Genomic DNA, 55,824 nt, shown 5'->3' with positions numbered 1-55,824 from the left:
CGCGGTCAGCGCGAACACCGCCAGCGACACCGCCAGTGCGGAGATGCCCGCGTACAGCGTCTTCAGCGGCGAGCGGTCGGCCAGCCGGCCGCCGAGCGCGGTTCCCGCGGTCATGCCGACGCCGAAGACGGCCAGCAGCGGGGTGACGGCAGTGGCGCTGAAGCCGGTCACGTCGGTGAGCACGGGCTTGATGTAGCTGAAGAAGGAGAAGATCGCGGCGAAGCCGAACGCGACGACGCCGAAGGACAGCCACACCTGGGGGCGCCGGAAGGCCCCCAGCTCACCGCGCACGCTGACCCCGGTGGGCTTGGGCTGCCGGGGCACCAGGGCCGCCACAGCCGCGAGCGCGATCACGCCGATCACGGCGACCACGGCGAACGCCCAGCGCCAGCCGAAGGCGGCGCCGATCTGGGTGCCGACGGGCACGCCGACGATATTGGCGATGGTCAGGCCCAGGAACACCGTCGCGATGGCTCGCCCGCGGCGCTCGGCGGGGACCAGGCCGGCCGCCACCACCGTGCCCATGCCGTAGAACGCGCCGTGCGGCAGGCCGGTGACGAACCGGGCCGCCAGCAGCGACTCGTGACTCACCGCGAACACGGAGAACAGGTTGCCGACGACGAACAGGGCCAGCAAGGAGAGCAGCGTCGTCTTCCGGCGGGCCCTCAGTCCGAGCAGGGTCAGCACCGGTGCGCCGATGACGACGCCGAGCGCGTACAGCGAGATGTATCCGCCGGCGGCGGGGATCGACACGTGCAGGTCGGCGGCCACTTCGGGCAGCAGACCCATCATCACGAACTCGGCTGTCCCGATTCCGAACGAGGCGATGGCCAGGGCCAACAGGGCGATGGGCACGGAAATCTCCCAGGGGTGGGTCGGTGGTCTTGACTCGCGCGTGCGGCACTGCACGGCGACGGCGGGTCATCACCCCTCTCGCTGGTGCGTCCGAGGGAAACGATCCGGGTCGGCATCCATGGCGATCCGACTACTGCGGACGATTGTACACACTAGTGCGGACATCTGTACGCACTGCCGGGGACGGTGCTACGACCGGAGAACGGATCGCCGACACCGCTGACGCTCCGGCCGTTCGAGCCCGCCAGGTCGCGGCATCCGACAGCGGGCCCATGGCCTGCTCGGCGGTCGCCCCGGTGGCGTTCTCGCCGCCCGGCGCAGACCGAGGGGTGCTTCCGGAGAGCTCCGGAAGCACCCCTCGATCAGCAGGTCACGGAAGCCGGCTCGGCCCGGGGCCGGTCCGGTGGCGTCGCGGACACTGCGGCGTGCCTGGGCGCTCAGACCGGATGCCCGATATATCACTGTCGGGTGTCCTGTCCTTCCGCCGCCCCCGTGCCCTCGCACGGACCCGCATGACCGCACTCGTCCTCTGCCACTTCGTGCTCGCGCTGTTCGCCGCGCCGCTGGTGAGGTGGTGCGGAACCCGTGCCTTCCTCGTGCTGGCCCTGCCGCCCGCGGCGGCGGCCGTCTGGGCGGCCACCCGGTGGAGCTCGACGGCCGCGGGCGGCGCCGACACCTCCGAGTGGGCCTGGCTGCCCGCCTACCACGTGGACTGGGCCCTGCGGCTGGACGCCCTCGCCGAACTCATGGTGCTGCTCGCCGCGGGAGTGGGCACCCTCGTCCTGGTCTACTGCGCCTCGTACTTCGACGACCGGTCGCGGCAGCTGGGCAGGTTCGCCGGGAACCTCCTGGCCTTCGCCGGGGCGATGCTCGGCCTGGTCCTCGCCGACGATCTCATCCTGCTCTACATCTTCTGGGAACTGACGACCGTCTTCTCCTACCTGCTGATCGGCCAGACCAGCGACCACAAGCGGAACCGGCGCAGCGCCCTGCAGGCCCTGACGGTCACCACGCTCGGCGGACTGACCATGCTCGTCGGCTTCCTGATCCTGGGCCACCAGGCGGACACCTACCGGATCTCGGCGATCCTCGCCGACCCGCCGCCCGCGTCGGCGGCACTGTCCACGGCGATCGTGCTGATCCTCGTCGGCGCCCTCTCCAAGTCCGCGATCTGGCCGTTCAGCCTGTGGCTGCCCAACGCCATGGCCGCCCCCACCCCGGTCAGCGCCTACCTGCACGCCGCCGCGATGGTCAAGGCAGGCGTCTACCTCATCGCCCGGCTCGCCCCCGCCTTCGCGGAGGTCACCCCCTGGCGGCCGATGCTGCTCGTCCTGGGCTCCGCGACGATGCTGCTGGGCGGCTGGCGGGCGCTGCGCCTGCACGACCTCAAACTCGTCCTCGCCCACGGCACCGTCAGCCAGCTCGGCTTCCTCACCGTCCTCACCGGCGCGGGCCGCCACGACACCGGCCTCGCCGCCACCGCCATGATCCTCGGCCACGCCCTCTTCAAGGCCCCGCTCTTCCTGGTCACCGGGATCATCGACCACGCCACCGGCACCCGCGACCTGCGCAGACTCTCCGGGCTCGGGCGCCGGCTGCCCGCCGTGTGCGCCGTCGCCGTCGTCGCCGGGCTGTCCATGGCCGCCGTACCGCCGCTGCTCGGCTTCACCGCCAAGGAGGCCGCCTTCCAGGCCCTCCTGGACGGGAACACCGCCGACCGCTGGGCGCTCGCCGCGACCGTCGTCGGCTCGGCCCTGACCACCGCCTACACGCTGCGCTACCTGTGGGGCGCCTTCGCCCGCAAGCCCGGCGCCCCCGACACCGACCCGCACGCCGTCCCGCCGGCCTTCCTCGCGCCGCCCGCCGTGCTCGCCCTGGCCTGCCTCGTCCTCGGCCCCGGCGTGCCCTGGCTCCAAGGGCTCCTCGGCACCTACGCCGAGCAGTTCCCCCTGCCCGCCCACCCGTACCACCTGGCGCTGTGGCACGGGCCGGGCCTCGCCCTCGGCCTGTCCTGCGCGGCCTGGGCGGGCGGTGTCCTGCTGTTCCTCGCCGCGGGCCCCGTCCAGCGGGCCGGACAGGCCCTCGCCTGGCGCTCCGCCGACCGGGTCTTCGGACGGCTGCTGCTCGCGCTGGAGCGCACCGCCCTGCAGTGCACCGGTTTCGTGCAGCGCGGCTCGCTGTCGGTGTACCTCGTGACGACCATGAGCGTGGTCCTCGCCGGGCAGATCGCCGTCCTCGTCGCGGACGAACCCTGGACCGCGGTCCCCGCCCCGCGGTTGTGGGACCACCCGGCCCAGGCCGGTGTCGCGCTGCTGACCTGCGCGGCCGCCCTGCTGTGCCTGGGAGTGCGGCGCCGGATGAAGGCCGTCGTGTTCGCCGGTCTCACCGGATACGGCACCGCGCTGCTCTTCGTCGCACAGGGCGCGCCCGACCTCGCGCTGACCCAGTTCGGCGTGGAGACCGTCTCGATGATCGTCTTCGTGCTCGTGCTGCGCAGGATGCCGGTGTACTTCGAGGAGAACTACAGCCGGTGGCGGCGCGCACTGCGGATGCCGGTCGCGCTCGCGGGCGGCGCCGCCGTCGCCGTCGTCGTCTGGATCATGGCGGGGCACCGCCGGGCCGACAGCGCCGGAGCGGCGATGGTCGAGGAGACCGCGCACCACGGCCTGAAGGACGTCGTCGCGACGATCCTCGTCGACCTGCGGGCCTGGGACACCATGGGGGAGTCCGCGGTGCTCGCCGCCGCCGCGATCGGCGTCACCAGCCTCATCTACCTGCACCGCCGCACCGACGACGCCGAGCAGCCCGTCCTGCCGCTGCCCGGGGACCACCCGCACGCCGGCCTGCGCACCGCCTGGCGGGCGACCCCGTACGAACTCGCGGGCCTGCCCAGCGGCGACGAGGGCGCGCCGGAGCGGACCTGGCTCGCGGCCAGCTCCACCCTCGCACCCGAGCGCCGCTCCCTCGTCCTGGAAGTGGTCGCCCGCCTCATCTTCCATCCGATCCTCGTCCTCTCCGTCTACCTGCTCATGTGCGCGGAGAACCTGCCGGGCGGCGGCTTCGTCGCGGGCCTGACCGCCGGCGTCGCCTTCATCGCCCGCTATCTCGCGGGCGGGCGGCACGAGCTCGCCGACGCCGTGCCCTTCAAGGCGGGCCTGTTCACCGGCCTGGGGCTGTTCCTGTCCACCGGGGTCGCGCTGGGCGGCCTCGCCGAGGGCACCGTGCTGCACGGCTGGACCTGGCACGGCCACCTGCCCGTGTGGGGAGACGCCCACCTGTCCACCGCCGTCCTCTTCGACTGCGGGGTCTACCTCCTCGTGCTCGGCGTGGTCCTGGACATCGTGCGGGCCCTCGGCGCCCGCGTCGACCGGCAGATCGAACGGGCCGCCGGCCGGCGCGGCCCGCGCGCGGAGGCGGGCCCCGCATGACCGTGAGCCTCTCCCTCCTGGTGGCGGCCGCCGTCCTCAGCGCCGTCGGCGGCAGCCTGTTGCTGACCCGGTCGCTGACCCGGATCCTGCTCGGCGCGGTCGTCCTCGGCAACGGCGTCAACCTGCTGGTCCTCGCCTCGACGGGCAGCGCGGGCAACGCGCCGCTGCTCTACCCGCACGTCATCCGCAACCGGGTCACCGACCCGCTGCCCCAGGCCATCGCCCTCACCGCGATCGTCATCACCCTCGCCACCACCGCGTTCCTGCTCGCCATGGCCTACCGCAGCCACCAGGTCACCGGCTCCGACGAGATCAGCGACGACACCGAGGACCGGCTGGTCGCCCTGCGCGCCGAGTTCCTCGACCGGCGCGGCGAACTGCGGGACCGCTACCGCGAAGCCCGCGCCGAGCACGGCACCGACCCCGAACTGGGCGCCCGCTACCGCGCCGCACGCAAACGGCTGCGCCGGAGGGTCCGCGAGGAACGGGCCTACCAGGCCCGCGCCAACGACGTCTCCGGGAACCTGTGGAACGACATCCTCGGCGCCGACCCCGAGGACTACCGGGAAGGGCGGGAACTGGGCTCCACCGACGCGGCGGGCCGGCCCGGACCGGCGCCGGCCCGTGTCGCCGGGCCCTCCAACGACCCCGAGGAGTCCGGCCGCGAGCCCGACTCCCACCCCGGCGAGGACTCCGGCCACCCGCCGCCCGACCAGCCCGACGACCCCGAGGGCGCCGGCACGGAAGGAACCAGGTGAACGCGCTCGTCCCCCTCCCCGTCCTGCTGCCCCTGTGCGTCACGGGCCTGAAGCTGGCCATCGGCCCCCGGCTCCAGCGGTTCCAGCGCTTCATCACCCTCGCCGTGCTCGGCGCGGTCCTCGTGCTCTCCGTGCTCCTCATGGTGGCCGCCGACCGCCACGGCCCGCTCAGCGTGCACCTCGGCGACTTCGCGCCGCCGATCGGCATCACCCTCGTCGCCGACCGGCTCGCGGGCCTGATGCTCACCGTGTCCAGCGCCGTCACCCTGCTCGTCAACCTGTACTCGCTGGGCCAGGGCATGGCCGACCGCGACGACCAGACACCGGTCGGCGTCTTCCACCCCGCCTACCTCATCCTCGTGGCCGGCGTGTCCTGCACCTTCCTCGCCGGCGACCTCGTCAACCTCTACGTCGGCTTCGAGATCATGCTCGTCGCGAGCTTCGTCCTGCTCACCATCGGCGGCACCGCGACCCGCATCCGGGCCGGGTCGACGTACGTGATCATCTCGTTGTTCTCCTCGGTGCTGTTCCTCGTCGCGATCGCCATGACGTACTCGGTCGCGGGGACCGTGAACTTCGCCCAGCTCGCGGGGCGGCTGCAGGACGTCCCGGTCGGGGTGCGCACCCTGCTGGAGGCGATGCTGCTGACGGTCTTCGCGATCAAGGCGGCGGTGTTCCCGCTCGCGGCCTGGCTGCCCGACTCCTACCCGACCGCGCCCGCGCCGGTCACCGCGGTCTTCGCCGGCCTGCTGACCAAGGTCGGCGTGTACTCGATGCTGCGCACCCAGACCCTGCTCTTCCCCGGCCACCGCCTCGGTGACCTGCTGATGCTCGCCGCGCTCGCCTCCATGGTCATCGGCATCCTCGGCGCGGTCGCCCAGACCGACCTGAAGCGGGTGCTCTCCTTCACCCTCATCAGCCACATCGGCTACATGGTCTTCGGCATCGCGCTCGCCGGGCGCGGTGCGATCGCCGGTGCGATCGTGTACGTGGCCCACCACATCACCGTGCAGACCACCCTCTTCCTCGTCGCCGGGCTCGTCGAGCGGCGGGGCGGCACCACGGAACTCACCCGCCTCGGCGGCCTCGCGAGGACGGCGCCGCTGCTCGCCGTGCTGTTCTTCGTGCCCGCCATGAACCTCGCCGGCATCCCGCCGCTGTCCGGGTTCATCGGCAAGCTCGGCCTGATGCGGGCGGGCGTCGACAACGGCGGCGGCTGGGCCTGGGCGCTGGTCGCCGGGTCCGCCGCCACCAGCCTGCTCACCCTCTACGTCATGGCCAAGGTCTGGAACCTCGCGTTCTGGCGCGACGCCCCGCCGGGTGCCGGGGGCGAGGGCGTGGTCCTGGAGTCCGCCGGGGACGAGCCGGGCGACGAGTCCGGCGACGACGAGGACGGGGAGGCGACCGGCTCCGGGAGCGGCCTGCCGGTACCGGCGGGCGCCGTGGTCTCCGCGGGCTTCCTGGGGCAGTCCATCACCACCACCAGGCGGCTGCCCTGGCCGATGCTGGTGGCGACCGGCGCCGCCGTCGCCCTCGGTCTGCTCTACACCGTGCTCGGCGGCCCCCTCACCACCTTCACCGACGCCGCCGCCGCCGAACTCCTCGCCCGCACCCCCTACATCGAGGCGGTGCTCGGCCGGTGAGCAACCTCTACCGCGACCGGTCCCCCTACAGCTGGTCGTTCCGTATCGGCGGCGGCAGACGCGTTCTCGACCTGCCGCTCATCGCCTGGCTCACGGTCATCTGGATCCTGCTGTGGGGCACCCCGTCCTGGGCCAACCTCGTCAACGGCGTCATCGTCGCGGTGTGCCTGTGCCTCGCCTTCCCGCTGCCCGCCGTCGACCTCGGCCTGCGGCTGCGCCCGCTGGGCATCCTGCGCCTCGCGGCCTACCTGCTGTACGACATGTTCTCCTCCAGTGTCGAGGTCACCCGGCAGATCTTCGCCCAGGGCCCCTACCACGCCGCCGTCGTCGCCGTCCCGCTGCGGGTGCGCAGCGACCTCATGCTCACGGCCACCGCCGTCGCCGTCTCCAACGTCCCCGGCGGCTCGGTGATCGAGGTGCGCCGGTCGACGGCCACCGTGTTCCTGCACGTCCTCGACGCCGACGACCCCGGCGAGATCGAGAGCGCCCAGCGGTCGGTGTGGCGCATGGAGGAACTCGTCGCCCGCGCCTTCGGCACCGCCGAGGACATCGCCCGCGCCGCCCGGCCCGTACCGGAAGGGGACACCTCCCCGTGACCACCCTGCACGCCGTCGAACAGGCCATGCTGGCCGCCTCGCTGGTGATGATCCTCGTCGCCGGCGCCCTGCTGCTGTACCGCATCTGGTACGGGCCCTCGATGCTGGACCGCGCGGTCGCCCTGGATGTGGCGGCGGCGCTCATCATCGCCGGCATCGCCGTCAAGGCCGCCCACGACGGCGACTCCTTCTACTTCCCCGTGATGCTGGTGCTCGCCTTCCTCGGCTTCACGGGCTCGGTGGGCATCGCCCGGTTCATCGCCGTACGCGACCGGCCCTCGGTGCGGGCGGACGGCAGGGAGGACCACCGGTGAGCGTCTGGGCCGAGGCCGCCGACCTGACCGGGGCGGCCCTGTTGTTCCTCGGCTGCCTGCAGTGCCTGCTCGGTGTGATCGGGATGCTCCGCTTCCCCGACGTGCTCTCCCGCAGCCACGCCGCCACCAAGCCGCAGACCCTCGGGACGCTCCTCGTCCTCGCCGGGGTGGCGCTGCATCTGCGCCACGGCATCGACCTGGGCACCCTCGCGCTCATCGTCTTCTTCCAGTTCCTCACCGGCCCGGTCGCCTCCCACCTGGTGGCCCGCTCCGCCTACCGCACCGGCCAGACGGGGTCCCGGGGGCTGCTCCGGGACGACCTGGACCCGCAGTTGAGCGACGGGGAGCGGCCCGAGGAGTAGCCCCGCGGGCCCCCGCCGGCCGGTCGGCGGTGCGGCGCCACCGGGGTCCGGCCGGCCAGCGAGCCCTCAGTCCACGCAGCCCACATGCGCCAGCGCCTGCTTGAGCAGCACCCCGTGCCCGCCCGGCATCTCGCTCTGCACCGCCGGTGACAGGGCCTCCTGCGGGCTGAACCAGACGAGGTCCAGCGCGTCCTGACGGGGCCGGCAGTCGCCGGCCACCGGGACGACGTAGGCGAGGGAGACCGCGTGCTGCCGGGGGTCGTGGTAGGGCGTGACGCCGTGCGTGGGGAAGTACTCGGCCACGGTGAACGGCTGGAGCGAGGACGGGACCCGGGGCAGCGCCACCGGGCCGAGGTCCTTCTCCAGGTGGCGCAGCAGGGCGTCCCGGACCCGCTCGTGGTGCAGCACCCGGCCGGAGACCAGCGTCCGGCTGACCGTTCCGTCGGGCCCGATGCGCAGGAGCAGGCCGACGCTGGTGACCTCGCCACTGTCGTCGACGCGCACGGGCACCGCCTCGACGTACAGGATCGGCATGCGGGCGCGTGCCATCTCGAGGTCGTCGGTCGACAGCCAGCCCGGTGTGGTTTCGGTCGTGTCAGACATCGCTGGATCATACTTTCAGCCGCTGCTGCTTCCCGGGCGGTGCTCCGGGACTGTGACCCGTCCCACGCCGCTCAGCCGTCGTCCGCCGGCCCGTCTCAGTCCGGGTTGGTGGGCTGCGGGGACGGGGTTCCGCCGTCCAGGACGGTTTTCAGGCGCTCGGTGCCCTGTCGCACTCCCTGTTCCACGTACGGGAGCTCGCCGCCGTCCAGGCCGCCGCCCGTGAGGGTGAGGGCGGAGGTGCCGACGCGTACGGCCGCGATCTCCAGGGTGAGTGTGGCCGGGTTGTCGGCGGCGGTGCCCTGGACGGTCACGTGCAGGCCCTCGCGCGCGTCGCCCACGTCGGGCACGGACGACTCGGTCACCTGGACCGTGCGCTTCTCGCCGGAGTCGTCGGTCGCGGTGAACTGGTCGCACGTGTCCGGCAGGGAGTCCAGCCACTTCAGGCGGTCGTCGAGCCCGGCGCGGTCGTAGCCGGCGACCTGTTCCAGCAGGCGGGAGTCGCCCTGCTCGAAACCGGTGAGCGCCGACGGACCCGACGGCTCGCCCAGCAGGTCGTCCCGGTAGAGCGAGTCCAGCAGTTTCTGGCAGTCGGCGGCGTCGGTCCTGGCCGTGAGGAAGTCGGACACGTCGACCTCGCCGACGAGCAGCCGGTCGCGCCACTTGTCCGCGTCCTGGACCTGGTTCCAGTCGCCCTCCAGGTCGGCCTCGGTGAGCAGGGCGGCCCTGGCGCCGGATTCGGTGAGGGCCGGGGCGGCGGACGGGGAGGCCGTCGAGGAGCCGGTCGGGGACCCCGTGGGGGAACCGGTCGGGGACGCGGTGGGAGCCTGTTCCGCCGCGGCCCGGGCGGACTGTCCGGCGGCGGTGTCGGGGGCGGCGCCCGAAGCGCCGTCGTCCGAGCAGGCCGCCGTGGCCAGCAGCGTGCCGGCCGCGAGCGCGGAGGCGAGGAGACGGACGGGGTGGGGCGGACGACGGCTCATCGCGGATGCCTCCTGAGGGACGTGGCAGTGTCCCAAGGGCATCACCGCGTCCTCCGGGCCACCAGTGCGCGGGGCCGACCGGGTGACGGCGCGACCACCGGTCGCGGTGCCCGGCCCGGTCACGGGAAGGGCCCTGTCCCCATCGCCGGAAGGGTGGCGGGGACAGGGCCCTTGCCCTGGGCTGTGCGCGGGCGGCGCTACATGTAGTAGCCGAACAGGTCGGCGATCACGTGCACGCTGCCGGCGTTCGGACGGAAGTCGATCTTTCCGTTGACGACCGGCACGGTCACCAGGTTGGCCACGGTCTGCCCCTTGACCCAGTTGACGCTGGAGGCGTTGGGCAGCGCGGTCCCGTCGGGCCAGACCGTCAGGAAGCCGCTGGACGTCGGGGCGGTGACGGTGACGTTGAGGACCACGGCCTTGGCCTTCGCCAGGGTGTGGCCGTCGTCGACGTTCAGCACCAGCGTGGCGCCGCCGGGCACCGGGGTGTTGCGGGCGGTGCCGAGGGCGTAGCGGGTGTCGAGCAGTCTGCTCGGGCCCGCGGTGTGGAAGGACGAGCCCGTCGTGTCGGCCGTGAAGTAGCCGGCGACGTCCGCGACGAAGTGGACGGTGCCGTAACCGGCGTTGAACAGGTTGACCTTGCCGTCGGTGCCGATGGGCAGCACGACCATGTTCGGACGGGTCTGCCCCTTGAGCCAGTTGATGTTCGACGACTCCGTGCGGGTCGCGCCGTTCGGGTAGGCGATCAGGTGGCCGGTGGAGGCGGGTGCGGTGGCGGTGATGTTGAGGACCACGGCGGTCGCCCCCGCGGCCGGCACGCCGCCGGCGCCCGCGACCTTCAGGGAGACGGTGCCCCTGCCCGCGACGGGCGTCCTGGTGGACACGCCGATGGCGTTACGGGTGTCGAGGACGCGGGACGGGCTCTTGGGCAGGTAGGTGCCGCCGCCGGCTTCGGTGGAGTAGTAGCCGGCGACGTCCGCGACGAAGTGGACGGTGCCGCTGGAGGCGTTGAACAGGCTGACCGAGCCGTCCTTGCCGACGGGGACGGTCACCAGGTTCGGGATGATCTCGCCCTTGAGCCAGTTCATGTTCGACGACTGGGGGCGGGTCGCGCCGTTCGGGTAGGCGATGAGGTGGCCGGTCGCGGTGGGCGAGGCGGCGGTGACGTTGACGACGACCGCGGTGACACCGGTGGCCGGGACGCCGCCGGCGCCGGTCACCTTCAGCTTGACCGTGCCGTTCCCGGCGACCGGGGAGGTGCCGGCGCGGCCGAGGCCGTAGCGGGTGTCCAGGACGCGGGTCGGGGTCAGCGCGTTGAACGTACTGGCCGCGGAGCGCGGGACGGCGGCGCACAGACCCTTGACGATCTCGCGGCCGTTGGGCGTGCCGAGCCCGGTGGCGAGGTCGTAGCCGGTGCCGGCCAGGTACTGGCCGCTGCGGTTGCCGGACTCGGTCAGGTTGTTGTTGCCGGTGGTGACGTCCCGGAACGCGGTGGCCGGCAGCCGGTACAGCGCGTGGTGTGCGTGGCCGACGGTGCCGTTGGCCTGGCAGGCGAGGTCCTGGTCGGCCTGCGCCATCAGCGCGGCCCACACCGGAGCGGCGCCGCTGGTGCCGCCGATGATGTGCCAGTACTGCCCGCCGGTGCTGGTGCGGCCGAAGGCGACCGGGTAGCCGGTGGCCGGGTCGCCGACCGCGGACACGTCGGGGACCTGACGGCAGGTCTCGCCCGAGCCGGCGGCGCAGACGTTGGCGTAGCCGGTACCGGTGCGGTTCTGGAAGCTGCCGGAGGCGAGCCTGGCGCGCTGGGAGACGCCGCCGCCCGAGCCGTTCCAGGTGGTCTGGCCGGTGACGGCGCCGCGCATGGTGGTGCCGCCGACCCCGAGGACGTACGGCGAGCTCGACGGCCAGTCGGTGACCAGCCGGTCGGCGTTGGGCGCGTCGTAGTACGGGTTGTAGCAGCCCGTGGAGCCGCTGTCGCCGGAGGCGGCGACGACGGTCTGGCCCTGCGCGGCGGCCTGCTGGTAGAGCAGGTTCTCGGCGTCCATTACCTCGGCGGGCGTGTTCGCCTCGCACAGGCCCCAGCTGATCGAGACGACCTTGGCGCGGTTGTCGGTGACGATCCGGCGCAGCACGGCCGTGGCGTCGTCCCAGGTGTTCTCGCCCTGGTAGACGAGGACCTTGGCCTGCGGAGCGAGACCGATGACGGTCTGCACGTCCAGCGCGGTCTCCATGCCGACACCGGTGTCGATGCCGGACGGCTCGGAGGGACCGCCGTTGACCCGCACGGAGCTGACCGAGGCCTTGGTGCCGTGGCAGGCCTGGTAACTGCTGATGTCGCGCAGGTCGTAGTTCTCCAGCGAGTAGACGGCGACGGTGGTGCCCGTCTGTACGTTGGGCTGGTCCGCCATGTTGTACGCGGCCGCCAGCGACCGGGCGCTCCAGTAGTCCTGCTTGTCGTACGCGGCCGGGTAGCCGTCCGAGGCGGTCCCGTACAGGTTCTTGATGTCGGCGCACATCGTGCCGGTGGTGCCGGTCAGCCGGGGCTGACGAGCGCCGTCCGGGGCCGTCTGCAGCCGGGCCGGGCCCTTGGTGCCGGAGTTGCGCGGTACGTAGCGCGCGAGCGTGCTCAGGCCGACCACCGCCCGGACGTCATCGGCGATCTCGCCGGCGAACCGCGGGGCGCGGGTGTTGGTGAACCCGGTCCCGCCGTCCTCGAGCCGGTAGCCGTCGAAGTCGGTCGCGAAGGCCTCGGCGGCCTTGCCGACCGTCGCGTGCACGGGCATTGTGAGCCCGTCGGGCTCCAGCGTGCCGACCTCGAGCCCCCGGGCCGCGAGCTCCGCGCGGACCTGCGCGACAGTCTGCGGCGACGCGCCGAAGCGGCCCGCGAACTCGCCCGTGCCGAGGTACTTGCGGTAATTCGGGGACCCAGGGTCGGAGACCTCGGCGAGGAACCGGTTCAGCGCCGCCGGGTCGCGCGGCTCCAGGACCACGCTGAGATCGAGCGCCTGCCCGGCCGCCGGGTCCGCCGCGCGCACCGCTCCCTGCGGGATCTTCGGAGCGCCGCCGACCCGCTGCGGGGGCGGCTCGTCCGCCACGCCGGCGTACGACATCGGTGCCATGGTGACGGCCATGGCCAGGGCGGCCGCGGTCGCCGTCCCCCATCTGAACGCCTTCTCGCGGGCGGTTCTGCCCATGCACACTCCCTCTTCGTCGGTTCCCCGCCGCCCGTGTGCGAGAGGCAGGTGAAACCGCGGAAGGGCGCGCCGGTGCGTACACGGGTGGAAGTGTGAAGAGTCGCGTGCGAAAAGGTCCGGCATGACCGGACCTCGAAAAATGCCCCCCGGCGATGTCACCGCTCCCACACGGTGGACGACGGCCAGACCCGAATCTCTATCAGGCTCAAGATCGGCCCGCCAAGACGGGGGACTGGCGTGATCGTATCGTGACCATGACAAGTTGGGCTGTTTGTGATCAAAGCTGCCGTGCCGTCGGGGCGGAGGCGGTGCCGGTCATGTGGAGCGTGCTCGTGCAGGTGCCCGGGGGTGCGGCGCTGTTTCCGCCGACGGGTGCCGGCGCCCGGGGGTGCGTCGCGGCAGTCGGGCGGGCCCTGCGGCGGGTGTGTTCAGCCGGCGCGGTCGAGGGTGTCCCGGCCGACCTCCTTGTCCACCGCCGCGCGCACCAGCGCGGCCGCGAGGACGGCGGGCTCCGTCGTCTCGGCCAGGGAGACGAGCCGGTCCGGGTCCGCGGGCAGGCCGAGGCGTTCCGCGCCTTGGAGGGCCTTGCGGTCCAGATAGGGGGCGGCCTCCGGCCAGACGCCCTGGACCTCGCGCAGGAAGATGTCCGCGCCCGTCGGGCCCACTCCGGGGAACTCCTGGAGCAGACGGCGCACTTCGGGCACCTCGCCGTCCGCCTCCCTGCGGAGTCGCCGCAGGTCACCGCCCCATCGCTCGGTCAGCAGTTCGGCGGCCTCGCCGAGTTGGGTGGCCGTGCGCTCGTCGTAGCGCCGGTAGCCGCCCCGGCCCAGCGCGTCCACCCGCTCCTGCCAGTCGGCGTCGGCCATGCGGCGCGGGTCGCGCAGCCCCGCCTCGCTCAGGGCGCGGGCGGAGGCCACGGCGACCGAGCCGCGGATGCGGGCGCTCAGCAGATGGGCGAGGACCAGCAGCCGGTACAGCGGCTGCGGGGTGTCCTTCAGCCGGATGCCCGCCTCCTCGGCGTACGTCTGCCCGTGGGCGCCGACGAGTTCCCGTACGACGCTCCGCTGGTCACGGCTCACGGCTGCGGTTTCAGCGGGTCGTGGCCGACCGTCATCAGCCGGTGCCGGAGCCGGGTGTCCTCGGCCTGGGGCTCGTTCTCCAGGTCGGTCTGCGACGTCACGAGGTCCACGACCTTGCGCATCGCCCGGAGGTCGTCCTCCGTCAGGTCCGTGCGCCGCTTCTGCAGGATCGCGAGGACGTGCTGACCGAGCGGCGAGCCGGCGTCGTCCGGTACCGGCTCGGTCAGTTCGCCGGAGTCGCGTACCCGGAGCCAGTCCGAGAGTTCCGCGGAGGTCATGTTCACGACGCGGTGGAAGTCCTCCCACAGCGCGTCGAGTTCGAGGGCGTCGGCCATGAGGTGCCCCTCTTTTCGTGGTGCGTATGTGCGTATGTGCGTATGTGCGTTTGTGCGTATCGCGCGGTCGTGCGGAGCGGAGCGACGCGCTCGTCCGCGCCCGCGTCCTTCCGGACGTCCGACGTCTGCTCCGGTCGCCCGGTGCCGGGGCGGGCCCCCGGCCCCGGGCGCGCGCCGGGCACACGGGCGCGGACCGCTCGGTGGCCTCGGACTCCCGCCGGGCCGGTCCTGCCGTGCCCGCCGTGAGGAACGGTTCGGGTTCCGCGTCCACACGGGCGGCGCGGCGCAACCACTCCATGGGGCCGCGGGTGCCCCCGGGGCACCGGGGGCAAACGCTCCGGCCGGGCGCCGGGGTGAACGCCCCGCCCGGTCAGCGGGCGAGCACGCCGTCCAGGAAGCGCGTGACGTCGGCGAACACCTGCGCGCGGTTCGTCTCGTTGAAGATCTCGTGCCGGGCTCCCGGATAGATCCGCTCGGTCAGGTCTCCGCCGCTGAGCCGCTCGACGCCGACGCGGCTGCCGGGCAGCGGCACCAGTCGGTCGTCGTCGCCGTGCGCCCACAGCAGCGGGAGCCGGCCGACGTCGCCGCCCTTGGCCACGGTGTCCAGGGTCCGTACGAACGCCTCCGCCGTCGGCCGTTTCATGGGGCCGTGCCACACCAGGGGGTCCGCGGCGTACGCCGCCCCGACCGCCGGGTCCCGGGAGAGCGAGGCCGGGCTGATGGGGGTGTCGGGGATCTCGTCCAGGGCGAGGAGCCGGCGCGGCAGCTCCCAGTCGCCGATGACCGGTCCGGACAGCACCAGCGCGGTCAGCGCGCCGGGGTGGCGCTGGGCGTAGCGGGCGGCGATCAGGCCGCCCATGGAGTGCCCGACCATGACCGCGGGGAGGCCCGGGTGGGCCGCGCGGGCCCGCTCGGCCACGGTGTGCACGTCGGTGACCACGTCCTCGAAGTCCTCGATCAGCACCCGTTCGCCGTCCGACCGCCCGTGCCCGGTGTGGTCCGCGCCGTACACGGCCGCACCGTGCTCCGTCAGGACGCCGGCCACCTCTTCGTAGCGGCCGATGTGCTCGCCGTAGCCGTGTACCAGCAGCGCCACGTAGGCGGGCCGCTCGGCGGGCCACTCGCGGGTGGTGAGCCGTCCCCGGGTTCCGGTCAGGACGTGTGCGCGGGGCTCGGTCATCTCTCCTCCAGCTGCGTCGGTGAAGGTCACCGGGGGGATCTTCCCAGGGAGCCGCCCGGAGGTCTATAGTCCGAAACTAGCAGTGCTAATTAAGTGTTCGCTCGCCGCCCGGCGACCGAGTGACGGTCAGGAGTCCCCCGTGCGTCCCGTCCACTTCGCGGCCGCCCGCCGCACCCCGATCGGCAAGCTCCGCGGCGCCCTGTCCACCGTGCGGCCCGACGACCTCGCCGCCGTCGTGATCCGGGGCCTGGTCGCCGACGTGCCCGCACTCGACCCCGCACGCGTCGACGACGTCTACTGGGGCGCCGCCAACCAGGCGGGCGAGGACAACCGCAACGTCGCGCGCATGGCCGCCCTGCTCGCCGGCCTGCCCGCGTCCGTGCCCGGCGCCACGGTGAACCGGCTGTGCGCCTCCGGCCTGGAGGCCGTGACCACCGCGGCCCGCGCCATCGCCGCCGGCGAGGCCGACATCGTGCTCGCGGGCGGCTCGGAGTCGATGAGCCGCGCGCCCTTCGTGCTGCCCCGCCCCGACGAGGCCCTGCCGCACCGCATCGAGACCGCCGACACCAGACTCGGCTGGCGCCTGGTCAACCCGGCGATGAAGGACCTGCACGGACTGCTGGCCATGGGCGAGACCGCCGAGGAGGTCGCCGGACGGTACGGCGTGCCGCGCGAACGCCAGGACGCGTTCGCCCTGCGCAGCCACCGGCTGGCCGCCGAAGCCCGTACACGCGGACACTTCGACGCGGAGCTGCTCCCCGTCGAGCGTCCCGACGGCGTGGTCGTCGACACCGACGAGTGCGTCCGCGAGGACACGTCCCTGGAGAAGCTGGGCCGCCTGAAGCCCGTCTTCCGCCCCGGCGGCACGGTCACCGCGGGCAACGCCTCCCCGATGAACGACGGCGCCGCCGGCCTCCTCCTGGTCAGCGAGGAGGCCCTCGACGACCTGGGCCTGGAGTCCCTCGGACGCTACGTCGTCGGCGGCTCGGCGGGCGTCCACCCGGACGTCATGGGCATCGGCCCCGTCCCCGCCACCCGCAAGGTCCTCGCCCGGGCCGGCTGGAGCGTCGACGACGTCGCGGAGGCCGAGTTCAACGAGGCGTTCGCCGCCCAGGCCCTCGCCTGCGTGCACCAGCTGGGCATCGACCCGGACCTGGTCAACCCCAGCGGAGGTGCCATCGCGCTCGGCCACCCGCTCGGCTGCTCCGGCGCCCGCATCCTGACCACCCTGCTCCACCGCATGCGCCGCACGGGAGCGGCCCGCGGGCTCGCCACGATGTGCGTCGGCGTGGGGCAGGGCAGCGCGGTCCTCGTCGAACGGCACTAGGGACTGTCGAACGGCACGGGGAACCGGCCCGCCGCGAACCACCCACCCTCTGCAGAGCCGCAGCAAGGAAACGGAGCAACACCCCATGGCAACCCTCTCCGTCGCCGCCATCCTCGCCGAGAACGCCCGGCGCCGTCCCGACAAGGAGGCACTGGTCGAGGGCGACCTGCGGCTCACCTTCGCCGAGGTGTGGCAGCGGGCCCGGGCCCGGGCCGGCGCCCTCACCGGCCTGGGCGTCCGGCCGGGGGACCGGGTCGCGCTGATGGCGCCGAACACCGCCGACTTCCCCGTGGCCTACTACGCGATCGCCGCGACCGGTGGCGTCGTCGTACCGGTTCACCTGCTGCTGTCACCGGCCGAGGTCGAGCACGTCCTGCGCGACAGCGGCGCCACGCTGCTGCTGTGCCACCCGGCGCAGGCGGAGACCGGGGCGGCCGCCGCGCGGGAGGCGGGCGTACGGGTGATCACCCTCGGCGACGAGCTCGACAAGCTCGCGGCCGACGCCGAGCCGCTGCTCTCGTACGTCACCCGCGACGCCGACGACCCGGCCGTCGTCTTCTACACCAGCGGCACCACGGGCGTCCCCAAGGGAGCCGTGCTCAGCCACTTCAACCTGGTGATGAACGCGACCGTCAACGCCTTCGACGCCAACGACATCCGGCCCGACGACGTCGCGCTCGGCGCGCTCCCGCTGTTCCACGCCTTCGGCCAGACCGTCTCCCTGAACTCCACCTGGCGGGCGGGCGCCACCCTCGTCCTGCTGCCGCGCTTCGACGCGGCGCGCGCGATCGAACTGATGGTGAAGGAGGGGGTCAACACCTTCCACGGGGTGCCGACCATGTTCGTCGCACTCGCCGCCGCGGCGGCCGGGGCCGACGCCCTGCCCGGCCTGCGGGTGTGCGTCTCCGGCGGCGCCTCGCTGCCGGTCGCCGTGCTGGAGCGGTTCGAGGAGGCCTTCGGGGCCGCGGTCTACGAGGGGTACGGGCTGTCGGAGACCTCCCCGGCGGCGGCCGTGAACCAGCCGGTGTTCGGCGCCAAACCCGGCACGATCGGCCACCCCCTGTGGGGCGTGGACGTCGAGATCGCCCGCGCGGAGGCCGAGGACGGCATCGAGCTGCTGCCGCCCGGTGAGCTGGGCGAGGTCGTCGTGCGCGGCCACAACGTCTTCTCCGGCTACCTGGGCCGGCCCGAGGCCACCGCCGAGGCGCTCGTCGACGGCTGGTTCCGCACCGGCGACCTCGGCACCAAGGACGACGAGGGGTTCCTCAGGATCGTCGACCGGAAGAAGGACATCATCATCCGCGGCGGTTACAACGTGTATCCGCGCGAGGTCGAGGAGGTGCTGATGCGCCACCCCGGCGTCGCGCAGGTCGCCGTCATCGGCCTCCCGGACGAGCTGCACGGTGAGGAGGTGTGCGCCGTCGTCGTCCCCGCCCCCGGCGCGACGCCGGACGCCGCCGAGGTCACCGAGTGGTCCAAGCAGTACCTCGGCAGGTACAAGTACCCGCGCCGCGTGGAGTTCGCGGACGCGCTGCCGCTGGGCCCGAGCATGAAGGTGCTGAAGCGGGAGCTGCGGGTGCGGTACGCGGTCGACTGAGGGGCCACGTGGCGAGACGGCGCTTACGGCGTCGGTCGGGTGCGCATAGCATCAGTGCCCGCAATGGACATCATGACGCACTGGCACCTCACCGGCTGGGAGTTCGCCGCCCTCGCCTTCGCCGCCTTCCTCGTCGGCTTCTCCAAGACCGCCGTGAGCGGGGCCAACACGGTCAGCCTGGCGATCTTCGCGGCGATCCTGCCCGCCCGTGCCTCCACCGGCATCCTGCTGCCGGTCCTGATCGCGGGTGACGTCCTGGCCGTCCTCACGTACCGGCGCCACGCGCACTGGCCCACGCTGTGGCGGCTGTTCCCGGCCGTGGGGGCCGGCGTGGCCGTGGGCACCGTGTTCCTGGTGTGGGCGAACGACGCGCTCGTACGGACCTCGATCGGTGTGATCCTGCTGCTCATGGCCGCGGTGACGGTGTGGCGCCGACGGCAGGCCGACGCGGCCGGGCAGCCGGCCGAACAGCCGGACGGGACGACCTCGCGGGCCGGTCGCGTGAAGGCCCGCTCGTACGGCGTCCTCGGCGGTTTCACCACGATGGTCGCCAACGCGGGCGGTCCGGTGATGTCGATGTACCTGCTCTCCGCGGGCTTCCGGAAGCTGGGATTCCTGGGTACGTCGGCCTTCTTCTTCCTGATCGTCAACGTCTCCAAGCTCCCCTTCAGCGCCGGCCTCGGCCTGATCGACGGCCACTCGCTGGTCCTGGACGCCGCACTCGTGGTGTTCGTGGTGCCCGGTGCGTTCATCGGCACATGGGCTGTGAACCGGATCAACCAGCGCCTGTTCGAGCGGTTGGTGATCGCGGCGACGGTGGTGGGGGGCCTCCAGCTCCTGGTGCACTGACGGGCCCGTAGTCTCGACGCATGCCCTGCCCGGTCCCGTCGTCCAGCCCGCTGCCGTCCCCGTCCCGCCCCTCCCCGCACGTGCTGGTCCTCGGCGGCACCACCGAGGCCCGTCGGCTGGCCGCCGGCCTGACCGCGTGTCCCGGTGTCCGCGTCACCACCTCCCTCGCGGGACGCGTGACCCGGCCCGGCCCCCTCGCCGGTGCGGTACGGACCGGCGGCTTCGGCGGACCGGAAGGACTGGCCGCCTGGCTGCGCGCGCAGCACGTGGACGCCCTCGTCGACGCGACCCACCCCTTCGCCGGGACGATCACGGCGAACGCGGTCCGCGCCGCGGCGGCCACCGGCATCCCCGCGGTGATCCTGCGCCGCCCCGGCTGGCAGGCCGGTCCCGGTGACCACTGGCATCCGGTCGACTCCCTCGCCGAGGCGGCCGACCGGCTCCCGAGCCTCGGCCGCCGCGTGTTCCTGACCACCGGCCGCCTGGGCCTGGCCGCCTTCGCGCACCTGACCGGCCTCCACTTCGTCGTCCGCTCGGTGGAGCCCCCCGAGCCGCCCCTCCCGCCCGACACCCGTGTCGTCCTGGCCCGCGGCCCGTTCGCGGTGGCCGACGAGACGGCCCTCCTGCGCGATCACCGCATCGACGTCCTGGTGACCAAGGACAGCGGGGGAGCGGCCACCGCGGCCAAGCTCACGGCTGCCCGGGATCTGGCGCTGCCGGTGGTGATGGTGCGCAGGCCTCCGCTGCCGGAGGGCGTGCGGGTGGTGCCCGACGTGCCGGCGGTACTGGAGCGTCTGGGCCTCGGCGGACCGTGACCGCTCGGGACGGCGGAGGGCGACCGGTCCGGGCCACAGTGCGCACGAGCGCCGCGGGCGGGCGGCCGGCCCGGTCTCAGCGGACCGTGACCGGCTGCCGCACGCGGCCCGGCAGGCCGTTGCCCAGGTCCTCGACCAGCAGGCGCTTCGCGATGGAGTCGAGCGCGGCGCGCACTTCCGCGTCCGAGGGGCGGCCGACGTCCTGTTCCACCCGGTCCTCCAGCCAGGCGGTCCACGCCCGTCCGATGACCAGCGCCTCGCGGGCGCCCGCGTCGGTGTGGGAGAGCAGGGAGCCGTGACGGGTCAGGAAGCCCTCCTCGACCATGCGGTCGAAGACCGGCAGCAGGACCTCCGGCGGCATCCGGCGGCGGGCCGCGATCATGCCGAGGCCGGCGTGCCCGACCAGCCGGGTGAACAGCTCGACCTGCATGACGGCCCAGGCGCCGGCGATGTCGAGCCGGGTGTCGCTGTCCGCGATGATCCGGCGGGCGGTGTCCAGCTCCGTACTGCCGATGATCCTGCCGACGGCGGCCTCCAGTGCCCGCCTGCTGCTGGCGTCGTGCGGTGAGGCGAAGCCCTCGCCCATGTCGGTGGAGCCCATGCGGGCGCTGTCCCGCAGCTGAACCTGCTTGAGGAACAGGGCTACGAGGAAGCCGAGCGCCGCGACCGGCACCGTCCACAGGAACACGGTCTGGATGGTGTCCGCGTACGCGCCGATGACCGGCGCCGACGCGTCCGGCGGCAGCCGGTGCACGCCCTCCGGGCTGGTCGCCGCCCCGCCGATCACGTCCGGGTCGGCGGCACCGGTCTCCGCGGCGGCCATGACGCCGTCCCGCAGGTTGGGGCCGAGCGCGTTGGCGTAGATCGTGCCGAAGACCGCGGTGCCGAAGGCGCTGCCCAGCGTGCGGAAGAAGGTGACGCCGGAGGTCGCGGTGCCGAGGTCGGCGTAGTCGACGGTGTTCTGCACGGCGATGGTCAGCACCTGCATGGACAGGCCGATGCCCGTGCCGAGCACGAACATGTACAGCGACTCCAGCCAGGCACCCGTGGACGGGTCCATGAGCGACATCAGATACAGGCCGACGCCCATCACCAGGGTGCCCACGATCGGGAACAGCCGGTACCGCCCCGTTCTGCTGACCACGCTGCCGCTGAAGACCGACGCGATCAGCAGTCCGGCCACCATCGGCAGTGTCCGGACGCCCGAGACGGTGGCCGAGTCGCCGTCGACGTACTGCAGGTAGGTCGGCAGATACGTCAGCGCGCCGAGCATCGCGAAGCCGACGATGAAGCTGAGGACCGAGCAGACCGTGAACACCGGGTCGCGGAACAGCCGCATCGGCAGCATCGGTTCGTCCGCCCGGGTCTCCACCCAGCAGAACAGCCCGAGCGCGATCAGCCCTCCGGCGAACAGGCCGATGATCACCGCCGAGCCCCACGCGTACTCGTTGCCGCCCCAGCTCGTCGCCAGGATCAGCGCGCTCGCGCCGACCGCGACCAGGGCGATGCCCAGATAGTCGACGACGGGCCGGGCGGCCGACTTCACCACCGGGATGGTGCGGGCGGCGGCGATGACGACGACGATCGCGATGGGCACGTTGACGTAGAACGCCCAGCGCCAGGACAGGTGGTCGGTGAACAGCCCGCCCAGCAACGGCCCGATGACGGTCGCCACCCCGAACACCGCGCCGATGGCGCCCTGGTACTTGCCGCGCTCCCGCAGGGGGATGACGTCCGCGATCAGTGCCATCGAGGTGACCATCAGCCCGCCCGCGCCGATGCCCTGCATCGCCCGCCAGATGATCAGCAGCGGCATGGTCGTGGCCAGCCCGCACAGAAAGGAGCCCGTGATGAACACGATCGCCGAGACCTGGAAGACGACCTTGCGGCCGAACATGTCGCCGAACTTGCCGACCAGCACCGTCGCCACGGTCTCCGCGAGCAGGTAGGAGGTCACCACCCACGACATGTGCTCGCCGCCGCCCAGGTCCGACACGATCGTCGGCAGCGCGGTGCCGACGATGGTCTGGTCCAGGGCCGCCAGCAGCATGCCCAGCATGATCGTGACGAAGACGACGTTGCGGCGGCGCCTGTCCAGCACGGGCGGCTGGGCGGCGGCGGTCCGTGGCGTTTCCTCGGCGACTGTCACACGGTCACGATCACACCGGTGCACGGGCCACGCATGCGGGGGCGGTCCGCCCGTGTGCAGCCGCCGGACCGGCTGGGCAGCCCGCCCCGTCAGCCGTCGCCGGGGTTGCGCCGCAGCAGATACGTGTCCATGATCCAGCCCTTGCGCTCCCGCGCCTGTGCGCGCAGACGCTCGATGCGGGGCGCGGCCTCGGCGATCGGACCGGAGGCGAGGATCTCGTCCGGGGTGCCCAGGTAGGCGCCCCAGTAGATGTCGATGTCCTGATCCGCGTACTGCCGGAAGGCCTGATGGGCGTCGAGCATCACCACGACATCGTCCACGCCCTCCGGGAAGCCCTCCGAGAGCCGTCGCCCGGTGGTGATCTGCACCGGGCGCGCCACCCGGTTCAGCCCGGTGCGGTGCCGGGCGACGAGCGAGGAGACGCTGCTGACACCCGGCACGACGTCGTACTCGAACGCCACCGCGCCGCGCTCCGTGATCTCCTCCAGGATGCCCAGCGTGCTGTCGTACAGCGCGGGGTCGCCCCACACCAGGAACGCGCCGCTCTGGTCCTCGCCGAGTTCCTCGGCGATCAGCCGCTCGTAGATGCCGGCACGGGCGCTGCGCCAGTCCTCGACGGCGGGGGAGTACGCCGTGCCGCCCGCGCTCCGGTCCCGCTCGGGGTCGCGCGCCTCGACGATCCGGTACGTCCCCTCCGGTATGTGCGTCTCCAGCATGTCGAGGCGCAGCCGCACCAGGTCGGCCTTCACCTCGCCCTTGTCCAGGACGAAGAACACGTCCGTGCTCCGCAGCGCCCGGACCGCCTGCAGGGTCAGCTGGTCGGGGTCGCCCGCGCCGATACCGATCACATGAATCTTCCGCACCCCACGAGTCTGCCGTACGCCACCGACAGCGCCCCGGCCGGGCTCTCCTCAGCCCTGGCCGGGCTCTCCGCGGCCGGGCTCCCCCGATCCCGCGGTCGGCGGATCTCAACCCCGCAGCCGAGGCGCCCGCACTCCCGCGTCCACGGGCGCGCCGCCCTCCACGTCCCGCGCCAGCTCCCGGGCCCACCCGGCGAGCCGCCCCAGGTCCATCCCGTGGGGGCGGCCCCGCCCGGACGCCGAAGCCGCCCACTCCGTCACCGCCCCGGCCCCGCGCCGCAGCAGCCTCGCCCCGCCGGTGACGTTGCCGCGGGCCGCGTGCGTGAGCCCCACGGCCAGCTGGGCCATCCCCCGCCACAGCTCCCGTTCCTCCTCGGGGCCCGACTTCCAGGCGTCCTCGAAGACCTCGTGCGCGTGGAACGGCCGCCCCGCGTCCAGCAGCCGCTGGGCCTCGGCGACCGTCTCCCCGGGGGTCCGCACGACGCCTTCCGGCTGGCGGGGGACGCCGTCCGCGCCGTACGGCAGGGGGCGTCCGAGCCCGTCCCGCGGCCGGGCGTTGCGAGCGCGCCCCTCGCCGTCGCGGTCGCGCGCGTCCACCGGGCGGAGCGGGTCTGCGCTGTGTCGGGGGCTGTCGGCAGGGCTGTCCATGGGCCGATTGTCCCTCGACCGTGCCCGCGTAGGAGTGGCCCGGTGGGTGGGGTAAAGTTCTCTACGCGTGATCGCGCGGTTCGCCGCGTGTGAGTACGCCGGGACGTGGCGCAGCTTGGTAGCGCACTTGACTGGGGGTCAAGGGGTCGCAGGTTCAAATCCTGTCGTCCCGACTGGAGACAGTCGCAGGTCAGGGCCGATTTCGGAAGCATCCGAAATCGGCCCTTGATCGTTCTTGGGACCAGTGGGGACCGGCGTGCTCGACCCCGACCGGAGTCGGCGGGTCACGACGATCGGGCTCGGCGGCGAGCGTGGTGTGCGCACCACGCTGGAGCGGGCGGAGAACGCGGCGCCGGCGTCGTGCGGCGCACGCGGCCACACACGCATGTCCGCCCGGACGGGGAGGCAGATCCATTTGCCGCCCTCCCCGGTCGGAGGGACGATGAAAGTGCACTGCGGCGACCCACGGCCGGGACTGCACCCTCGGTCGTGCCCGCGGCCCGCACGCCTCACGTCCCGGCCCGTGACACAGCATCCGCGTTCCTGCGACGCCCACCGGGGGGTCCGGATGGCGAGAGTTCCGCGTGGCGTGGTCGATGCGCGCGGCCGGCAGGCCGTCGTGCACGACCACGAAGGTGCGCTGACGGCGCTGGACCTGGAGAACGGCGCACTGCTGTGGCGCCACGGGCCCAGCCTGCGACCGTGCGCGCTGCTCGCCGGTTCGGTCGTGACCCTGCGGATCAGCCCGACGCCGACGCTCGTGGTCGTGGTGCTCGACGCCGCGACCGGCGAGGACCGCTGGACTTCGGAGCCCGTCGACCTGCCGCCGTGGGCGCGTTGCACCCTCGACGACACCCGCGCCTTCACCCTGCGGACCGACGTGGCCGACGACGCCGTGGTGCTCCGTTGGACCGCCCGGACCTGGTACCGCGGGGGCGCCGCACCGAGCGCGCGCGTCCTGGAGGAGTCCCGGCGCGCGGCGCACGGAGCCGTGAGGGCCACTCTGGCGGACCCCCCTTCGCTGGACGTGCTCTCCGAGGCGGAAGCGGGGGCCGAGGCGCTCCCGGAGACGGCCGACGCCGATGTGCCACCCCCCGCCCCTCCGGTGGCTTCCTCCGGCCGGCAGTCCGCCGTAGTGGACCAGAGCCTGGTCGGCGACAGACGCATGGAACTCCTCCTTCGCCCCGGCTCCGGCGCCGTCGTCCTCACAGCCGTTGATTCCCGCACCGGCACGCTCGTTTGGGAGGTGGAACTGGACCCCGCGACCCCGAGGCGGGCCCCCAGGCTCCGGCCCTAGACGCCCCTTCGTCCCCACCGCACCATCCCACCCCGATCGGGGGTGCCATCATGGCCATCTCAACCGAAGAAGTCGCCCAGTCGAAGAACATCAGTGTCGCGCAGGTGCAGTCGCTGTGCCGTTCCCGAGGTACGACGAACGAGACGCTCGCGGCCCTGCCCGAGGCCGCGGTACGGCGGGCCCTGCTGCGCCTCGACTTCCCCGACCTGCCCACCGCCCGCGGGCTCTTCCGGGTCAAGCAGGAGCGCAGTGACGACGGAAACGTCCGGCCGCACGGTCTGGGCGAGGCCTACGTGCAGGTGGAGAGCCTGCTGAGTCGCGAGGCACCGTCCATGACCGCCGGTGTGCCGACCGGTCTGAACGGCCGGACCCGCCGGGCCGGACCGGCCCCGACGGCCGGCATGCAACTGTCCGACTGGGTGTGGCTCGGCCCTGGGAACATCGGCGGACGGACCCGCGGCATCGTGCTCGACCCGGCCGACCCGGACAGCATCTGGGCCGTGAGCGCCGGCGGCGGGGTGTGGCACACCGAGGACGGCGGTGCCCAATGGGCACCGGTCGACGACTTCCTGGAGAACCTCTCCTGCGGCTGCATCGCCGTGGACCCGTCCGACGCGTCCACGATGTACGTGGGGACGGGCGAGGCCTTCCACAACATCGACGCGATCCGGGGCAACGGCATCTTCCGCACCACCGACGCGGTCGCCTGGGCCCCGATCACGGCCACCCAGACCCCGGACTTCCAGTTCGTGAGCCGGATCGCGGTGTCGCGGGACGGGACGGTCGTCCTCGCCGCCACCTCCACCGGCCTCTTCCGCAGTGCCGACCCCGCGCGGGCCACCTGGACCAGGGTGCTCGGCCACCCGCTCGGTGACGTCCGATTCGATCCGCTGGACAGCGACAAGGCGGTCGCCGGGGCGCTGGGCGCCGGCGCGGCCTGGTTCAGCCGGGACGGGGGCCTCACGTGGGACCTCGCGACCGGCGGCCCGTGGAGCGGCCGGGTCGAGCTCGCGTACGCGGCGAAGGACCCGGACATCGTCTACGCGTCGGTCCAGATGTCCACCGGTCAGATCTGGCGGTCGCAGGACGGCGGAGCGTCCTACACGCGGAGGAAGACGCTGACCCCGGACGGTCTGCCGTCGGACTACCTCGGCGGTCAGGGCTGGTACGACAACGCCATCTGGGCCGGGGACCCGACCGACGCCGACCTGGTCGTCGTCGGCGGCATCGACCTGTACCGCAGCACCGACGGCGGCGACCATCTGGCCGAGATCAGCACCTGGTGGGAGCCCACCTCGGTCCACGCCGACCAGCACGCGATCGTCGCGCACCCCTCGTACGACGGGGTCACCAACCGCACGGTGTTCTTCGGCAACGACGGCGGTGTGTTCAGGGCGGACGACCTGGCGACGGTCGGCACCGAGCCGGAGCCCCCGTTCGTGAACGGGTGGACCGAGCTGGTGAACGACTACGGCGTGACGCAGTTCTACGCAGGGGCGGGCCACTCCGGCAGTGGGAAGATCATCGGCGGCGCGCAGGACAACGGTTCGCTCGTCTTCGACCCCGCCCTCGGCACCCAGGACTGGCGCGAGTTCTTCGGCGGTGACGGCGGCTGGTGCGCCTCCGACCCCACCGACCCCGACGTGTTCTACGGCGAGTACGTCTTCCTCAACATCCACCGCAACACCGACGGCGCCACCACCGAGGACACGCAGGGCGACCGCTACATCAGCGGCCAGTTCTTCGACTTCGCGACGCGCGACTGGGCCTGGAAGCAGGTGCCCTTCCGCATCCCGGACGCGAAGAACGAGAACGCGCTCTTCATCGCACCGTTCGTGCTCGATCCGAACGACGAGAACCGGATCCTGGCAGGTGGCCTGTCGCTGTGGCGGACCGACAACGCCAAGCAGCCCAACACTCCTGTCGACGGACCGGCCTGGCGGGCGATCAAGCCCGGCGCCGGCGCGTTGATCAGCGCGATCGCGGTGGCGCGCGGCAACTCGGACGTGGTGTGGGTGGGCCATGAGAACGGCATGGTCTTCCGCACCGCCAACGGCACCGCGGCGACGCCGGCCTGGGCACGCGTGGGCGCGACGGGACCGAGCGCGCTGGAGCCACGGCGCTTCTGCACCGGCATCACCGTGCACCCGACGGACCCGGACACCGCCTACGTCACCTTCGGCGGATACGAGCGTGGCAACCTGTGGGTGACCACGGACGCCGGTGCGGCCTGGACCGACCTCGCCACCGCTCTGCCGCGCGCGCCGATCCGGGCCCTGGCGGTGCACCCGCGGCGGACGGACCTGCTCTACTGCGGCACCGAGGTGGGGCTGTTCGCCAGCGAGGACGCCGGGGCGAGCTGGTCGCCGACGAACGAGGGCCCGACCAACTGCTCGGTCGACGACCTGTTCTGGATGGACGAGGTGCTCGTCTGCGTGACCCACGGTCGAGGGATGTTCCAGATCGACCTGTCGACGATCCCGTAAGGCGAGCACGCGATGGAGCCGTTTCTGATTCCGGTCGTGTTCCTCGCGGTGGCGGCCGCGTTCCTGCTGTCCGCCTCGGCCGGGTTCGGGGGCAGTCTGATCCTCGTTCCCACGCTGGCGCTGGTTCTCGGCACCAAGTCCGGGGTGGCACTGGCGGCCCTCCTGCTGGCCGCCAACAACCTGGTGAAGGTCTTCGCCTACCGGGCGACACTTCCCTTCCGCAAGGCCGCGGTCGTGATCCTGCTGGTCGCCGTGGGGGTCTTCCTGGGGGCCAAGTTGCTCGTCTCCGCCCCGGAACGGGCCGTGACGCTCGCGGTCATCGCGAGCTTCGCCGCCGCGTTCCTGGCGGAGACGTTCGATCTGACCCGCTGGCGGCGGGCCGGCTCCCCGCTGCTGGCCTTCGCCTCCGGTGCGACGTCCGGATTCAGCGGTACGTCCGGTCCCCTGAAGGGGCTCGCGGTCCGCGGACTGGATCTGGACCGCCTCCACCTCGTCGGCGCGCTCTCCCTGGTCTCGCTCGTCGGGGACGTCACGAAGACCGCCGTCTGGACGGATGCCGCACTGCTGACGGGCCGGGACTACCTCGTCGCCCTGGTGTGCGTGCCGCTGATGTTCGTCGCGACGTTCCTCGGCAGACGTTTCAACACCAGCATCGGTGAGCGGGGCTTTACGGGTCTGTTCTGGACCGTGATGGTCGGCTACACCGGGCGCCTGCTGGCCGGCCTGTGACCCTGACCGTCACCGCCCGAGTCCGCGGGAGGTGACGGCCGGTCCGGCCGGCGCGACGAACACCCCGAGGGTGAGGTACGCGAAGGCCGCGGCGGCGGAGGAGGCGGTCCGGCCGCGGCCGCTGTACCGGGATTCCGGTACGGCCTCTCGGTCAGTCTGGGACTGGTGCGAGTCGCAATGGCTTGCGGGAACTTTCAGAAAGGTCCTTGCCGCCCGGGCGGGCGGCTGCTTGACTCACCACCTCCGAGTGAGAGGAACGAGCCGACCCCCATGAGCATGGAGACTGACGTCCTCGTCCTGGGCGGCGCGGGTGTGGACACCGTCGTCCACGTCCCGGAACTGCCGCTCCCCTACGCCGACAGCTACATGATCCAGCCGGGCATCGTGACCCGGGCGGGCCAGAGCGGGGACTTCGTCGCGCTCGGCGTGAGCGCCCTGGGGCTGCGCACCCACCACATCGACGTCGTCGGCGCCGACCCCGAGGGTGACCTGGTGCGCGCGATGCACCGTGACCGGGGGATCCCCTTCACCGAGGTGCACTCCGCGGCGGGCACCAAGCGCGCGGTCAACCTGGTCGGTCCGGACGGCCGGCGGCTGTCCCTGTACGACAACACGCGCAGCCGGCAGACCGACCGGCTGCCCGAGGCCACCGTGCGCGCCCTCGCCGCCGCGAGCCGGCACGCCCACGTGGTGATCACGCACCCGTGCGCGTACGCCCTGCCGACGCTGCGCGAGTCCGGGGTCACCGTCTCGACGGACCTGCACGACTGGGACGGCGTCAATCCGTACCACGAGCCGTTCGCGCTCGCCGCGGACCTGGTCTTCCTGTCCACCACCGCCCTGGCCGACCCGGAGCACACCATGCGGGACATCGCCGCGCGCGGCCGGGCCCGGATCGTCGTGGCCACCGCCGGAGCCGAGGGCGCGTACCTGCTCGTCGACGGCGACCTCAGCCACGTACCCGCCGTCGCTCCTCCCGCTCCGGTGGTGGACTCCAACGGGGCGGGCGACGCCTTCGCCTCCGGCTTCCTGCTCGGCTGGCTGGAGGGCGAGGACCCGCTGCGCTGCGCGCGCTACGGATCCATCGCCGGCGCGCACGCCTGCACGGTGCCGTCGACCCGTGCCGACGCCCTCGCGCGTGACGCGCTCCTCGCCCGCGCGGCCGAGCCGGACGCCGTCGAAGAGGGTGCCGGGGTGCACGGTTGAGCAGGGCGCACGGTTGAGCGAGACCGAGGCCACCGTCGCCGGGCCCGGCCACGGACCGGACCGGTGGCTCCGGCAGAGGGCGACGGCCGCCCCGGGCGAGGAGGTTTCCGCAGGAGCCGCGCGAGTACCGGACGCCGGAGCGGAGCAGGGAAGCCGAGCGGAACGGCAGTGAGGTCCGCCGTGCCCGGCGGGTCTGACGGACCTCACGGATCTGACGGACCTGACTGAGGCGCCTCAGCGGGGGCCGCGCGCCCCCGCGGCGATCAGCAGGTCGGCCGTCTCGGGATGCGGTCCGTTCATCGCCCACTCCAGCGGGGACCAGCCGGTGCCGTGGTCCTCCCGGAGGTTCGGGTCGGCGCCGTGTTCGAGGAGGGCGCGTACCGCCTCGGTGTGACCCCAGCAGGACGCCCCGCACAGGGGCGTGCCCTCCGAGCCGATCCCGCTCTCGGTGTCGGGGGAGGCGCCGGCCGCCAGCAGCAGGCGGACGATGTCGGCGGCTCCGCTCACGGAGGCCAGGTAGAGCGGCGTGGTGCCCGCGGTGTCGGCCGTCTCGGCCGGCGCTCCGGCCCGCAGCGCCGCTCTCACCTCCGCGATGTCGCCGACCAGCGCGGCGTCGACGAGACGGCGGGACAGCTTCTTGTGCCGTCGTCTGTTCACGGGGCCTCCACGACCGGTGGCTCGCCGCGCGGCAGGCTCAGGGCGGTGCGCAGTGCCGCGGCCCGCGCGGCACCGATGCGGTCGGCCAGGACGTTCTCGATGACGTCGAGGGTGGCCTGGGCACGCTGGTGGACACGGGTGCCCTCCGCGGTGATGCGGATCAGGCGGTTGCGTGCCGAGGTGGGGTCCGGTACCTGTTCCAGCAGACCCAGCCCCACCATGCCGTGCACGGCCTGGTGGGCGGTCTGACGGGTGACGCCGAGGCGGCGGGCGAGCTCGGCGACCGTGGTGCCCTCCGCGTCCAGGAGGGCGAGGACCTGGCCCTGGGCGCTGCTCAGCGGCTGCTCGCCGGCTGCCCGCATGCTCGCCATCAGCGCGTCGTCGAACCAGCGCTTGGCCCCGGCCAGCAGCAGGGGCATGTTCTGTGCGGTTTCCGTCATGTCTCCTCGGGTTCCTCCGCTCCGAGCATACGGGCAGCTCCGCCCGGCGTTTCCTCCTTTTCCCGGGCAGCAGCTTGTCGCCACCCTGTGATGTCAGGTAGCCTGACGGTCACGTGAACGTCAGGTAGCCTGACGTTCTTGTCGACCGGAGGCTCCCATGACCATCGAATTCGCCAGGCGCTCCCACTCGCTCATCCCCGCCGAACCCGGCAAGCCGTACTTCATCGAGAAGGGCATGGGTGACCGCGCCCACCTCTTCGGCGACCTGTTCACGATCTACGCGGGCGGACCGCAGACCGAGCACACCTTCAACTTCTTCACCTGCGACGGTCCCAAGGGCGACATCATCCCGGCCCACTCCCACCCCGACACCTACGAGGTCTTCTTCGTCACCCAGGGCGCCGTCCGGCTCTTCGTCGAGGACCTCGAGGGTGAGCAGCAGGAGAAGCTGCTCACCGTCGGCGACTTCGGCTTCGTACCGAAGAACTGCCCGCACGCCTACCGCATCGAGCGCCACCACAGCCAGATAGTCGGCGTCGCGGCCGGTCCCGGCGGCACCTTCGAGCGGTTCTTCGAGACCCTCGGCACCGAGACCGACGAACTCGGCCTGCCCAAGCGCCCGTTCGTGCCGGAGCCGCACAGGTTCGGCACCGTGCCGCAGCAGTACGACGTGACCTTCCTGCCCGACCACCAGTGGCGAACGGAAAGCTGAGAACACGATGGCGTACGCATGGGCGCTGCTGGCCGGCGTTCTCGTGGGCGCGCTCTACGCCGCCCTGAAGGTGAGGTCCCCGGCGCCTCCGCCGGTCGCCCTGTTCGGCCTGCTGGGCATGCTCGCGGGCCAGGCCCTGCTGGGGGCGCTGTGAGGTCCGTACTCGCTCGTGCGCGCGGCCCTGCCGTGAGCCTGCTGGCCGGGCTGCTGATGGGGGCCGTCTACTGGGCCCTCGGCCTCACCTCACCCGCCCCGCCCCTGATCGGCCTGACCGGACTGCTCGGCATCGTGCTGGGCGAGCGCGCCGTCACCCGGCTGCGCGACCGTACGGCCGCGTCGAGGAACCACACCCGGAAGGAAGAGCCCCATGACGGTCCCCACTGAAGGCCCCGGCCTCGTCGACGTCCACGCCCACTTCGTCACCGAGTCCTACGTGCGCCGGGCGAAGGCCGCCGGCCACGAACTGCCCGACGGCGTGCCCGCCTGGCCCTCCTGGTCCGCCGAAGCGCACCTGGAGCTGATGGACAGAAACGGCATCCGCACCTCGGTCCTCTCCGTCTCGTCGCCCGGCGTGCACTTCGGCGACGACACCGCCGCCCGCGGCCTCGCCCGCGAGGTCAACGAGGACGCCGCCCGCACCGCCGCCGAACACCCCGGCCGCTTCGGCTTCTTCGCCTCCCTGCCGCTGCCGGACGTGGACGGCGCCCTCGCGGAGATCGCGTACGCCTTCGACGAACTCGGCGCCGACGGAGTGGTGCTGGAGACCAACACCCACGGGGTGTACCTGGGCGACGCGCGGCTGGAGCCCGTCCTCGCCGAACTCGGCCGCCGCCGCGCGGTCGTCTTCCTGCACCCGACCTCCCCGGTGTGCTGGGAGAGGTCGGCGCTCGGACGGCCGCGCCCCATGGTCGAGTTCGTCTTCGACACCGCGCGTACCGTCACCGACCTGCTCATGGCCGGCACCCTGGAACGCCACCCCGGCCTCGAGGTGATCGTCCCGCACTGCGGTGGCGCGCTGCCCGCCCTCGCCGACCGCATCAACGGCTTCATGAAGCTCTTCCTGCCGTCCGGTGCGGACGGCGCCCCCGACGCGGTGCGGCAACTGCGCCGCCTGCACTACGACATGGCCGGCCCCGCCTTCCCGCGCCAGGTCCCCGCGCTGCTCGGGCTCGTCGAACCGGACCGGCTCCTGTACGGCAGCGACTACTGCTGGACCCCGGCGCACGGTGTGGACGCCCACATAGCCTCCGTCGAAGCGGCCCCGGTGCCGTCGGGCGCGGCCGGCTGGCGGGACCTGACGACGGCCAACGCGCACCGACTGCTGCCCCGCCTCGCCGTCCGCCCGCCCCGCACCCCCGGGAAGTGACCTCGTGCACCCCGCACTCGCCCCGTTCCTCGCCCCGCCCGACCCCGCGGCGCTGCCCCTGCCGACCGCGGCGCACCCCGCGGACGGCGTACGGCTCCTGCGCGCCGTCCCGTACGCCGTCCGCGACGGCAGCCGCCCCCTGGAACTCGACCTGTGGCTCCCCGAGGAGCCGGCCGCCGGCCCGCCGCCCGTGATCCTCTTCGTCCACGGCGGCGCGTGGCGCACCGGACTGCGCGACGACCTCGGCCCACGCTTCCGCGACCGGCGGCCCGGCCCCTTCGCCCGCCTCGTGCGAGCCGGGTTCGCCGTCGCCTGCCCCGACTACCGGCTCAGCGGCGAAGCCGCCTTCCCGGCCCCGTTGGACGACCTGTCGGCGGCGCTGGTCTGGCTGCGCACCCGCGCCGCGGAACTCGGCGTCGACGCCGACCGCGTCGTCGCCTGGGGCGAGTCCGCGGGCGGCCACCTCGCCGCGCTCCTCGCCCTGACGGCCGCCCCGGCCGCCGTGCGCGGCTGCGTCGTCTGGTACGGCCCCACCGACCTCACCGCCGCGCCCCCGCACACGCCCGAGGCGGCACTCCTCGGCGCCCCCGCCGCCGACGCCCCGGACCGGGCCCGCTCTGCCAGCCCGCTCGCCCGGGTCGCACCCGGCGCCCCGCCGTTCCTCATCCTCCACGGAGCCGAGGACACGGTCGTCCCCGTCGCCCAGGGGGAGGCACTCGCCGCGGCACTGCGCGCGGTGGGCACGGAGGCCGGCTTCCGGGCCGTCCCCGGCGCCGACCACCTGTGGGCCGGAGCGGCCGAACAGGACGTCGAGGACTGCTTCACCGCCTCCCTCGACTTCGTACGCGACCGGACCAGGTGATAGAAGCGGGCATGACCAACTTGCCCCACACCGCGCCCCCGAAGGGCCCCCGGCCGGACGGCCGCCGATGACCGCCGGCATCGACACCCCGGACCGCCGGGGCCGCACCGGACTCGACCGGGCGGGCCGGGACCTGACCGGCAACCCCCGGGTCAAGGTCCGGGACGTACGGCTCCTCTCCAGCCACTGGTACGTCGAACGCACCACGACCTTCGACATCCAGCGGGCCGACGGCACCTGGAGCACCCAGGAGCGCGAGACCCACGACCGCGGCAACGGCGCCACCGTGCTGCTCCACGACGCGGAACGCGGAACCGTGCTGCTCACCCGCCAGTTCCGCCTCCCCGTCTACGTCAACGGGCACCCCGACGGCATGCTGATCGAGACACCCGGCGGGCTGCTCGACGACGAGGACGAGCACCCCGAGGTCGCCGTGCGGCGCGAGGTCGTCGAGGAGACCGGGCACACCGTCGGCGAGGTCCGGCACGTGTTCGACGTCTACATGAGCCCCGGTTCGGTCACCGAACGCGTCAGTTTCTACGCCGCCGCCTACGGCCCCGCCACCCGCACCCACGAGGGCGGCGGCCTCGACGAGGAGGGCGAGGACATCGAGACCCTCGAACTGCCCTTCGGCCGGGCCCTGGAGATGATCCGCACCGGCGAGATCGCCGACGCGAAGACCATCATGCTGCTCCAGTGGGCCGCGCTGGAGGGTCCCTTCTCCCGGCCCCTTCGGGAAGACACCCGGCAAGACACCCGGAACGTCATCCGCGAAGACACGCGAGACGCTTGACGTGAAGTGCGCTTCAAACTGAAGACTCCCCTTCGTGCCCGGACGACCGGGCACGAAGGGGAGGACCACCATGAAGTACCGCACCATCGGCACCGATCCGGCCCACCGCCGTGAGGTGAGCGTGCTCGCGCTCGGCGCGATGCTGTTCGGCTCGCTGACCGACGAGAAGACCTCCTTCGCCGTCCTCGACCGCTACGTCGAGGCCGGCGGGAACTTCATCGACACGTCCGACAACTACGCCTTCTGGACCGATGGCGGCCAGGGCGGCCAGAGCGAGGAACTCCTCGGCCGCTGGCGGCGCAGCCGCGGCATCGGCGACGAGATCGTCATCGCCACCAAGCTCGGCGCCCGCCCGCTCGCCCCCGGCACCAGCTACACCGACAACGCGGAGGGCCTGTCGGCCAAGGTGATCCGCGAGGCCGCCGAGCGCAGCCGGGAACGGCTCGGCGTCGACAAGCTCGACCTGCTGTACGCGCACATCGACGACCACACCGTGCCGCAGCGCGAGACCGTCGAGGGGTTCGGGGAGCTGGTCGCGGAGGGCACGGTCGGACTGCTCGGCGTCAGCAACCAGGCGATGTGGCGCGTGGAGCGGGCCCGCGCGCTCGCCGCCGCGGCCGGCCTGCCCGGCTACGAGGTGCTCCAGTACCAGCACAGCCACCTGCGGCCCCGCTTCGACGTGCCCGGCGACCTCTTCCCGGACGGCAGCCTCGGCCACGCCGGCCCGGAACTCCTCGGCTACCTGCGGGCCGAGCCCGCCCTGACCCTGGTCGCCTACTCGCCGCTGCTCGCAGGGGCGTACGTCCGCGAGGACAAGCCCCTGCCCCCGGACTACGACCACCCGGGCACCCCGGTCCGGCTCGCGGTGCTCCGCGACATCGCCCGGGAGACCGGCGCGAGCGTCAACCAGGTCGTCCTCGCCTGGCAGATCGGCGCCGAACTGCCGATCGTCCCGCTGGCCGGGGCGTCGTCGGTGGCGCAGCTGGAGGAGAACCTGGCCGCCGTGGACCTGGACCTCACCCCGGAGCAGCGGGCCCGGCTGGACCGGGCCCACTGACCGGCGTCACGGCCTGACCAGCAGCTGGAAGTCGAACGCGTACCGGGACGCGCGGTATATGTGCGTCCCGTACTCGACCGGCCGCCCGGTGTCGTCGTACGCCGTGCGCGTCATGGTCAGCAGTGCGGCACCCTCCTCCTCGTCCAGGCGGCCCGCCTCCTCGCGGGTGGCCGAGCGGGCGCCCACGGTCTGGCGGGCGCTGTGCAGGGTGATGCCGCAGGCGCGCATCATCCGGTACAGGCCGGTCGACTCCAGCCGGGCGTCGTCGAGCTCCAGCAGCGTCACCGGCAGGTAGTTGCACAGCAGTGCCACCGGCCGGCCGTGGGTGAGGCGCAGCCGCTCCAGGACGGTGACCTCGCCGCCCTCCGCGATGCCGAGGGCCGCCGCCACGTCGGCGGAGGCGGGCACGCCCTCGTTGCGCACCACCCGCGTGCTGGGTCCCTGCCCGGCCGCCTCCAGGTCGTCGTAGAGACTGCTCAGCTCCAGGGGGCGCCTGACCTGGCTGTGCACCACCTGCGTGCCGACCCCGCGCCGCCGGACCAGGAGGCCCTTGTCGACCAGGGACTGGATGGCCTGGCGGACGGTCGGCCGGGACAGGCCCAGGCGGACGGAGAGGTCGACCTCGTTGCCCAGCAGATTGCCCGGGGCGAGGACGCCGTGCTCGATCGCCGCCTCCAACTGCTGGGCGAGCTGGTAGTACAGCGGCACCGGACTGGCCCGGTCCAGGGCGAACTCCAGGGTGCTGAGCGCGGGGGCGGTCACGGCACGTGCGGGGTCGCCGGTCCTCGCCATGGACGTACCTCCTTGCGTGGGTGCCGACGTGTCAGAGGTGGCGGCGGCGGTCGGCGACGGCGCGTTCGTACGCGGCGCGGGCGCCGGTGACGGCCTCGCGGGCGGACACCTCGGCGACCGGCACGTCCCACCAGGCCTCGGCCAAGGGAGCGGCCGGTGCAGGGCCGGTCTCCACGTACACGCACGTCGGACGGTCCGACGCGCGGGCCGTCCGCAGGGCCTCGCGCAGTTCCCGCACCGTCTTGGCGCGCAGTACGTCCATGCCGAGGCTGGCCGCGTTGGCGGCGAGATCGACGGGGAGCGGGGCGCCGGTGAAGGCGCCGTCGGCCACCCGGTGGCGGTACGCGGTGCCGAAGCGCTCGGCGCCCACCGACTCGGAGAGGCCGCCGATGGACGCGTAGCCGTGGTTCTGCACCAGGACCAGCTTGACCGGCAGGTCCTCCTGGACGGCGGTGACGATCTCCGTCGGGTTCATCAGATAGGTGCCGTCGCCGACCAGGGCCCACACCGGCGTGCCGGGCGCGGCCTGCTGGACGCCGAGCGCGGCCGGGATCTCGTAGCCCATGCAGGAGTAGCCGTACTCCACGTGGTACTGGCGCGGGGAGCGGGCCCGCCACAGCTTGTGCAGGTCGCCGGGGAGCGAACCCGCCGCGTTGATCACCACGTCCTCGTCGCCGACGACGGCGTCCAGCGCGCCCAGCACCTGCGTCTGGGTCGGCACGGCACCGTCGTCGTCGGCGCGGAACGCCGCCGCCACCGCCTCCTCCCAGCGGGTCCTGCCGGCGCGGTACTCGGTCTCGTACGACGCGTCCACCCGGTGGCCGGACAGCGCGTCCGCCAGCGCCGTGAGCCCCGCCCGCGCGTCGCAGACCAGGGTGCGGGCGGCGAGCTTGTGGGCGTCGAAGGCGGTGATGTTGAGGTTCAGGAAGCGGACGTCCGGGTGCTGGAAGAGGGTGCCGGAGGCCGTGGTGAAGTCCGTGTAGCGGGTGCCGACCCCGATCACCAGGTCCGCGGTGCGGGCGATGTCGTCGCCGACGGCGGTGCCGGTGTGGCCGACGGCGCCCAGGTCGGCGGGATGGTCGTGGCGCAGCGCGCCCTTGCCGGCCTGGGTGGAGGCGACGGGGATGCCGGTGGCGTCCACCAGCGCCTTCAGCACGCCCTCGGCCTCGCTGTGGTGGACGCCGCCGCCCGCCACGATCAGCGGCCGCTCGGCGGCGCGGACCGCCCGCACGGCCTCGGCCAGCTCCTGCGGGTCGGGCGCGGGGCGCCGTACGCGCCAGACCCGGTCGGCGAAGAACTCCTCGGGCCAGTCGTACGCCTCCGCCTGGACGTCCTGGGGGAGGGCGAGGGTGACGGCGCCGGTCTCGGCCGGGTCGGTGAGCACGCGCATCGCCTGGAGCGCGGAGGCGAGGAGCGCCTCGGGGCGGGTGACGCGGTCGAAGTACCGGGAGACGGGGCGCAGGGTGTCGTTGACGGACACGTCCGCCTCGACAGGGTGCTCCAGCTGCTGGAGCAGCGGGTCGGCGGCGTGCGAGGCGAAGTAGTCGCCGGGGAGGAGGAGGACCGGCAGGCGGTTGATCGTGGCGAGTGCGGCGCCGGTGACCAGGTTGGTGGCGCCGGGGCCGATGGACGTCGTCACCGCCTGTGCGGACAGCCGGTTCAGGTGGCGGGCGTGGCCCACGGCCGCGTGCACCATGGCCTGTTCGTTGCGGCCCTGGTGGTACGGCATGAGGTCGCCGTACTCGACGAGTGCCTGGCCGAGCCCGGCCACGTTGCCGTGGCCGAAGATGCCCCAGGTGCCGGCGATCAGCCGGCGCCGTACGCCGTCGCGTTCGGTGTACTGGGCGGCCAGGAAGCGCACCAGGGCCTGGGCGGTGGTCAGTCGGCGGGTGGCGGCGGCGCTCATGCGGACCTCTCCGGTGCGGTGTAGAGGGGGAGCCTCGGGTCGACGGGCCGGCCCGCCCAGGTGTTGCGGACCCAGGCGTGGTCGGGGTGGTCGCAGATCAGCCAGGCCCGTTCGGCCTCCGGGCCGGCCATGACGTTGAGGTAGTACATGTGGTGGCCTGGGACCGCCATGGACGGTCCGTGCCAGCCGTCGGGGATGAGGACCACGTCGCCGTCGCGCACCTCGGCCAGCACGTCCGTGCCCTGTCCCTGCCCGGACGGGGAGACGCGCTGGTAGCCGAGGCCGGGCGTGCCGTCGTGGTCCGCGAACTCGAAGTAGTAGATCTCCTCCAGCACCGACTCCGCGCCGGGGCGGTGCTCGTCGTGCTTGTGCGGTGGGAAGGAGGACCAGTTGCCGCCCGGGGTGATGACCTCGACCGCGATGAGGTTGTCGCACTCCAGGACCCCGGCGGCTGCGAAGTTGTTGACCTGGCGGGAGCAGTTCCCCGTGCCGCGCAGCTCCACCGGCACCGACGACGCCGGGCCGTAGCGGGCGGGCAGCCGGCGGGTGCAGCGGGCGCCGGTGAGGGCGAACCGGCCGCCGCCGGTGGACGTCACGGTCGTACGGGCGTCGCGCGGTACGTACGCGAAGTCGCTGACGCCGCTGAACACGCTGTCGCGGCCGGTGAGCCGGAAGGTGTCCTGGCCGCAGTCGTCGGCCGTGGCGACGGTGCAGCCGCCGCTGAGCGGGAGGACGATCCACTCGCTGTCGCCGCTGTCGAAGGTGTGGCTGCCGCCGGGGGGCAGGTGGAGCACGCGCAGGCTGGAGTGGCCCCAGCCGGCCTTCTCGGGCGTCACGTCGACGGCCAGAGCGCCGCCGCCCGCGGTCGTGCCCGCCGGCAGGTGGTACGTCATCTCCTCGTCCCTCTCCTCGTAGTCGCCCCGTGTGTCGCGTCGTGGGTCACAGCAGTCCGACGGCCGTGTCCACCGCCTGTTCCACGCTGCCCTCGGCCGGGTAGAGCAGTGAGCGGCCGACGACCATGCCCTGCACGGTGGGCAGCCGGAGCGCCTTGCGCCAGCGTTCGTAGGCGGCGGCCTGGTCCGCGGGGGAGCCCCCTATGTCACCGCCGAGCAGGACGGCGGGCAGTGTGGAGGTCTCCAGGACCTCGCCCATGTCGTCCGGGTCGTGGGTGACGGGCAGTTTCAGCCAGGTGTAGGCGGAGGTGCCGCCCAGGCCCGAGGCGATGGCCACGGACCGGGTGACGGCCTCGGCGGACAGGTCGTTGCGGACCCGGCCCTCGACGCGGCGCGAGATGAACGGCTCGACGAAGACGGGAAGTTCCCGCGCGGCCATGGCGTCGACCGCGCGGGCGGTGGACTCCATGGTCGCCAGCGAGCCGGGGTCGTCGTAGTCGATGCGCAGCAGCAGCTTGCCCGCGTCGAAGCGGAGGCGGGCGATGTCCTCGGCGCGGTGGCCGGTGAATCGGTCGTCCATCTCGAAGGCGGCGCCCGCGAGGCCGCCGCGGTTCATCGAGCCCATGACGACCTTGTTCTCCAGTACCCCGAGAAGCAGCAGGTCCTCCAGCACGTCGGCGGTGGCGAGTACCCCGTCGACGCCGGGCCGGGACAGCGCGGTGCACAGGCGTTCCAGCAGGTCGGCCCGGTTGGCCATGGCGAGCCGGCGGTCGCCGACGCCGAGCGCCCCGCGCGCGGGATGGTCGGCGGCGACGATCATCAGGCGGCCGGAGCCGCCGATCAGCGGGCGGCGTACCCGGCGGGCGGCCGCCTCGGCGATCGCCTCCGGGTGCCGGGCTCTGACCGCGGTGAGGTCGGGGATGCTGAGGGACAAGGCGTTGCTCCGTTCAGGGAGTGGCTCGCGCGAGGAGGTCGTCGACCTCCGCCTCGGTGGGCATCGCGGAGGAGCAGGCGAGACGGGAGGCGACGAGGGCGCCGGCCGCGTTGGCGTACCGCATGGTCCGCTCCAGCGTCCAGCCGGAGAGCAGGCCGTGGCAGAGCGAGCCGCCGAACGCGTCGCCCGCGCCGAGGCCGTTGACCACCTCGACGGGCACCGGTTCCACCTCGGCGGTCCGGCCGTCGCGGTGCACCGCGAGGACGCCCTTCGGGCCCTGTTTGACGACGGCCAGCTCCACCCCGGCCGCGAGCAGCGCCTCGGCGCAGGCGCGCGGCTCGCGCAGGCCCGTGGCGATCTCGCACTCGTCGACGTTGCCGACCGCGACGGTCGCGTGCCGCAGCGCCTCGGCGTAGAGGGGGCGGGCCCGGTCGGGGTCGGTCCAGAACATGGGGCGCCAGTCCAGGTCGAAGACCGTGGTACCGGACTTGGCGCGGTGGGCGAGGGCGGCCAGGGTCGCCGTACGGCTCGGCTCCTCGCTCAGACCCGTGCCGGTGATCCAGAAGACGGAGGCGGCGCGGATCGCGTCGAGGTCCAGCTCCTCCGGGTGGATCTCCAGGTCGGGGGCCTTGGGGCGCCGGTAGAAGTACAGCGGGAAGTCGTCCGGCGGGAAGAGCTCGCAGAAGGTGACGGGAGTCGGGTGGGCGGAGACCGGGGTCACCCAGCGGTCGTCGACGCCGAACTCCTTGAGCGCCTGGTGCAGATAGCCGCCGAACGGGTCGTCGCCCGTGCGGGTGACGACGGCCGTGGCGCGGCCGAGGCGGGCGGCGGCGACCGCCACGTTCGCGGCCGATCCGCCGAGGAATTTCCCGAAGGACTCGACCTCCGCCAGGGACACACCCGTCTGCAGGGGATAGAGATCGACCCCGATGCGGCCCATCGTGATCAGATCGAAACGCGGGACTGACTCGGCCATGTGCGACGCTCCTCGGGCTGGGCGGGGGCCTGCCGCCTCCCAGGTGTAGGACTCCGGAGCGACCCTGTCAATACTTTGTACTTACATTCGGACTAGCTCGTGAAATGATGTCTTAACAAAGTATTGACAGCGGGCGTCCCAAGGACTTGTATCCGGTCCCAGCGCAACAGCCGTTCTTCTCTGGTCTGGCACACGGCTTCCCCGTCGCACAGTCGCACAGTGAGGTGCAGGAAAGATGGACCGCTCTTCGCACGCCCGCTCCCGCGGATTCGCCCCCGCCGTGGCCCTCGCCGCCGCTGCGGCCCTTGCCCTGGCCGGCTGCTCCAGCAGTTCCGGGGGGAAGAAGGCCGACGAGGAGGGGGACTCGGGCGGCTCGGCGGGCAAGGCGAACACCCCCCGGATGACCGTCGCCCTGGTCACCCACCAGGCACCCGGCGACACGTTCTGGGACATCGTCCGCAAGGGGGCGGAGGCGGCCGCGGCCAAGGACAACATCAAGCTCGTCTACTCCGCCGACCCGAACGCGGGCAACCAGGCCAACCTGGTGCAGAACGCGATCGACCAGAAGGTCGACGGCATCGCCGTCACCCTCGCCAAGCCGGACGCCCTGCGCAGCGTCATCGAGAAGGCCGAGAAGGCCGGCATACCCGTCGTCGGGCTCAACTCCGGTCTCGCGGACTGGAAGAAGCTCGGCCTGATGGAGTTCTTCGGCCAGGACGAGACCGTGGCCGGCGAGGCGCTCGGCAAACGGCTCAACGAGGACGGCGCCAAGAACGCCGTCTGCGTCATCCACGAGCAGGGCAACATCGGCCTCACCCAGCGCTGCGACGGCGTGAAGAAGACCTTCGAGGGCTCGATCGAGAACCTCTACGTCAACGGCACCGACATGCCCTCGGTGAAGTCGACCATCACCGCCAAGCTCAAGCAGGACGGCGACATCGACCACCTGGTCACCCTGGGCGCCCCGTTCGCCATGACCGCGGTGCAGTCGGTGGACGAGGGCGGCAGCAAGGCCAAGGTGGCCACCTTCGACCTCAACAAGGAACTGACCGGCGCCATCGAGAAGGGCGACATCGAGTTCGCCGTCGACCAGCAGCCCTACCTCCAGGGCTACCTCGCCGTCGACGGCCTGTGGCTCTACGAGAACAACGGCAACTACAGCGGCGGCGGTGAGCAGCCGGTGCTGACCGGCCCGGCCTTCGTCGACAAGTCCAACGTGAAGGCCGTCGCCGAGTTCGCCGCGAAGGGCACCCGGTGATGAGCGCGACCCGACAGGCCGGGCCGGCGGTCACCACACCGCCGGCCCCCGGCCCCGGCCGGTCCGACGGGCGGACCCGGCAGCGCTCCCTGGCGCTGCGGCTGCTCGCCCGGCCCGAGGTCGGGGTCTTCCTCGGCGCCGTCGCCGTGTTCGTCTTCTTCCTGATCGCCGCGCCCTCGGTGCGCGACGGCAGCTCCATGGCGACGGTGCTGTACCAGTCGTCCACCATCGGCATCATGGCCCTGCCGGTCGCCCTGCTGATGATCGGCGGCGAGTTCGACCTGTCGGCCGGTGTCGCCGTGGTCACCTCCGCGCTCACCGCGAGCATGCTCAGCTACCAGCTGACCATGAACGTCTGGATGGGCGTGATCGTCGCCCTCGTGGTCTCCCTCGCGGTCGGCGCCTTCAACGGCTGGGTGCTGGTCAAGACCGGCCTGCCCAGCTTCCTGGTGACGCTCGGCACCTTCCTGATCCTCCAGGGCGTCAACCTGGCGGTCACCAAGCTGGTCACCGGCAACGTCGCCACCGACGACATCAGCGACATGGACGGCTTCGACCAGGCCAAGGCCCTGTTCGCCTCCTCCTTCGACGTCGGCGGCGTCCAGGTGAAGATCACGGTCGTGTGGTGGCTGGCCTTCGCGGCGCTGGCCACCTGGGTGCTGCTGCGCACCAAGTACGGCAACTGGGTCTTCGCGGTCGGCGGCAGCAAGGAGTCCGCCCGCGCGGTCGGCGTCCCTGTCACCTTCACCAAGATCACGCTGTTCATGCTGGTCGGCTTCGGCGCCTGGTTCGTCGGCATGCACCAGCTCTTCTCCTTCAACACCGTGCAGTCCGGCGAGGGCGTCGGCCAGGAGCTGATCTACATCGCCGCGGCGGTGATCGGCGGCTGTCTGCTCACCGGCGGCTACGGCTCCGCCATCGGCCCGGTCTTCGGCGCCTTCATGTTCGGCATGGTGAACCAGGGCATCGTCTACGCCGGCTGGAACCCCGACTGGTTCAAGGCCTTCCTCGGCGTGATGCTGCTGGGAGCCGTCCTCATCAACCTGTACGTCCGCCGCGCGGCGACCCGGAGGTGACAGCGATGACCAGCAAGACCCCCGGCACCCACGGCGCCGTCCTCGCGGATCCCGCACCCGACAAGGACGGCCGGCCGATCGTCGAACTGCGCGGCGCCGGCAAGGCCTACGGCACCATCCGCGCCCTGCACGGCGTCGACCTCGCCGTCCACCCCGGCCGGGTCACCTGCGTACTCGGTGACAACGGCGCCGGCAAGTCCACCCTCATCAAGATCATCTCCGGTCTGCACCAGCACACCGAGGGCGACTTCCTCGTCGACGGCGAACCCGTGCGCTTCGGCACGCCGCGCGACGCCCTCGCCCGCGGCATCGCCACCGTCTACCAGGACCTCGCCACCGTCCCGCTGATGCCGGTGTGGCGCAACTTCTTCCTGGGCGCCGAGCTGACCAAGGGGCCCTGGCCCGTCCGCCGCCTCGACATCGCCCGCATGAAGCGGACCGCCGACGAGGAACTGCGCAACATGGGCATCGTCCTGGACGACCTGGAACAGCCCATCGGCACCCTCTCCGGCGGCCAGCGCCAGTGCGTCGCCATCGCCCGCGCCGTCCACTTCGGCGCCCGCGTCCTCATCCTCGACGAGCCCACCGCCGCCCTCGGCGTCAAGCAGTCCGGCGTCGTCCTCAAGTACGTCGCCGCCGCCCGCGAACGCGGCCTCGGCGTCATCTTCATCACCCACAACCCCCACCACGCCTACCTGGTCGGCGACCACTTCAGCGTGCTGCGCCTGGGCACCCTCGAACTCAGCGCCGCCCGCGCCGACATCACCCTCGAGGAACTCACCAACCACATGGCCGGCGGCGCCGAACTCGCCGCCCTCAGGCACGAACTGGCACAGGTCGGCGGGGTGGACGTGGCGGCCCTCCCGGAGCAGCCGGAGGCTCCCGCGGACGGTGGCCCGGCCGCGACCGACGACACCGACGTGTCCGACACCGCCGCATCCGCCGAAGGGAAGGCCTGACATGCCCGCTGCCCTGGACCGCATCCGCGTCGGCTCGGCCCCCGACTCCTGGGGCGTCTGGTTCCCCGACGACCCGAAGCAGGTGCCCTGGGAACGCTTCCTGGACGAGGTCGCCGAGGCCGGCTACGAGTGGATCGAACTCGGCCCCTACGGCTACCTCCCCACCGACCCGGCCCGCCTCACCGACGAGGTGGCCCGGCGGGGGCTCAGGGTCTCGGCCGGCACCATCTTCTGCGGGCTGCACCGCGGCCCCTCCGCATGGGACAGCACCTGGGAACAGGTCAGCCGCGTCGCCGCCCTCACGCAGGCGATGGACGCGAAGCACCTCGTCGTCATCCCGTCCTTCTGGCGCGACGACAAGACCGCCGAGATCCTGGAGCCGCCGGAGCTGACCGGCGAGCAGTGGGCGCACCTGACCAAGGGCATGGAACGCCTCGGCCACGAGGTGAAGGAGCGCTACGGCCTGGACATCGTCGTCCACCCGCACGCCGACACCCACATCGACACCGAGGAACACGTCGAGCGCTTCCTCGACGCCACCGACTCCGACCTGGTGAGCCTCTGCCTGGACACCGGCCACTACGCCTACTGCGACGGCGACAGCGTCAAGCTGATCGAGACCTACGGCGAGCGCATCGGCTACCTGCACCTCAAGCAGGTCGACCCGGAGATCCTCGCCGACGTGCGCGCGGGCGGCGTCCCGTTCGGGCCGGCCGTGCGGCGCGGGGTGATGTGCGAGCCGCCCGCCGGAGTACCCGACCTGGGCCCGGTGCTCACCGCGGCCCAGAATCTCGACGTCGACCTCTTCGCCATCGTCGAGCAGGACATGTACCCCTGCGAGCCCGACAAGCCGCTGCCCATCGCCGTCCGCACCCGCAGGTTCCTGCGCTCCTGCGGCGCCTGACGGCGCACACGCGGCCACCCGGCCCGGCCCTTCCGCCACGCACCGGGAGGACCGGGCCGGCCGCGTGCGCCCCCGCTCGGCGAGCCGTTGTCAGTGCCGCGCGCTAGCGTGCATGGCACAGACCGTTCATCCCGTTCCGGGAGGTTGACATGGCCTCGCGCCTCAACCCGTACCTCAGTTTCGACGGCGACGCCCGCCAGGCGATGGAGTTCTACGAGCAGGTCTTCGGCGGGACCCTCGCGCTCAACACCTTCGGCGCGTTCGGCGACGCCGACGCCCCGGAGGCCGACAAGATCATGCACGGCATGCTGGAGACGCCGGGCGGCTTCACCCTGATGGCCTCGGACACCCCGCCCGGCATGGAGTACACCCCGGGCACCAACTTCTCGGTGAGCCTCAGCGGTGACGACGAGACCGAGCTGCGCGGCTACTGGGAGAAGCTGTCCGCCGGCGGCACCGTCGCCGTCCCGCTGGAGAAGCAGATGTGGGGGGACGTCTTCGGCATGTGCACGGACCGGTTCGGCGTCCCCTGGATGGTGAACATCAGCGAGCCGGCGGGCTGACCACTCGACCCGCAGGTCCTCCGGCCCGCCGGACGTCCCGGTCGGCTTCAGCCCCGCCGCACCTCCGCGACCGTCACGGGACGGTGTTCCCGCAGCGACAGCGTGCACGCCTCGGCGATCCAGCCCGCCTCCAGCGCGTCCTCGATCGTGCAGGGAGAGGGGCGGGCCCCTGCGACGACCTCGGTGAACGCGGTCAGCTCGGCGCGGTAGGCGGCGGCGAAGCGGTCCATGAAGAAGTCGTGCGGGGTGCCCGCCGGGAAGGTGGCGCCGGGCTCGACCGAGCGCAGCGGCAGCTTGTCCTCCAGGCCGACCGCGATGGAGTCCGCGAAGCCGTGGATCTCCATACGGACGTCGTAACCGCGCGCGTTGTGACGGCTGTTGGAGACCACGGCGATCGTGCCGTCGTCCAGGGTGAGGACCGCGCCGGTGGTGTCCGCGTCGCCCGCCTCCTGGATGAAGTCGGCTCCCCGGTTGCCGCCGACGGCGTACACCTCGGTGACCTCGCGGCCCGTCACCCAGCGGATGACGTCGAAGTCGTGCACCGAGCAGTCGCGGAAGATGCCGCCGGACGCGGCGATGTACGCGGCAGGCGGCGGCGCCGGGTCCAGCGTGGTCGACCGCACGGTGTGCAGCTTGCCCAGCTCACCGGCCCGGACGGCCGCCCGTGCGGCGACGAAGGCGGCGTCGAAGCGGCGGTTGTAGCCGATCTGCACGGGCACGTCGTGACCCGCGACCGCCTTGAGCACCTCCACGCCCTCCGTCATGGTGCGGGCGACGGGCTTCTCGCAGAAGACGGGGACCCCGGCCTCCACGGCGGTGCGGATCAGGACCGGGTGGGCGTCGGTCGCCGCCGCGACCACCACGCCGTCCACCCCGGCGGCCAGCACCGCCTCGGGGGAGTCCGCGATCTCGGCGCCGAACCGCTCGGCGGCCGCTGTCGCGGCGTCCGGGAACGGGTCGGCGACGACGAGAGAGTCGACGGCGTCCAGTGCGGCGAGGGTCTCGGCGTGGAAGGCGCCGATGCGGCCGAGGCCGAGGATTCCGATGCGCATGGTTCTCGTTGCTCCTTGTGCGTGGTTGCCGGGCCGGGCCGGCGGTGCGTGGTGGAGGTGCCGGGCACGCCGTGCGTGGTTGCCGTGCCGGGCCGGCGGTGCGTGGTTGCCGTGCTGCCGGGCCGCGTACTCAGTCCAGGCCGCCCAGGACGTTCTGGTCCCAGTCGATCACCGAGCCCGTGACCACCCCGGACCGGTCCGACAGCAGCAGGACCACGAAGTCGGCGATCTCGTCCGGCTGCCCGAGCTTCCCCATCGGCAGCCGAGCGGCGGCCTGCTCGCGCCAGTCGTCCCCGGCGCCGTGGAAGGCACGCTGGGTCGCGTCCTCGCCCTCGGTCGCCGTCCAGCCGATGTTCAGGCCGTTGATCCGCACCCGGTCGAAACGGTGCGCGTGGGCGGCGTTCCTGGTCAGGCCCACCAGGCCGGCCTTGGCGGCGACGTACGGCGCCAGGAAGGGCTGACCGCCGTGCGCCGACGACGTGATGATGTTGACGACGGTGCCGGGTGCGCCCCGGCCCACCATGTCCGCCACCGCCGCCTGCATCGCGAAGAACGGTGCCCTGAGGTTGATCGCGATGTGCTGGTCGAACAGCTCGGGTGTGGTGTCCAGCAGCGTCCCCCGCGAGGTCAGCCCCGCCGAGTTGACGAGGCAGTCGACACGGCCGTACGCCTCCACCGTATGGGCCACGGAGGCCTTCGCCTGCCCGGCGTCCGCCAGGTCGGCCCGTACGAACAGTGCCTTGCCGCCGGCCGCCGCCAGTTCGGCCACCAGGGCCTCGCCGGGTTCCGGCCGCCGCCCGGTGACCGCCACGACCGCACCCTCACGGACGGCGGCCCGGGCGATCGCGGCGCCGACGCCCTGGCTTCCGCCGTTGACCAGGACGACCTTGTCTTCGAGCAGTGTCATCGCGTCCCCCGGCTCGCCCGGCGCGCGGAGCCGGCCCGCAACCGAGCGCCGAGCGCCTGCGGCGTCCACTCCTCACGCAGTGCCCGCCGCACCACGTCCGCCTGGGACAGAGGGGCCAGACCGTCCACGGGCGGATCGCTGTCGAGGTCGGTGGGGAAGGGGTAGCCCTCTGCGCTCGCGGCGACCACGTTCTCCAGCCACCGCTCGCCCACGCCCACGGCCTTGCGCTCGAGCAGCACCGGATAGACCGCGTCGACCACCGCCTCCCGGTCCACGGCCTCCATCGCCCGGCCGAACGCGGAGGAGATCTGCAACAGGTTGGCCATGCGGCGGATGTCCGACGAGCGGTTGGTGCCTGCCGCGTGGAACAGCGCGGGGTTGAAGAACACCGCGTCGCCCTTGGCGAGGGGCAGCTGCACGTGGTGCGCCTCGAAGTAGGCCCGGAAGTCGGGGAGCCGCCAGGCCAGGTAGCCCGGCTCGTACTTCTGGGAGTGCGGCAGATACATCGTGGGGCCCGACTCCACCGGCATGTCGCAGTGCGCGACCGCGCCCTGGAGCGTGAGGACGGGGGAGAGGCGGTGCACGTGCGCCGGGTAGGCCGCCGCGGCCTCGTCCGAGAGGAAACCGAGGTGGTAGTCGCGGTGCGCCGTCTGCGCGGCGCCGCCCGGGTTGACCACGTTGATCTGCGAGGTGACCTGGTAGCCGGGGCCGAGCCAGGCCCGGGAGACGAGGGCGAGCGTGTGGTTGGCGTAGTAGTCGGCGAACGTGTCGGGGTCGTGCAGGGCGGCCTTCTCCAGCGCGTTCCAGACCCGGTCGTTGGCCCCCGGTGCGGCGAAGTGGTCACCGGCGGTGGCACCCGAGGCACGCTGCCCGGCGATCAGCGCGTCGAACACGGCGGTGGCCCGGTCGACGACCGCCGTGTCCGGGAAGGCGCCCTTGAGGACGATGATGCCGGGGCCGTCGGCGAGGGCGTGGACGAGCTCGGCCGCCGTCTCCGGGTCGCCGCGCAGCCGGCCCGCGTCGTACACGGGGACGTTCTGCTCCACGGCGGTGGCCCGCGGGTGTGCGGCGGGGTCGGTCGGCTGCTCGACGAGCCTGCGGAAGGTGTCGAGGTCGCAGTCCTGCGGGGACAGCCAGGCGCGGGGGGAGGGGGCGGGATCGGCGGGCATCGGCGTCACCTTCGGTGAGGGAGCGGTGCGGGAAGGAGGAAGAGGGGGCGTTCCATGCGGGGCGGGGTGCGTCGCCGGCGGTCCCGTCTCACACCTGCGGGCACACCTCGACCCAGGCGCCCCGCTCCGCCGACCGCGCCATCGCGTCCAGTACCTCCGCACTGCGCACGGCGTCCGGCAGGGTGGCGCCGTACGGGGTTCCCTCCGCGATGGAGCGCAGGAAACGGTGGGCCTCCACCACCTTGAGGTCGTCGTAGCCCATGGCGTTCGCGGCCCCCGGCTGGAAGGCGGCGAACTCGCCGTGCGCCGGGCCGACGTAGACCGTGCTGACGGGCTGGTCCTGGTAGGCCGTGCCGCGGCTGACGCCCAGCTCGTTCATACGGCGGAAGTCCCAGAACACCGCGCCCGTGGTGCCGTGCACCTCGAAACCGTAGTTGTTCTGCTCGCCGACCGAGACCCGGCAGGCCTCCAGGACACCGCGGGCGCCGGAGGCGAAGCGCAGCAGACAACTGACGTAGTCCTCGTTCTCGACCGGGCCCGACGCGCCGCCCGAGGCCCGCGCGTGGCCGGCGGTCGCGGCGGTCGGGCGGGCCCGCTCCGGCAGGAAGACCGCCGTGTCCGCGGTCAGGGACGCGATGTCGCCGAGCAGGAACCGGGCCAGGTCCGCGCCGTGCGACGCCAGGTCGCCGAGCACCCCGCTGCCACCGCGCTCCCGCTCGTAACGCCACGTCAACGCCCCCTCAGGATGAGCGGCGTAGTCGCTGAAGAGGCGGATGCGGACATGGGTGACGGCGCCGATCTCCCCGGCGGCGATCAGGTCGCGGGCGGCCTCCACGGCGGGCGCGTTGCGGTAGTTGAAGCCGACCGCGCCCTGGACCTGGGCCTTGGTGACCGCGTCCGCCACCGCCCGGGCGTCCTCGGCGGTCAGGCCGACCGGCTTCTCGATCCAGATGTGCTTGCCGGCCTCGGCCATCGCGACGGCGATCTCGCGGTGCAGGAAGTTGGGGGCGGTGATGCTGACCGCCCCCACCCGCGGATCGTCGGCCACGTCGCGCCAGTCCCGGGTCGTCGACGCGAACCCGAACTGCGCGGCGGCCTCCTCCGCACGCCCCGGCACTTCCTCGGCGACCGTGACCAGCTCCGGACGCAGGGCGAGTCGCGGGTAGTGGTGCCGGACACGGGCGTACGCCTGGGTGTGCACCCGGCCCATCCAGCCGAAACCGACGACGGCGACACCGAGCGCATCCACCATGAGAGCCCCTCTTCGGACCGGTCCCTGCTCTGTCCCGCCCACCCTCGGTCGGGCATCGGCATCATGTCAACCTTTTGACAGGACAAATGCCCGACGGGAGCGAGCACCCCGGCCCTCGCTCCCGGCCCATGCCCCCGGCCCTCGAACCCGCTGGAGACCGGCGACATGATCCCTGCCCCCGCCCGGACGACCCGGACCGGCCTTCCCCTAGACCTTCCGGTAGGAGTACGCCTCCTCCGCCGCCGCCTCCACGGCCGCGAGGCCGGCGCCCGTCGACGCGGTGACCACCGCGGCCACCGCGCCCTCGACGAAGGGAGCGTCCACAAGACGGGTGCCGTCCGGGAGTTCGTCGCCCTCGGCGAGCAGCGCCTTGACGGTGAGCACCGCGCTGCCGAGGTCGGTGAGGACGGCGACGCCCGCGCCCCGGTCCACGGACGCGGCAGCGGCGGAGACCAGCTCGGAGCTGGTACCGAACCCGCCGGAGGCGGTCCCGCCCGCCGCGGCGACGGGCACGGCCGCGCCACCACCCGCCAGGCCCTTCGCCAACTCGGCCACGGACGCGGCGACCTCGGCGCTGTGCGACACCAGCACGATCCCGACCAGCTTCTCGTCACTCACCGGCCGCCTCCTCCAGCGCGGCGACGAGCAGTGCCGCCGAGGTCGCCCCGGGGTCCTGGTGCCCGATGCTGCGCTCACCGAGATAGCTCGCCCTGCCCTTGCGGGCCTGCAGGGGCACGGTGGCCTCGGCCCCCTCGTCGGCCGCGGCGCGGGCCGCGGCGAACGAGTCGCCGAGGGCGTCCACGGCGGGCACCAGGGCGTCGATCATGGTCTTGTCCCCCGGCGCGGCACCCCCGAGCGTCCGGACGGCGTCCACCCCTGTCCGCAGCGCCTCGGCCAGCTGCTCCGGACTCACCTCGGCGGCGTCCCCGAGCGCCTTGCCGGTACGGCGCAGCAGCGTCCCGTACAGCGGCCCGGAGGCGCCGCCGACCGTGGAGATCAGCTGCCGCCCGGCGAGGGTCAGTACGGCGCCGGGCGTGCCGGGTGCCTCCTTGTCCAGCGTGGCCGTCACGGCCGTGAACCCGCGCTGGAGGTTGCTGCCGTGGTCGGCGTCACCGATCGGCGAGTCGAGGGCGGTGAGCCGTTCCGCCTCGCGGTCGACCAACGCGGCGGTCGCCGTCATCCAACGGCGGAAGAAGTCGGCGTCGAGCACATGATCTCCTTGCCTGGTAGGTACGTTGCGATCCCTTCCCCGTTCGCCGTCACATGCCCCACCTCAGTCCCGGTGTCTTCACCGGCGCGTCCCACAGTCCCAGCAACTCCTCGTCGATCTCGCACAGGGTGACCGAGGCCCCCGCCATGTCCAGCGAGGTGACGTAGTTGCCGACGAGGGTGCGGGCGACGGCGACACCGCGCTCGCCCAGTACGCGCTGCACCTCGGCATTGAAGCCGTACAGCTCCAGCAGCGGCGTCGCGCCCATGCCGTTGACCAGGACGAGGACGGGGTTGCGCGGGTCGAGGTCGGTCAGGACCGCGTCCACGGCGGCCTCCGCGATCTCACCCGAGGTCATCATCGGACGCCGCTCCCGGCCGGGCTCGCCGTGGATCCCGATGCCGAGTTCCAGTTCCCCGGCCGGCAGGTCGAAGGTCGGGCTGCCCTTGGCCGGTGTGGTGCAGGCACCGAGCGCGACACCGAAACTGCGGGAGCTGTCGTTCACCTGGCGGGCGATCGCCTCCACCCGTTCCAACGGCCGGCCCTCGTCCGCCGCGGCCCCGGCGATCTTCTCCACGAACAGCGTCGCTCCCGTACCCCGGCGCCCGGCCGTGTAGAGGCTGTCCGTCACCGCCACGTCGTCGTTGACCAGTACCTTGGCGACCTGGATGCCCTCGTCCTCGGCCAGCTCGGCGGCCATGTCGAAGTTGAGCACGTCACCGGTGTAGTTCTTGACGACGAACAGCACCCCGGCCCCGCTGTCCACGGCGGCCGCCGCCCGCACCATCTGGTCCGGCACCGGTGAGGTGAACACCTCACCCGGGCAGGCCGCCGACAGCATCCCGGGACCCACGAACCCGCCGTGCAGCGGCTCGTGCCCGGAGCCACCCCCCGACATCAGGGCGACCTTGCCGGTCACGGGAGCGTCCCGCCGCACGATCACCCTGTTCTCGACATCCACGGTCAACTCGGGATGGGCCGCGGCCATCCCGCGCAGCGCGTCCGCGACCACGGTCTCCGGGACGTTGATGAGCATCCTCATGGGTACCTCCTGGGAAGGTTGGCAGACGAGTCCTTGACCCGTGTTTCCGCCGGTCAACGCTAATCAAGGGAAAGTCGGGCTGTTCGTGATCTCGGCATTCCGTGGCGGTGCGAAGCGGGCTCTGGCGGTACTGATGCTGACGCGACGGCGCTGTGGTGACGACGCGTCAGGCCGGTCGGACTGTCGGTCGGACGGTCTCGGCAGGCGTGTTGCTGTCGGCAGTATCGACCTTGCGGCAGCGAAGGTCACGCGCGAGAACGCCCTGGGCGCGCCCCGACCCAGAACCAGGACGTGTGCGTCGGCTCCCGCGCGGGCGTGGCGGAGCAGGAGTCGGCGGGGCGGCAGCAGACAGCCCGCCGGCGCCGCGGTCCGCCCACCCGGGCGGAGGGTCCCGGGCTTCGGAACGGCGGTGGGTGCCGCGGGGGACTCTTCTTCGCCCGGTCGGGGGTGCCCCTTCGGTACGATACCCAAGGGGGTATCTCGAAGGAGTGTGGGTCGTGGAACTGGCGATGGCGGCTGAGGAACTGAAGACGGTGGTCAACCGGCTGCGCCGGGCGCAGGGGCAGATCGCCGGCGTGATCAAGATGATTGAGGAGGGGCGGGACTGCGAGGACGTCGTCACGCAGCTCGCGGCGGCGTCCCGGGCTCTGGACAAGGCGGGTTTTGCGATCATCGCCACCGGTCTGCAGCACTGCCTGACCGATGCGGACATGGCTGCCTCCGGTGACCGGGAGCAGATGCGCACCCGGCTGGAGAAGCTGTTCCTTTCTCTGGCCTGAGTGTGGCGTCCGGTCACCCGCCCGGCTGGTCGGGTGGCGATCAGCACGAAGGCGGCCACGGCCCGCAGCGCCATGGCGGGGAGTCCGCTGGGCCGACCGGCAGGCTGGTGCTGACGGCGGCCTGCATTCCGGACGCCGGCACGGTGGCCAGGGGCATGACGAGCACGTCTCCGCCCGTCTGGGCAAGGGACACGGACCAGCGCGTGCGCCCTGTGGTGGCCGTGTCTTCGAGCAGACGCGGGAACGGTGATGAAGCGAGCAGCGGCGCACAGGCCGGCACAGCGGTGCCATGCGGCACGAAGGTGACCGCCGCCGGCCGCGCTGCTGGTGCTCGCGGCAGGCGAGAAGGCGGGATCCGGAGTCGTCGCCGGACGAGGAGCCGTCTGTGCTGGGGCAGCGGGCCTTTGGCCGCTTGCCCGGTGTGCGAAAGGGGGAGGGATCCGACTCCGGGTCCCTCCCTCTCCCCTTTTTTCGTGTGGTTCAGCGGTTGCGCAGTGCGGCCAGTGTGTGGGCGAGGTCGGCGGCGCGGGGCCGGTTGTGGGGCAGCTTGGCGAGCATGGCGGCCATGCCGCAGGTGTTGGTGAGGGCGGAGAAGACCAGACCACCCGCGATGCCGGCGGAGACGAGCTGGAAGGCGGGGTGGACGACGTATCCGAGCAGCAGGCCGAGCAGCACGATCACTCCCGCGGTGAGCCTCACCTGCCGTTCCATGCCCCAGGTGGCCCTCGAGGCGCCCTGGGGGCGGTGCAGCTCGTGGCCGTCGGCCGCCCAGGCGCCGGTGCCTCCTGACAGGGTGGCGGCGGTGACGCCGTGCTCCGCGAGGATCCTGCAGGCGTTCTCGGAGCGGGCGCCCGAGGCGCAGACGATCAGGAGGTCACCGCGGTCGGCGGCGTGTTGGAGGCCGGGCAGCGCGCGCTGGAGCTGGTCGAGGGGGATGTTGAGCGCACCGGGGAGATGGCCGCCGGCGTATTCACCCGGGGTGCGCACGTCGATGACGGTCAGTTCGTGCAGGCGGGTGCGCGCCTCGTCGATGGCGAGGGCCGGGGGTGTGGTCATGGCAGATGTCCTTGCGTGTCGGAGTGGTGGTGCTTGACCCGATGGGGCCGGAACGGAGGGCGGCCCGGCATCGGCTGCGCCGCGCGCGGGGCGCAGCCGGGGCGATCGAGGAGGTGCGGGACTGCCGGGAGGCGGTCACCACCTGGCCGCCGCCTCGTGGTCACTGGACAGGGCGGGTTTCGTGATCATCGCGACCGGACCGCAGCAGTGCCTGACCGGCTTCGGGGACGGTCGTATGTCGGTGAGGACCGTGACCAGACGTGCAGCCCACTGGAGAAGCTCTCCCAAGCCCTGGCCCGAGCCGTTGCGGTCCCCGGATTCAGACGATCGCATCACCGAGCATGAAGGCCGCCACCGCCAGCAGTACGCCGGCGAAGGTCTTCTGAAGGGTGACGCCGGAGATCTTCGTCGCGAGCCGTCTGCCGTCCCAGGCGCCGAGGATCGCAGTTCCGGTGAAGGGGCCGATGACCTCCCAGTGGAGCCCGCCATCGGTGCCGGTGCGAGCGGCGAGCGCGGCCAGCGAGTTCACCGTGATGACCAGCAGGCTGGTGCCCACCGCCCGCCGCATGGCCAGTCCCAGGACGCTCACCAGGGCGGGCACGGCGAGGAATCCCCCGCCGACCCCCAGAAAGCCCGTCACGGCGCCGAGTCCGGCACCGGCGCCGGCCGCCTTGCCGGGACGGATCCGGTCCGGCGGCTTGGACGTGGACGGACGCAGCATACGCAGGGCCGCCAGCGCGGCGACGACGGCGAACGCCGCCGTCAGCACCTCTTCGGGCAGGCGCCCGGCGACGGCCCCGGCGAGGAAGGCGGGGACGATGCCCGCCGCGGCGAACAGCGCCCCTGTCCTCCATGCCACGTTCCCGTCGCGGGTGTGGGCGTACAGGGCGGTGGCGGAGGTGGCGGTGACGATGATCAGGCCGGCCGTGGTGGCGGCGGCCGGCGTGAAGCCGAGCAGGTAGACCAGCGCCGGTACGGCAAGGACGCTGCCACCGCCGCCGAGGGCTCCGAGGGCGAGACCGGTGACGGCCCCGGCGATGAGGGCGAGAACGAGTACGGTCACGCTGTTCGGCCGCTGTTCCCGCGTTCGTCGACGACCGGGTGCCCGGCGGCGGCCCACGCGTGGATGCCGCCCTCGACGTCCACCGCCCGCACTCCGCGCCCGGAGAGGAGCTCCGCCGCCTGCTCGGAGCGGTGACCGCTGCGGCAGATCACCGCCGGCGGACGTCCCCGCGCCCCGGTCGGCAGGGTGCCACCGGCGACGAGTTCCGTCAGCGGTAGGCGGACGGCGCCCGCGGCGTGGCCGGCGGTCCGTTCGGGCTCCTCACGGATGCCCGGCAGGACGGCGTCGGGCCGATCGCCGCTGGTACGGCTGCGTGCCTCGTCGACCGTGACGCGGGGCCCGCTGCGGCGAAAGAGGAACATCACATGCTTCCTTCCTTGCGGGGGAACGGCCGGGAATCAGCCGGAAGTCAGGGACAGCCCGGCATCCGCCGCAGCCTCGAAGCCGTCGTCGACGGCGACCACGTCACGGCCGGCCCCATCCAGCAGGGAGGCGGCGATCGCCGCGCGCATCCCGCCCGCGCAGTGCACCCACACCGTCCCGGACGGTACTTCGCCGATGCGGCCATGGAGCTCGTGGACCGGGATGTGGACCGAGCCGTCGAGGTAGCCGCCCGCACGCTCGGAGTCCCGGCGTACGTCCAGGACGACCACGTCGTCGCCGCGCTCACGGACATCGGCGAGGTCGGCGAAGCGGGCGCGGGGGAAGGAGGCGAGCCGTTCACCCTTGCGGACCCAGTCGGCCGGGTCTCCGGTGGCGGCGGCGGCCGGGCGGTCGATGCCCACCCGCGCGAGCTCCCGCTGCGCGTCAGTGATCTGCTCCGGGGTGTCGGCGAGCAGGGTGACGGGCTTGCCCCACG

55 protein-coding genes and 1 tRNA gene (2 of these 56 running past the window's edge) are annotated in these 55,824 nt (G+C 72.8%); 28 read left to right on the top strand and 28 right to left on the bottom strand.

Annotated features, from left to right (window positions below):
- Window positions 1-855, bottom strand: the 5' portion of a protein-coding gene (locus tag ACP4IX_RS19205) for an MFS transporter (RefSeq protein WP_426521734.1). It extends 354 nt beyond the left edge of the window; 855 of the gene's 1,209 nt are visible here — the first part of the coding sequence; the start codon lies at window positions 853-855; the stop codon falls past the left edge of the window.
- A 512-nt stretch (window positions 856-1,367) separates the two neighbouring features.
- On the opposite strand from ACP4IX_RS19205, the gene ACP4IX_RS19200 reads away from it, so the two are divergent.
- The 6 genes from ACP4IX_RS19200 to mnhG are packed head-to-tail and all read left to right on the top strand — an operon-like array spanning window position 1,368 to window position 7,956.
- Window positions 1,368-4,283, top strand: coding sequence for a Na+/H+ antiporter subunit A (locus ACP4IX_RS19200; RefSeq protein WP_426556200.1), 2,916 nt, complete (start codon window positions 1,368-1,370; stop codon window positions 4,281-4,283).
- Window positions 4,280-5,041: a Na(+)/H(+) antiporter subunit C gene (locus ACP4IX_RS19195; RefSeq protein ID WP_426521732.1), complete on the top strand. Its 762-nt coding sequence runs from the start codon at window positions 4,280-4,282 to the stop codon at window positions 5,039-5,041. Before ACP4IX_RS19200 ends, ACP4IX_RS19195 begins: the two co-directional genes overlap by 4 nt.
- Window positions 5,038-6,684: a Na+/H+ antiporter subunit D gene (locus ACP4IX_RS19190; RefSeq protein WP_426521731.1), complete on the top strand. Its 1,647-nt coding sequence runs from the start codon at window positions 5,038-5,040 to the stop codon at window positions 6,682-6,684. The genes ACP4IX_RS19195 and ACP4IX_RS19190 overlap by 4 nt, the downstream gene beginning before the upstream one ends.
- On the top strand, window positions 6,681-7,280 hold the full coding sequence (locus ACP4IX_RS19185; protein ID WP_426521730.1) for a Na+/H+ antiporter subunit E: 600 nt from the start codon (window positions 6,681-6,683) through the stop codon (window positions 7,278-7,280). Before ACP4IX_RS19190 ends, ACP4IX_RS19185 begins: the two co-directional genes overlap by 4 nt.
- A gap of 26 nt (window positions 7,281-7,306) precedes the next feature.
- Window positions 7,307-7,594 (top strand): monovalent cation/H+ antiporter complex subunit F, encoded by a 288-nt coding sequence (locus tag ACP4IX_RS19180; protein ID WP_426556204.1) that lies wholly within the window; start codon window positions 7,307-7,309, stop codon window positions 7,592-7,594.
- Window positions 7,591-7,956 carry a monovalent cation/H(+) antiporter subunit G gene (gene mnhG, locus ACP4IX_RS19175; RefSeq protein WP_426521729.1) on the top strand — a complete coding sequence of 122 codons (366 nt, stop codon included), beginning with the start codon at window positions 7,591-7,593 and terminating at the stop codon, window positions 7,954-7,956. Before ACP4IX_RS19180 ends, mnhG begins: the two co-directional genes overlap by 4 nt.
- A 66-nt stretch (window positions 7,957-8,022) precedes the next feature.
- Here the strand turns inward: mnhG and ACP4IX_RS19170 are convergent, their stop codons facing one another.
- From ACP4IX_RS19170 to ACP4IX_RS19145, 6 genes are all read right to left on the bottom strand, one after another.
- On the bottom strand, window positions 8,023-8,559 hold the full coding sequence (locus ACP4IX_RS19170; RefSeq protein WP_426521728.1) for an NUDIX hydrolase family protein: 537 nt from the start codon (window positions 8,557-8,559) through the stop codon (window positions 8,023-8,025).
- 95 nt (window positions 8,560-8,654) lie between these two features.
- On the bottom strand, window positions 8,655-9,536 hold the full coding sequence (locus ACP4IX_RS19165; RefSeq protein WP_426521727.1) for a hypothetical protein: 882 nt from the start codon (window positions 9,534-9,536) through the stop codon (window positions 8,655-8,657).
- A 197-nt stretch (window positions 9,537-9,733) separates the two neighbouring features.
- Window positions 9,734-12,730 carry a S53 family peptidase gene (locus ACP4IX_RS19160; RefSeq protein WP_426556199.1) on the bottom strand — a complete coding sequence of 999 codons (2,997 nt, stop codon included), beginning with the start codon at window positions 12,728-12,730 and terminating at the stop codon, window positions 9,734-9,736.
- 428 nt (window positions 12,731-13,158) lie between these two features.
- Complete coding sequence (locus tag ACP4IX_RS19155; protein ID WP_426521725.1) at window positions 13,159-13,809, bottom strand: endonuclease; 651 nt, start codon at window positions 13,807-13,809, stop codon at window positions 13,159-13,161.
- Window positions 13,806-14,144: a DUF3140 domain-containing protein gene (locus ACP4IX_RS19150; protein ID WP_426521724.1), complete on the bottom strand. Its 339-nt coding sequence runs from the start codon at window positions 14,142-14,144 to the stop codon at window positions 13,806-13,808. Before ACP4IX_RS19150 ends, ACP4IX_RS19155 begins: the two co-directional genes overlap by 4 nt.
- Window positions 14,145-14,514: 370 nt before the next feature.
- Window positions 14,515-15,324: an alpha/beta hydrolase gene (locus ACP4IX_RS19145; RefSeq protein ID WP_426521723.1), complete on the bottom strand. Its 810-nt coding sequence runs from the start codon at window positions 15,322-15,324 to the stop codon at window positions 14,515-14,517.
- Between the two features lie 139 nt (window positions 15,325-15,463).
- Here ACP4IX_RS19145 and ACP4IX_RS19140 point away from each other — a divergent pair, with 139 nt between their 5' ends.
- The 4 genes from ACP4IX_RS19140 (at window position 15,464) to ACP4IX_RS19125 (ending at window position 19,912) form a co-directional block, all read left to right on the top strand.
- Window positions 15,464-16,651: a thiolase family protein gene (locus ACP4IX_RS19140; RefSeq protein WP_426556198.1), complete on the top strand. Its 1,188-nt coding sequence runs from the start codon at window positions 15,464-15,466 to the stop codon at window positions 16,649-16,651.
- Window positions 16,652-16,736: 85 nt separating this feature from the next.
- Window positions 16,737-18,248 carry a long-chain-fatty-acid--CoA ligase gene (locus ACP4IX_RS19135; RefSeq protein ID WP_426521721.1) on the top strand — a complete coding sequence of 504 codons (1,512 nt, stop codon included), beginning with the start codon at window positions 16,737-16,739 and terminating at the stop codon, window positions 18,246-18,248.
- Between the two features lie 63 nt (window positions 18,249-18,311).
- A complete protein-coding gene (locus tag ACP4IX_RS19130) occupies window positions 18,312-19,097 on the top strand; it encodes a sulfite exporter TauE/SafE family protein (protein WP_426521720.1) in 786 nt (261 codons plus the stop codon).
- Window positions 19,098-19,117: 20 nt separating this feature from the next.
- Window positions 19,118-19,912, top strand: coding sequence for a cobalt-precorrin-6A reductase (locus tag ACP4IX_RS19125; protein ID WP_426521719.1), 795 nt, complete (start codon window positions 19,118-19,120; stop codon window positions 19,910-19,912).
- Window positions 19,913-19,988: 76 nt separating this feature from the next.
- On the opposite strand, the gene ACP4IX_RS19120 is transcribed toward ACP4IX_RS19125, so the two are convergent.
- From ACP4IX_RS19120 to ACP4IX_RS19110, 3 genes are all read right to left on the bottom strand, one after another.
- Entirely contained in the window at window positions 19,989-22,061 is a 2,073-nt protein-coding gene (locus ACP4IX_RS19120) for an MDR family MFS transporter (RefSeq protein WP_426521718.1), read from the bottom strand.
- An 89-nt stretch (window positions 22,062-22,150) separates the two neighbouring features.
- A complete protein-coding gene (gene cobF, locus ACP4IX_RS19115) occupies window positions 22,151-22,924 on the bottom strand; it encodes a precorrin-6A synthase (deacetylating) (protein WP_426521717.1) in 774 nt (257 codons plus the stop codon).
- Between the two features lie 105 nt (window positions 22,925-23,029).
- Window positions 23,030-23,569: a DUF309 domain-containing protein gene (locus tag ACP4IX_RS19110; protein WP_426521716.1), complete on the bottom strand. Its 540-nt coding sequence runs from the start codon at window positions 23,567-23,569 to the stop codon at window positions 23,030-23,032.
- Between the two features lie 99 nt (window positions 23,570-23,668).
- Here ACP4IX_RS19110 and ACP4IX_RS19105 point away from each other — a divergent pair.
- The 5 genes from ACP4IX_RS19105 (at window position 23,669) to ACP4IX_RS19085 (ending at window position 29,287) form a co-directional block, all read left to right on the top strand.
- Window positions 23,669-23,742, top strand: a tRNA-Pro gene (locus ACP4IX_RS19105).
- Window positions 23,743-24,158: 416 nt separating this feature from the next.
- Window positions 24,159-24,866, top strand: coding sequence for a PQQ-binding-like beta-propeller repeat protein (locus tag ACP4IX_RS19100; RefSeq protein ID WP_426556197.1), 708 nt, complete (start codon window positions 24,159-24,161; stop codon window positions 24,864-24,866).
- A gap of 50 nt (window positions 24,867-24,916) precedes the next feature.
- A complete protein-coding gene (locus ACP4IX_RS19095; RefSeq protein ID WP_426556196.1) occupies window positions 24,917-27,352 on the top strand; it encodes a WD40/YVTN/BNR-like repeat-containing protein in 2,436 nt (811 codons plus the stop codon).
- A 12-nt stretch (window positions 27,353-27,364) separates the two neighbouring features.
- Entirely contained in the window at window positions 27,365-28,081 is a 717-nt protein-coding gene (locus tag ACP4IX_RS19090; RefSeq protein WP_426556195.1) for a TSUP family transporter, read from the top strand.
- Between the two features lie 270 nt (window positions 28,082-28,351).
- Complete coding sequence (locus ACP4IX_RS19085; protein ID WP_426556194.1) at window positions 28,352-29,287, top strand: adenosine kinase; 936 nt, start codon at window positions 28,352-28,354, stop codon at window positions 29,285-29,287.
- Between the two features lie 234 nt (window positions 29,288-29,521).
- On the opposite strand, the gene ACP4IX_RS19080 is transcribed toward ACP4IX_RS19085, so the two are convergent.
- Both ACP4IX_RS19080 and ACP4IX_RS19075 read right to left on the bottom strand, forming a co-directional pair.
- Window positions 29,522-29,944, bottom strand: a complete 423-nt coding sequence (locus tag ACP4IX_RS19080) for an ankyrin repeat domain-containing protein (protein WP_426521711.1) — start codon at window positions 29,942-29,944, stop codon at window positions 29,522-29,524.
- Entirely contained in the window at window positions 29,941-30,384 is a 444-nt protein-coding gene (locus ACP4IX_RS19075; RefSeq protein WP_426521710.1) for a MarR family winged helix-turn-helix transcriptional regulator, read from the bottom strand. The genes ACP4IX_RS19080 and ACP4IX_RS19075 overlap by 4 nt, the downstream gene beginning before the upstream one ends.
- Before the next feature lie 157 nt (window positions 30,385-30,541).
- Between ACP4IX_RS19075 and ACP4IX_RS19070 the strand changes: the two genes are divergently transcribed.
- The 7 genes from ACP4IX_RS19070 (at window position 30,542) to ACP4IX_RS19040 (ending at window position 35,174) form a co-directional block, all read left to right on the top strand.
- The gene (locus tag ACP4IX_RS19070; protein ID WP_426521709.1) at window positions 30,542-31,096 is read left to right on the top strand and encodes a quercetin 2,3-dioxygenase; all 555 of its coding nucleotides are present in this window, start codon (window positions 30,542-30,544) and stop codon (window positions 31,094-31,096) included.
- Window positions 31,097-31,103: 7 nt separating this feature from the next.
- Window positions 31,104-31,250: a DUF1427 family protein gene (locus tag ACP4IX_RS19065; protein WP_426521708.1), complete on the top strand. Its 147-nt coding sequence runs from the start codon at window positions 31,104-31,106 to the stop codon at window positions 31,248-31,250.
- A 32-nt stretch (window positions 31,251-31,282) separates the two neighbouring features.
- Window positions 31,283-31,480 (top strand): DUF1427 family protein, encoded by a 198-nt coding sequence (locus tag ACP4IX_RS19060; protein ID WP_426521707.1) that lies wholly within the window; start codon window positions 31,283-31,285, stop codon window positions 31,478-31,480.
- Window positions 31,464-32,462, top strand: a complete 999-nt coding sequence (locus tag ACP4IX_RS19055; RefSeq protein ID WP_426521706.1) for an amidohydrolase family protein — start codon at window positions 31,464-31,466, stop codon at window positions 32,460-32,462. The genes ACP4IX_RS19060 and ACP4IX_RS19055 overlap by 17 nt, the downstream gene beginning before the upstream one ends.
- Before the next feature lie 4 nt (window positions 32,463-32,466).
- Window positions 32,467-33,324, top strand: a complete 858-nt coding sequence (locus ACP4IX_RS19050; RefSeq protein WP_426556193.1) for an alpha/beta hydrolase fold domain-containing protein — start codon at window positions 32,467-32,469, stop codon at window positions 33,322-33,324.
- A 67-nt stretch (window positions 33,325-33,391) separates the two neighbouring features.
- A complete protein-coding gene (locus ACP4IX_RS19045; protein WP_426556192.1) occupies window positions 33,392-34,117 on the top strand; it encodes an NUDIX domain-containing protein in 726 nt (241 codons plus the stop codon).
- A 70-nt stretch (window positions 34,118-34,187) separates the two neighbouring features.
- Entirely contained in the window at window positions 34,188-35,174 is a 987-nt protein-coding gene (locus tag ACP4IX_RS19040; protein WP_426521703.1) for an aldo/keto reductase, read from the top strand.
- Between the two features lie 6 nt (window positions 35,175-35,180).
- On the opposite strand, the gene ACP4IX_RS19035 is transcribed toward ACP4IX_RS19040, so the two are convergent.
- The 5 genes from ACP4IX_RS19035 to iolC are packed head-to-tail and all read right to left on the bottom strand — an operon-like array spanning window position 35,181 to window position 40,675.
- Complete coding sequence (locus tag ACP4IX_RS19035; RefSeq protein ID WP_426556191.1) at window positions 35,181-35,966, bottom strand: GntR family transcriptional regulator; 786 nt, start codon at window positions 35,964-35,966, stop codon at window positions 35,181-35,183.
- A 31-nt stretch (window positions 35,967-35,997) separates the two neighbouring features.
- The gene (gene iolD / locus ACP4IX_RS19030) at window positions 35,998-37,872 is read right to left on the bottom strand and encodes a 3D-(3,5/4)-trihydroxycyclohexane-1,2-dione acylhydrolase (decyclizing) (RefSeq protein ID WP_426521701.1); all 1,875 of its coding nucleotides are present in this window, start codon (window positions 37,870-37,872) and stop codon (window positions 35,998-36,000) included.
- Complete coding sequence (gene iolB / locus ACP4IX_RS19025; protein WP_426556190.1) at window positions 37,869-38,765, bottom strand: 5-deoxy-glucuronate isomerase; 897 nt, start codon at window positions 38,763-38,765, stop codon at window positions 37,869-37,871. The genes iolD and iolB overlap by 4 nt, the downstream gene beginning before the upstream one ends.
- A 46-nt stretch (window positions 38,766-38,811) precedes the next feature.
- Window positions 38,812-39,699 carry a Cgl0159 family (beta/alpha)8-fold protein gene (locus ACP4IX_RS19020; protein WP_426521699.1) on the bottom strand — a complete coding sequence of 296 codons (888 nt, stop codon included), beginning with the start codon at window positions 39,697-39,699 and terminating at the stop codon, window positions 38,812-38,814.
- A gap of 13 nt (window positions 39,700-39,712) precedes the next feature.
- Window positions 39,713-40,675 (bottom strand): 5-dehydro-2-deoxygluconokinase, encoded by a 963-nt coding sequence (gene iolC / locus ACP4IX_RS19015; protein ID WP_426521698.1) that lies wholly within the window; start codon window positions 40,673-40,675, stop codon window positions 39,713-39,715.
- Between the two features lie 235 nt (window positions 40,676-40,910).
- Here iolC and ACP4IX_RS19010 point away from each other — a divergent pair, with 235 nt between their 5' ends.
- From ACP4IX_RS19010 to ACP4IX_RS18990, 5 genes are all read left to right on the top strand, one after another.
- Window positions 40,911-41,933: a sugar ABC transporter substrate-binding protein gene (locus ACP4IX_RS19010; RefSeq protein WP_426521697.1), complete on the top strand. Its 1,023-nt coding sequence runs from the start codon at window positions 40,911-40,913 to the stop codon at window positions 41,931-41,933.
- Window positions 41,933-43,009, top strand: coding sequence for an ABC transporter permease (locus tag ACP4IX_RS19005; RefSeq protein WP_426556189.1), 1,077 nt, complete (start codon window positions 41,933-41,935; stop codon window positions 43,007-43,009). Before ACP4IX_RS19010 ends, ACP4IX_RS19005 begins: the two co-directional genes overlap by 1 nt.
- A 5-nt stretch (window positions 43,010-43,014) precedes the next feature.
- Entirely contained in the window at window positions 43,015-43,968 is a 954-nt protein-coding gene (locus tag ACP4IX_RS19000; protein ID WP_426521695.1) for an ATP-binding cassette domain-containing protein, read from the top strand.
- 1 nt (window position 43,969) lies between these two features.
- Window positions 43,970-44,872, top strand: coding sequence for a sugar phosphate isomerase/epimerase family protein (locus tag ACP4IX_RS18995; RefSeq protein ID WP_426521694.1), 903 nt, complete (start codon window positions 43,970-43,972; stop codon window positions 44,870-44,872).
- A 149-nt stretch (window positions 44,873-45,021) separates the two neighbouring features.
- On the top strand, window positions 45,022-45,435 hold the full coding sequence (locus ACP4IX_RS18990) for a VOC family protein (protein ID WP_426521693.1): 414 nt from the start codon (window positions 45,022-45,024) through the stop codon (window positions 45,433-45,435).
- 47 nt (window positions 45,436-45,482) lie between these two features.
- Here the strand turns inward: ACP4IX_RS18990 and ACP4IX_RS18985 are convergent, their stop codons facing one another.
- The 7 genes from ACP4IX_RS18985 to dhaK all read right to left on the bottom strand — a co-directional run bounded on the left by ACP4IX_RS18985 (window position 45,483) and on the right by dhaK (window position 52,067).
- A complete protein-coding gene (locus ACP4IX_RS18985; RefSeq protein WP_426556188.1) occupies window positions 45,483-46,487 on the bottom strand; it encodes a Gfo/Idh/MocA family protein in 1,005 nt (334 codons plus the stop codon).
- Between the two features lie 130 nt (window positions 46,488-46,617).
- Window positions 46,618-47,394, bottom strand: coding sequence for an SDR family oxidoreductase (locus ACP4IX_RS18980; RefSeq protein WP_426556187.1), 777 nt, complete (start codon window positions 47,392-47,394; stop codon window positions 46,618-46,620).
- The gene (locus ACP4IX_RS18975) at window positions 47,391-48,563 is read right to left on the bottom strand and encodes a phytanoyl-CoA dioxygenase family protein (protein WP_426521690.1); all 1,173 of its coding nucleotides are present in this window, start codon (window positions 48,561-48,563) and stop codon (window positions 47,391-47,393) included. The genes ACP4IX_RS18980 and ACP4IX_RS18975 overlap by 4 nt, the downstream gene beginning before the upstream one ends.
- Window positions 48,564-48,651: 88 nt before the next feature.
- The gene (locus tag ACP4IX_RS18970) at window positions 48,652-49,815 is read right to left on the bottom strand and encodes a Gfo/Idh/MocA family protein (RefSeq protein ID WP_426521689.1); all 1,164 of its coding nucleotides are present in this window, start codon (window positions 49,813-49,815) and stop codon (window positions 48,652-48,654) included.
- A 207-nt stretch (window positions 49,816-50,022) separates the two neighbouring features.
- Complete coding sequence (locus tag ACP4IX_RS18965) at window positions 50,023-50,433, bottom strand: PTS-dependent dihydroxyacetone kinase phosphotransferase subunit DhaM (RefSeq protein WP_426521688.1); 411 nt, start codon at window positions 50,431-50,433, stop codon at window positions 50,023-50,025.
- Window positions 50,426-51,025: a dihydroxyacetone kinase subunit DhaL gene (gene dhaL / locus ACP4IX_RS18960; RefSeq protein WP_426521687.1), complete on the bottom strand. Its 600-nt coding sequence runs from the start codon at window positions 51,023-51,025 to the stop codon at window positions 50,426-50,428. Before dhaL ends, ACP4IX_RS18965 begins: the two co-directional genes overlap by 8 nt.
- Before the next feature lie 49 nt (window positions 51,026-51,074).
- On the bottom strand, window positions 51,075-52,067 hold the full coding sequence (gene dhaK, locus ACP4IX_RS18955) for a dihydroxyacetone kinase subunit DhaK (protein WP_426556186.1): 993 nt from the start codon (window positions 52,065-52,067) through the stop codon (window positions 51,075-51,077).
- Window positions 52,068-52,564: 497 nt separating this feature from the next.
- Here dhaK and ACP4IX_RS18950 point away from each other — a divergent pair, with 497 nt between their 5' ends.
- Complete coding sequence (locus tag ACP4IX_RS18950; RefSeq protein WP_010358257.1) at window positions 52,565-52,846, top strand: metal-sensitive transcriptional regulator; 282 nt, start codon at window positions 52,565-52,567, stop codon at window positions 52,844-52,846.
- A gap of 480 nt (window positions 52,847-53,326) precedes the next feature.
- Here ACP4IX_RS18950 and ACP4IX_RS18945 read toward each other — a convergent pair whose 3' ends face one another.
- From ACP4IX_RS18945 to ACP4IX_RS18930, 4 genes are all read right to left on the bottom strand, one after another.
- Window positions 53,327-53,902, bottom strand: coding sequence for a rhodanese-like domain-containing protein (locus ACP4IX_RS18945; protein ID WP_426521685.1), 576 nt, complete (start codon window positions 53,900-53,902; stop codon window positions 53,327-53,329).
- A gap of 319 nt (window positions 53,903-54,221) precedes the next feature.
- Complete coding sequence (locus ACP4IX_RS18940; RefSeq protein ID WP_426556185.1) at window positions 54,222-54,965, bottom strand: sulfite exporter TauE/SafE family protein; 744 nt, start codon at window positions 54,963-54,965, stop codon at window positions 54,222-54,224.
- Window positions 54,962-55,327, bottom strand: coding sequence for a rhodanese-like domain-containing protein (locus ACP4IX_RS18935; protein WP_426556184.1), 366 nt, complete (start codon window positions 55,325-55,327; stop codon window positions 54,962-54,964). The genes ACP4IX_RS18940 and ACP4IX_RS18935 overlap by 4 nt, the downstream gene beginning before the upstream one ends.
- 36 nt (window positions 55,328-55,363) lie before the next feature.
- Window positions 55,364-55,824: the 3' portion of an MBL fold metallo-hydrolase gene (locus ACP4IX_RS18930; protein ID WP_426556183.1), read on the bottom strand. The gene runs 904 nt beyond the window's last position; only the last 461 of its 1,365 coding nucleotides appear in the window; the start codon falls outside the window, past its right edge; the stop codon is at window positions 55,364-55,366.

This window comes from Streptomyces sp. WG5, from assembly GCF_049974565.1.
GTDB lineage: Bacteria > Actinomycetota > Actinomycetes > Streptomycetales > Streptomycetaceae > Streptomyces.
This window is presented reverse-complemented; position numbering and strand designations above follow the sequence as displayed.

Coding starts and splice junctions, on each gene's coding strand:
- ACP4IX_RS19170 (WP_426521728.1), bottom strand. CDS start 8,559: ATGTCTGACACGACCGAAACCACACCGGGCTGGCTGTCGACCGACGAC.
- ACP4IX_RS19130 (WP_426521720.1), top strand. CDS start 18,312: ATGGACATCATGACGCACTGGCACCTCACCGGCTGGGAGTTCGCCGCC.
- ACP4IX_RS19000 (WP_426521695.1), top strand. CDS start 43,015: ATGACCAGCAAGACCCCCGGCACCCACGGCGCCGTCCTCGCGGATCCC.
- ACP4IX_RS19035 (WP_426556191.1), bottom strand. CDS start 35,966: ATGGCGAGGACCGGCGACCCCGCACGTGCCGTGACCGCCCCCGCGCTC.
- iolD (WP_426521701.1), bottom strand. CDS start 37,872: ATGAGCGCCGCCGCCACCCGCCGACTGACCACCGCCCAGGCCCTGGTG.
- ACP4IX_RS19040 (WP_426521703.1), top strand. CDS start 34,188: ATGAAGTACCGCACCATCGGCACCGATCCGGCCCACCGCCGTGAGGTG.
- dhaK (WP_426556186.1), bottom strand. CDS start 52,067: ATGAGGATGCTCATCAACGTCCCGGAGACCGTGGTCGCGGACGCGCTG.
- ACP4IX_RS19010 (WP_426521697.1), top strand. CDS start 40,911: ATGGACCGCTCTTCGCACGCCCGCTCCCGCGGATTCGCCCCCGCCGTG.
- iolC (WP_426521698.1), bottom strand. CDS start 40,675: ATGGCCGAGTCAGTCCCGCGTTTCGATCTGATCACGATGGGCCGCATC.
- ACP4IX_RS19145 (WP_426521723.1), bottom strand. CDS start 15,324: ATGACCGAGCCCCGCGCACACGTCCTGACCGGAACCCGGGGACGGCTC.
- ACP4IX_RS18935 (WP_426556184.1), bottom strand. CDS start 55,327: ATGTTCCTCTTTCGCCGCAGCGGGCCCCGCGTCACGGTCGACGAGGCA.
- ACP4IX_RS18975 (WP_426521690.1), bottom strand. CDS start 48,563: ATGCCCGCCGATCCCGCCCCCTCCCCCCGCGCCTGGCTGTCCCCGCAG.
- ACP4IX_RS19055 (WP_426521706.1), top strand. CDS start 31,464: ATGACGGTCCCCACTGAAGGCCCCGGCCTCGTCGACGTCCACGCCCAC.
- ACP4IX_RS18945 (WP_426521685.1), bottom strand. CDS start 53,902: ATGACCACACCCCCGGCCCTCGCCATCGACGAGGCGCGCACCCGCCTG.
- ACP4IX_RS19095 (WP_426556196.1), top strand. CDS start 24,917: ATGGCCATCTCAACCGAAGAAGTCGCCCAGTCGAAGAACATCAGTGTC.
- ACP4IX_RS19075 (WP_426521710.1), bottom strand. CDS start 30,384: ATGACGGAAACCGCACAGAACATGCCCCTGCTGCTGGCCGGGGCCAAG.
- ACP4IX_RS18995 (WP_426521694.1), top strand. CDS start 43,970: ATGCCCGCTGCCCTGGACCGCATCCGCGTCGGCTCGGCCCCCGACTCC.
- ACP4IX_RS19195 (WP_426521732.1), top strand. CDS start 4,280: ATGACCGTGAGCCTCTCCCTCCTGGTGGCGGCCGCCGTCCTCAGCGCC.
- ACP4IX_RS19110 (WP_426521716.1), bottom strand. CDS start 23,569: ATGGACAGCCCTGCCGACAGCCCCCGACACAGCGCAGACCCGCTCCGC.
- ACP4IX_RS18980 (WP_426556187.1), bottom strand. CDS start 47,394: ATGACACTGCTCGAAGACAAGGTCGTCCTGGTCAACGGCGGAAGCCAG.
- ACP4IX_RS19005 (WP_426556189.1), top strand. CDS start 41,933: ATGAGCGCGACCCGACAGGCCGGGCCGGCGGTCACCACACCGCCGGCC.
- ACP4IX_RS19135 (WP_426521721.1), top strand. CDS start 16,737: ATGGCAACCCTCTCCGTCGCCGCCATCCTCGCCGAGAACGCCCGGCGC.
- ACP4IX_RS18990 (WP_426521693.1), top strand. CDS start 45,022: ATGGCCTCGCGCCTCAACCCGTACCTCAGTTTCGACGGCGACGCCCGC.
- ACP4IX_RS19160 (WP_426556199.1), bottom strand. CDS start 12,730: ATGGGCAGAACCGCCCGCGAGAAGGCGTTCAGATGGGGGACGGCGACC.
- ACP4IX_RS19200 (WP_426556200.1), top strand. CDS start 1,368: ATGACCGCACTCGTCCTCTGCCACTTCGTGCTCGCGCTGTTCGCCGCG.
- iolB (WP_426556190.1), bottom strand. CDS start 38,765: ATGACGTACCACCTGCCGGCGGGCACGACCGCGGGCGGCGGCGCTCTG.
- ACP4IX_RS19125 (WP_426521719.1), top strand. CDS start 19,118: ATGCCCTGCCCGGTCCCGTCGTCCAGCCCGCTGCCGTCCCCGTCCCGC.
- ACP4IX_RS19090 (WP_426556195.1), top strand. CDS start 27,365: ATGGAGCCGTTTCTGATTCCGGTCGTGTTCCTCGCGGTGGCGGCCGCG.
- ACP4IX_RS19150 (WP_426521724.1), bottom strand. CDS start 14,144: ATGGCCGACGCCCTCGAACTCGACGCGCTGTGGGAGGACTTCCACCGC.
- ACP4IX_RS19085 (WP_426556194.1), top strand. CDS start 28,352: ATGAGCATGGAGACTGACGTCCTCGTCCTGGGCGGCGCGGGTGTGGAC.
- ACP4IX_RS18970 (WP_426521689.1), bottom strand. CDS start 49,815: ATGGTGGATGCGCTCGGTGTCGCCGTCGTCGGTTTCGGCTGGATGGGC.
- ACP4IX_RS19065 (WP_426521708.1), top strand. CDS start 31,104: ATGGCGTACGCATGGGCGCTGCTGGCCGGCGTTCTCGTGGGCGCGCTC.
- ACP4IX_RS19045 (WP_426556192.1), top strand. CDS start 33,392: ATGACCGCCGGCATCGACACCCCGGACCGCCGGGGCCGCACCGGACTC.
- ACP4IX_RS18985 (WP_426556188.1), bottom strand. CDS start 46,487: ATGCGCATCGGAATCCTCGGCCTCGGCCGCATCGGCGCCTTCCACGCC.
- ACP4IX_RS19070 (WP_426521709.1), top strand. CDS start 30,542: ATGACCATCGAATTCGCCAGGCGCTCCCACTCGCTCATCCCCGCCGAA.
- ACP4IX_RS19180 (WP_426556204.1), top strand. CDS start 7,307: ATGCTGGCCGCCTCGCTGGTGATGATCCTCGTCGCCGGCGCCCTGCTG.
- ACP4IX_RS19165 (WP_426521727.1), bottom strand. CDS start 9,536: ATGAGCCGTCGTCCGCCCCACCCCGTCCGTCTCCTCGCCTCCGCGCTC.